57 protein-coding genes (1 of these 57 running past the window's edge) are annotated in these 55,478 nt (G+C 68.8%); 27 read left to right on the top strand and 30 right to left on the bottom strand.

All coding sequences use genetic code 11. The annotated features are described in order from the left end of the window. Together KBI44_09975 and KBI44_09970 are read left to right on the top strand one after the other, a co-directional pair. Positions 1-971, top strand: partial view of an MCE family protein gene (locus KBI44_09975; GenBank protein ID MBP9144800.1) — the 3' portion only. Its footprint begins 202 nt before the window's first position; only the last 971 of its 1,173 coding nucleotides appear in the window; its start codon lies off the left edge, out of view; its stop codon occupies positions 969-971. A 52-nt stretch (positions 972-1,023) separates the two neighbouring features. Continuing rightward, positions 1,024-1,992, top strand: coding sequence for a GDP-mannose 4,6-dehydratase (locus KBI44_09970; GenBank protein MBP9144799.1), 969 nt, complete (start codon positions 1,024-1,026; stop codon positions 1,990-1,992). 9 nt (positions 1,993-2,001) lie between these two features. On the opposite strand, the gene KBI44_09965 is transcribed toward KBI44_09970, so the two are convergent. Further along, the gene (locus KBI44_09965; GenBank protein MBP9144798.1) at positions 2,002-2,880 is read right to left on the bottom strand and encodes a hypothetical protein; all 879 of its coding nucleotides are present in this window, start codon (positions 2,878-2,880) and stop codon (positions 2,002-2,004) included. A 228-nt stretch (positions 2,881-3,108) separates the two neighbouring features. Here KBI44_09965 and KBI44_09960 point away from each other — a divergent pair, with 228 nt between their 5' ends. The 9 genes from KBI44_09960 to KBI44_09920 all read left to right on the top strand — a co-directional run bounded on the left by KBI44_09960 (position 3,109) and on the right by KBI44_09920 (position 8,256). Then, positions 3,109-4,434: a UDP-glucose/GDP-mannose dehydrogenase family protein gene (locus tag KBI44_09960; GenBank protein ID MBP9144797.1), complete on the top strand. Its 1,326-nt coding sequence runs from the start codon at positions 3,109-3,111 to the stop codon at positions 4,432-4,434. Then, complete coding sequence (locus tag KBI44_09955; protein MBP9144796.1) at positions 4,431-5,375, top strand: SDR family oxidoreductase; 945 nt, start codon at positions 4,431-4,433, stop codon at positions 5,373-5,375. The genes KBI44_09960 and KBI44_09955 overlap by 4 nt, the downstream gene beginning before the upstream one ends. A gap of 35 nt (positions 5,376-5,410) precedes the next feature. Next, positions 5,411-5,683 (top strand): Fe(2+)-trafficking protein, encoded by a 273-nt coding sequence (locus tag KBI44_09950; protein ID MBP9144795.1) that lies wholly within the window; start codon positions 5,411-5,413, stop codon positions 5,681-5,683. Further along, a complete protein-coding gene (locus KBI44_09945) occupies positions 5,680-6,438 on the top strand; it encodes a TVP38/TMEM64 family protein (GenBank protein MBP9144794.1) in 759 nt (252 codons plus the stop codon). Before KBI44_09950 ends, KBI44_09945 begins: the two co-directional genes overlap by 4 nt. Positions 6,439-6,522: 84 nt before the next feature. Further along, complete coding sequence (locus KBI44_09940) at positions 6,523-7,137, top strand: hypothetical protein (GenBank protein MBP9144793.1); 615 nt, start codon at positions 6,523-6,525, stop codon at positions 7,135-7,137. Further along, on the top strand, positions 7,134-7,370 hold the full coding sequence (locus KBI44_09935) for a helix-turn-helix transcriptional regulator (GenBank protein MBP9144792.1): 237 nt from the start codon (positions 7,134-7,136) through the stop codon (positions 7,368-7,370). The genes KBI44_09940 and KBI44_09935 overlap by 4 nt, the downstream gene beginning before the upstream one ends. Before the next feature lie 47 nt (positions 7,371-7,417). Beyond that, a complete protein-coding gene (locus KBI44_09930; GenBank protein MBP9144791.1) occupies positions 7,418-7,750 on the top strand; it encodes a hypothetical protein in 333 nt (110 codons plus the stop codon). Positions 7,751-7,762: 12 nt separating this feature from the next. Next, the gene (locus KBI44_09925) at positions 7,763-7,954 is read left to right on the top strand and encodes a hypothetical protein (GenBank protein ID MBP9144790.1); all 192 of its coding nucleotides are present in this window, start codon (positions 7,763-7,765) and stop codon (positions 7,952-7,954) included. A 140-nt stretch (positions 7,955-8,094) separates the two neighbouring features. Then, positions 8,095-8,256 (top strand): type II toxin-antitoxin system RelE/ParE family toxin, encoded by a 162-nt coding sequence (locus tag KBI44_09920; GenBank protein MBP9144789.1) that lies wholly within the window; start codon positions 8,095-8,097, stop codon positions 8,254-8,256. A 30-nt stretch (positions 8,257-8,286) separates the two neighbouring features. Here the strand turns inward: KBI44_09920 and KBI44_09915 are convergent, their stop codons facing one another. Beyond that, positions 8,287-9,363, bottom strand: a complete 1,077-nt coding sequence (locus tag KBI44_09915; GenBank protein MBP9144788.1) for an AAA family ATPase — start codon at positions 9,361-9,363, stop codon at positions 8,287-8,289. A gap of 60 nt (positions 9,364-9,423) precedes the next feature. Here KBI44_09915 and KBI44_09910 point away from each other — a divergent pair, with 60 nt between their 5' ends. Then, positions 9,424-10,455 (top strand): tetratricopeptide repeat protein, encoded by a 1,032-nt coding sequence (locus KBI44_09910; protein ID MBP9144787.1) that lies wholly within the window; start codon positions 9,424-9,426, stop codon positions 10,453-10,455. Positions 10,456-10,463: 8 nt separating this feature from the next. Here KBI44_09910 and KBI44_09905 read toward each other — a convergent pair whose 3' ends face one another. Both KBI44_09905 and folE read right to left on the bottom strand, forming a co-directional pair. Beyond that, entirely contained in the window at positions 10,464-11,537 is a 1,074-nt protein-coding gene (locus tag KBI44_09905; protein MBP9144786.1) for a 3-oxoacyl-ACP synthase, read from the bottom strand. Positions 11,538-11,620: 83 nt separating this feature from the next. Beyond that, on the bottom strand, positions 11,621-12,232 hold the full coding sequence (folE, locus tag KBI44_09900) for a GTP cyclohydrolase I FolE (GenBank protein MBP9144785.1): 612 nt from the start codon (positions 12,230-12,232) through the stop codon (positions 11,621-11,623). A gap of 204 nt (positions 12,233-12,436) precedes the next feature. Between folE and KBI44_09895 the strand changes: the two genes are divergently transcribed. The 3 genes from KBI44_09895 to KBI44_09885 are packed head-to-tail and all read left to right on the top strand — an operon-like array spanning position 12,437 to position 15,018. Beyond that, positions 12,437-13,657 carry a methyltransferase gene (locus tag KBI44_09895; protein ID MBP9144784.1) on the top strand — a complete coding sequence of 407 codons (1,221 nt, stop codon included), beginning with the start codon at positions 12,437-12,439 and terminating at the stop codon, positions 13,655-13,657. Between the two features lie 60 nt (positions 13,658-13,717). Next, the gene (locus tag KBI44_09890; protein ID MBP9144783.1) at positions 13,718-13,897 is read left to right on the top strand and encodes an Rdx family protein; all 180 of its coding nucleotides are present in this window, start codon (positions 13,718-13,720) and stop codon (positions 13,895-13,897) included. After that, the gene (locus KBI44_09885; protein MBP9144782.1) at positions 13,894-15,018 is read left to right on the top strand and encodes a glycosyltransferase; all 1,125 of its coding nucleotides are present in this window, start codon (positions 13,894-13,896) and stop codon (positions 15,016-15,018) included. Before KBI44_09890 ends, KBI44_09885 begins: the two co-directional genes overlap by 4 nt. A gap of 6 nt (positions 15,019-15,024) precedes the next feature. Here KBI44_09885 and KBI44_09880 read toward each other — a convergent pair whose 3' ends face one another. The 10 genes from KBI44_09880 to KBI44_09835 form a co-directional block, all read right to left on the bottom strand. Beyond that, positions 15,025-15,558, bottom strand: coding sequence for a 6-carboxytetrahydropterin synthase (locus KBI44_09880; GenBank protein ID MBP9144781.1), 534 nt, complete (start codon positions 15,556-15,558; stop codon positions 15,025-15,027). Continuing rightward, positions 15,555-16,901: an adenosylmethionine--8-amino-7-oxononanoate transaminase gene (locus KBI44_09875; GenBank protein MBP9144780.1), complete on the bottom strand. Its 1,347-nt coding sequence runs from the start codon at positions 16,899-16,901 to the stop codon at positions 15,555-15,557. The genes KBI44_09880 and KBI44_09875 overlap by 4 nt, the downstream gene beginning before the upstream one ends. Positions 16,902-17,119: 218 nt before the next feature. After that, positions 17,120-17,920 carry a dethiobiotin synthase gene (locus KBI44_09870; GenBank protein MBP9144779.1) on the bottom strand — a complete coding sequence of 267 codons (801 nt, stop codon included), beginning with the start codon at positions 17,918-17,920 and terminating at the stop codon, positions 17,120-17,122. Next, complete coding sequence (locus KBI44_09865) at positions 17,884-19,119, bottom strand: 8-amino-7-oxononanoate synthase (protein ID MBP9144778.1); 1,236 nt, start codon at positions 19,117-19,119, stop codon at positions 17,884-17,886. Before KBI44_09865 ends, KBI44_09870 begins: the two co-directional genes overlap by 37 nt. Positions 19,120-19,132: 13 nt before the next feature. Then, on the bottom strand, positions 19,133-20,104 hold the full coding sequence (bioB, locus tag KBI44_09860; GenBank protein ID MBP9144777.1) for a biotin synthase BioB: 972 nt from the start codon (positions 20,102-20,104) through the stop codon (positions 19,133-19,135). A gap of 76 nt (positions 20,105-20,180) precedes the next feature. Then, entirely contained in the window at positions 20,181-21,098 is a 918-nt protein-coding gene (locus KBI44_09855; protein ID MBP9144776.1) for a serine/threonine-protein phosphatase, read from the bottom strand. An 85-nt stretch (positions 21,099-21,183) separates the two neighbouring features. After that, positions 21,184-22,407, bottom strand: coding sequence for a class I SAM-dependent RNA methyltransferase (locus KBI44_09850; protein ID MBP9144775.1), 1,224 nt, complete (start codon positions 22,405-22,407; stop codon positions 21,184-21,186). A 67-nt stretch (positions 22,408-22,474) separates the two neighbouring features. After that, positions 22,475-23,281 (bottom strand): hypothetical protein, encoded by an 807-nt coding sequence (locus KBI44_09845; GenBank protein MBP9144774.1) that lies wholly within the window; start codon positions 23,279-23,281, stop codon positions 22,475-22,477. A 92-nt stretch (positions 23,282-23,373) separates the two neighbouring features. Continuing rightward, positions 23,374-24,441, bottom strand: a complete 1,068-nt coding sequence (locus KBI44_09840; GenBank protein MBP9144773.1) for a hypothetical protein — start codon at positions 24,439-24,441, stop codon at positions 23,374-23,376. Positions 24,442-24,553: 112 nt separating this feature from the next. Continuing rightward, a complete protein-coding gene (locus KBI44_09835) occupies positions 24,554-24,799 on the bottom strand; it encodes a hypothetical protein (GenBank protein MBP9144772.1) in 246 nt (81 codons plus the stop codon). Between KBI44_09835 and KBI44_09830 the strand changes: the two genes are divergently transcribed. Both KBI44_09830 and KBI44_09825 read left to right on the top strand, forming a co-directional pair. Beyond that, positions 24,792-25,814: a VWA domain-containing protein gene (locus KBI44_09830; GenBank protein MBP9144771.1), complete on the top strand. Its 1,023-nt coding sequence runs from the start codon at positions 24,792-24,794 to the stop codon at positions 25,812-25,814. The genes KBI44_09835 and KBI44_09830 overlap by 8 nt on opposite strands. A gap of 72 nt (positions 25,815-25,886) precedes the next feature. Then, complete coding sequence (locus KBI44_09825; protein MBP9144770.1) at positions 25,887-26,510, top strand: OmpA family protein; 624 nt, start codon at positions 25,887-25,889, stop codon at positions 26,508-26,510. A 239-nt stretch (positions 26,511-26,749) separates the two neighbouring features. On the opposite strand, the gene KBI44_09820 is transcribed toward KBI44_09825, so the two are convergent. The 4 genes from KBI44_09820 to KBI44_09805 form a co-directional block, all read right to left on the bottom strand. Beyond that, positions 26,750-27,292: a SprT-like domain-containing protein gene (locus KBI44_09820; GenBank protein MBP9144769.1), complete on the bottom strand. Its 543-nt coding sequence runs from the start codon at positions 27,290-27,292 to the stop codon at positions 26,750-26,752. Positions 27,293-27,298: 6 nt separating this feature from the next. Next, positions 27,299-27,901 (bottom strand): TlpA family protein disulfide reductase, encoded by a 603-nt coding sequence (locus tag KBI44_09815; GenBank protein MBP9144768.1) that lies wholly within the window; start codon positions 27,899-27,901, stop codon positions 27,299-27,301. 217 nt (positions 27,902-28,118) lie between these two features. Then, entirely contained in the window at positions 28,119-28,235 is a 117-nt protein-coding gene (locus KBI44_09810) for a histone H1 (GenBank protein MBP9144767.1), read from the bottom strand. Positions 28,236-28,254: 19 nt separating this feature from the next. Beyond that, the gene (locus tag KBI44_09805) at positions 28,255-31,092 is read right to left on the bottom strand and encodes a vitamin B12-dependent ribonucleotide reductase (GenBank protein ID MBP9144766.1); all 2,838 of its coding nucleotides are present in this window, start codon (positions 31,090-31,092) and stop codon (positions 28,255-28,257) included. Positions 31,093-31,525: 433 nt separating this feature from the next. Here KBI44_09805 and KBI44_09800 point away from each other — a divergent pair, with 433 nt between their 5' ends. Continuing rightward, the gene (locus KBI44_09800; protein MBP9144765.1) at positions 31,526-33,037 is read left to right on the top strand and encodes a methylmalonyl-CoA mutase; all 1,512 of its coding nucleotides are present in this window, start codon (positions 31,526-31,528) and stop codon (positions 33,035-33,037) included. Between the two features lie 13 nt (positions 33,038-33,050). On the opposite strand, the gene KBI44_09795 is transcribed toward KBI44_09800, so the two are convergent. From KBI44_09795 to KBI44_09775, 5 genes are all read right to left on the bottom strand, one after another. Continuing rightward, positions 33,051-34,607, bottom strand: a complete 1,557-nt coding sequence (locus KBI44_09795; GenBank protein ID MBP9144764.1) for a VCBS repeat-containing protein — start codon at positions 34,605-34,607, stop codon at positions 33,051-33,053. 225 nt (positions 34,608-34,832) lie between these two features. After that, on the bottom strand, positions 34,833-36,254 hold the full coding sequence (locus KBI44_09790; GenBank protein ID MBP9144763.1) for a DUF4340 domain-containing protein: 1,422 nt from the start codon (positions 36,252-36,254) through the stop codon (positions 34,833-34,835). 4 nt (positions 36,255-36,258) lie between these two features. After that, complete coding sequence (locus KBI44_09785) at positions 36,259-37,782, bottom strand: GldG family protein (protein MBP9144762.1); 1,524 nt, start codon at positions 37,780-37,782, stop codon at positions 36,259-36,261. Positions 37,783-37,786: 4 nt separating this feature from the next. Further along, positions 37,787-38,527: an ABC transporter permease subunit gene (locus KBI44_09780; protein ID MBP9144761.1), complete on the bottom strand. Its 741-nt coding sequence runs from the start codon at positions 38,525-38,527 to the stop codon at positions 37,787-37,789. Further along, positions 38,524-39,513 carry an ATP-binding cassette domain-containing protein gene (locus KBI44_09775; protein MBP9144760.1) on the bottom strand — a complete coding sequence of 330 codons (990 nt, stop codon included), beginning with the start codon at positions 39,511-39,513 and terminating at the stop codon, positions 38,524-38,526. Before KBI44_09775 ends, KBI44_09780 begins: the two co-directional genes overlap by 4 nt. Before the next feature lie 133 nt (positions 39,514-39,646). Between KBI44_09775 and KBI44_09770 the strand changes: the two genes are divergently transcribed. Next, on the top strand, positions 39,647-39,937 hold the full coding sequence (locus tag KBI44_09770) for a hypothetical protein (GenBank protein MBP9144759.1): 291 nt from the start codon (positions 39,647-39,649) through the stop codon (positions 39,935-39,937). A 16-nt stretch (positions 39,938-39,953) separates the two neighbouring features. Here the strand turns inward: KBI44_09770 and KBI44_09765 are convergent, their stop codons facing one another. Then, positions 39,954-40,325 (bottom strand): metallopeptidase family protein, encoded by a 372-nt coding sequence (locus KBI44_09765; protein MBP9144758.1) that lies wholly within the window; start codon positions 40,323-40,325, stop codon positions 39,954-39,956. After that, positions 40,322-41,503 carry a hypothetical protein gene (locus tag KBI44_09760; protein MBP9144757.1) on the bottom strand — a complete coding sequence of 394 codons (1,182 nt, stop codon included), beginning with the start codon at positions 41,501-41,503 and terminating at the stop codon, positions 40,322-40,324. The genes KBI44_09765 and KBI44_09760 overlap by 4 nt, the downstream gene beginning before the upstream one ends. 19 nt (positions 41,504-41,522) lie before the next feature. On the opposite strand from KBI44_09760, the gene KBI44_09755 reads away from it, so the two are divergent. The 6 genes from KBI44_09755 (at position 41,523) to KBI44_09730 (ending at position 45,062) form a co-directional block, all read left to right on the top strand. Continuing rightward, complete coding sequence (locus tag KBI44_09755) at positions 41,523-41,909, top strand: RNA-binding S4 domain-containing protein (GenBank protein ID MBP9144756.1); 387 nt, start codon at positions 41,523-41,525, stop codon at positions 41,907-41,909. Between the two features lie 219 nt (positions 41,910-42,128). After that, positions 42,129-43,259, top strand: a complete 1,131-nt coding sequence (locus tag KBI44_09750) for a HAMP domain-containing histidine kinase (GenBank protein MBP9144755.1) — start codon at positions 42,129-42,131, stop codon at positions 43,257-43,259. Positions 43,260-43,446: 187 nt separating this feature from the next. After that, positions 43,447-43,710 (top strand): hypothetical protein, encoded by a 264-nt coding sequence (locus tag KBI44_09745; GenBank protein ID MBP9144754.1) that lies wholly within the window; start codon positions 43,447-43,449, stop codon positions 43,708-43,710. Between the two features lie 25 nt (positions 43,711-43,735). Beyond that, on the top strand, positions 43,736-44,299 hold the full coding sequence (locus KBI44_09740) for an outer membrane beta-barrel protein (protein ID MBP9144753.1): 564 nt from the start codon (positions 43,736-43,738) through the stop codon (positions 44,297-44,299). Positions 44,300-44,350: 51 nt separating this feature from the next. After that, entirely contained in the window at positions 44,351-44,878 is a 528-nt protein-coding gene (locus KBI44_09735; protein MBP9144752.1) for a hypothetical protein, read from the top strand. A gap of 22 nt (positions 44,879-44,900) precedes the next feature. Then, positions 44,901-45,062 carry a hypothetical protein gene (locus KBI44_09730; GenBank protein ID MBP9144751.1) on the top strand — a complete coding sequence of 54 codons (162 nt, stop codon included), beginning with the start codon at positions 44,901-44,903 and terminating at the stop codon, positions 45,060-45,062. 59 nt (positions 45,063-45,121) lie between these two features. On the opposite strand, the gene KBI44_09725 is transcribed toward KBI44_09730, so the two are convergent. The 4 genes from KBI44_09725 to KBI44_09710 form a co-directional block, all read right to left on the bottom strand. Continuing rightward, complete coding sequence (locus KBI44_09725) at positions 45,122-46,540, bottom strand: class II fumarate hydratase (protein MBP9144750.1); 1,419 nt, start codon at positions 46,538-46,540, stop codon at positions 45,122-45,124. 16 nt (positions 46,541-46,556) lie between these two features. Next, positions 46,557-47,039 (bottom strand): ribonuclease HI, encoded by a 483-nt coding sequence (gene rnhA, locus KBI44_09720; protein ID MBP9144749.1) that lies wholly within the window; start codon positions 47,037-47,039, stop codon positions 46,557-46,559. Continuing rightward, the gene (carB, locus tag KBI44_09715) at positions 47,036-50,299 is read right to left on the bottom strand and encodes a carbamoyl-phosphate synthase large subunit (protein MBP9144748.1); all 3,264 of its coding nucleotides are present in this window, start codon (positions 50,297-50,299) and stop codon (positions 47,036-47,038) included. The genes rnhA and carB overlap by 4 nt, the downstream gene beginning before the upstream one ends. 90 nt (positions 50,300-50,389) lie before the next feature. Beyond that, positions 50,390-51,331: a hypothetical protein gene (locus KBI44_09710; protein MBP9144747.1), complete on the bottom strand. Its 942-nt coding sequence runs from the start codon at positions 51,329-51,331 to the stop codon at positions 50,390-50,392. Between the two features lie 104 nt (positions 51,332-51,435). Between KBI44_09710 and KBI44_09705 the strand changes: the two genes are divergently transcribed. Continuing rightward, complete coding sequence (locus KBI44_09705) at positions 51,436-53,154, top strand: DUF1929 domain-containing protein (protein ID MBP9144746.1); 1,719 nt, start codon at positions 51,436-51,438, stop codon at positions 53,152-53,154. On the opposite strand, the gene KBI44_09700 is transcribed toward KBI44_09705, so the two are convergent. Then, a complete protein-coding gene (locus KBI44_09700) occupies positions 53,151-54,260 on the bottom strand; it encodes a hypothetical protein (protein MBP9144745.1) in 1,110 nt (369 codons plus the stop codon). The genes KBI44_09705 and KBI44_09700 overlap by 4 nt on opposite strands. A 150-nt stretch (positions 54,261-54,410) precedes the next feature. Between KBI44_09700 and KBI44_09695 the strand changes: the two genes are divergently transcribed. Continuing rightward, positions 54,411-55,478: S1 RNA-binding domain-containing protein (locus tag KBI44_09695; GenBank protein ID MBP9144744.1), on the top strand; the 1,068-nt coding region annotated here is incomplete at its 3' end.

Genomic DNA, 55,478 nt, shown 5'->3' with positions numbered 1-55,478 from the left:
TCTCCGCGATCGACCTCTCCGAAGAGGTCGAGCAGAACCAGATCGTCGTCGGCATTCGCGTCGAGGCCCGCTTCGCGGCCCGGATCCGCGAGGACTCGATGGCACGGATCCGCACGCTCGGGCTGCTCGGCGACAAGTACATCGAGATCTCCTCGGGTTCGCCGAAGTTCCCCGAGATCCCCGAGGGCGGCACCATCGGCAACGCACCGGTGGCCGACGTCGATCGGCTGCGCGCCTCCGGCGAGGATCTGGTGAACAACGTCACCCGGATCACCGAGCAACTGACCGTCATCCTGGGACGCATGGAGCGCGGCGAAGGGATCCTCGGCGAGCTCACCCGGGACGTCGATCCCAACCGCAAGGTCACCAGTGAGCTGATGACGACCCTCGATTCGATCCGCGGCCTGTTCGACGATCTGCGCGCCGGCGACGGCCCGATTCCCCGGCTGCTCAACGACAGGGCCATGGGCGAGAAGCTCGAAGGCACCGTCGACCGGCTCGATTCCCTGCTCGCCAAAACCGAGTCCGGCGGCGGCACGATCGGCATGCTGCTCTCGGACGAGCAGCAGAGAGAACGGCTGGAACGGTCGATCGCGAGCATCGAGCGCACGGCCGCGAACCTCGAAGCGGCCTCCCTCTCGCTCCAGGAGGAGCGTGCGCTGCTGCCCAAGCTCCTGGGCGACGAGGCCTACGGCGACAAGCTCTCGTCCGAGCTCCAGTCGCTGCTCGAGAACCTGAACCGGGTGGCCGGGAAGCTCGACCACGGCACGGGCTCGGCGGCGCAGCTGATCAACGATCCGGCGATCTACCAGGCGGTGAAAGACATCGTCACCGGGATCGACGAGTCGGCCATTCTCCGGCGCCTGATTCGCAACCGCCAGAAGAAGGGCGTCGAGGTGCGCCTCGAAAAGCAGCTCGACTCTGCACAGCCAGCGGAGCCGGAGCCACCGCCACCGGCGAAGAACCCCTGAGCGCACCTCCCGCAGCCGCACTTCGAGCTGCGATAGGCTTCGAAAGGAACGTATGCGTCACCACATCCTCGTCACCGGCGGCGCCGGATTCATCGGCACTCACGTCACCCGCAAGCTCTTGGGCCGTGGCGACCGCGTGACCGTGCTCGACGACTTCAACGACTTCTACGACCCGTCCCTGAAGCGCGCCAACGCCGCCGAGTTCGCCGGGCGCGACGACTGGCGGCTGGTCGAAGGCGACATTCGCGACGCGGCGCTGGTCGACCGCCTGTTCGCCGACGGGCGCTTCGACGCCGTGATCCACCTCGCCGCGCGGGCCGGTGTCCGGCCGAGTCTGGCCGAGCCGATTCTCTACGAGGAGGTCAACTGCATCGGGACGCTGCGGCTGCTCGAGGCGGCGCGCCACCACGGGCCGGCGAACTTCGTCTTCGCCTCCTCCTCCTCGGTCTACGGCATCAACAAGAAAGTCCCGTTCGCCGAGGACGACGCCGTCGATCAGCCGATCTCGCCCTACGCCACGACCAAGCGGGCCGGCGAGCTCCTGTGCTTCAACTACCACCACCTCTATGGACTGCGGACCTCGTGCCTGCGCTTCTTCACCGTCTACGGTCCGTCCCAGCGGCCCGAGATGGCGATCGCCAAGTTCACCGACCTCCTGGCGCGCGGCAAGGCCGTCCCGCTCTACGGCACCGGCCAGACACGGCGCGACTACACCTACATCGATGACATCGTGGACGGGGTCCTCGCGGCGCTCGACCTCGCCCCGGGCTTCGAGATCTTCAACCTCGGCGGCTCACAGACGACGACGCTCATCGACCTCGTGCACTGGATTGCCGAGGCTCTCGAGGTCCCCGCCCGCGTCGAAATGCTCCCCGATCAGCCCGGCGACGTCCCGATCACCTTCGCCGACGTCTCGAAGGCCGCCCGGATGCTGGGGTACTCGCCCAAGGTGCCGATCCGCGAGGGTCTGCGCCGCGTCGCCGCCTGGTACCGCAGCCGGCCGGCGGCCGGCGCGCCCTGAGGCCCGCGGTCAGTCCTCTCCCAGGCGGACCTGGAGCACCTCGGATTCGAGACGCCACGAGCCTTTCTCGCGGAGCATCTGCACCTCGGTCTTGACCTTCGCCCAGGAGGTCTCACCCTCGACCAGGAGCAGGGCGCGATCGCCGCGCCCGTAGCCGCGCACGATCCTGAAGCTCGTGTCGGGATGGTCCTTGCGGAACGACTGCACGATCGCCTCGGATTTCTCGGCGTAGTCCGCCTGGACCTTCTCGGTGAAGTACGGCCGCGCTCCCGCATAGTCCCAGGCCAAGAGGGCGGTGTGGAGCGCGGCGTAGGCCTTTCCGGGCTCGCCCCCGCCCGCCGGCAGGGGATCGCCATAGTCGGCCGGGGCCACCGGCACGTCGAACGCGAGGTCGAACTGGATGTCGTCGGGTTCGCTGACGCGTTTCAGGCTGCCGTGGATCCGCCCCTTCTCCACTTTGACGGTCGACTGGACTTTGCTGTCGTAGCAGAAGCCGCAGCCGTCGCCGGAGCTGAAATAGTAGGAGAGGCCCTCGTAGGCACCGCTCTTCGAGAAGTGGAAGTAGGCGACCAGCGTCTCGTCGTCGCGCAAGAAGGTGTTGATCATGTGCTCGCGGTCGAAGTCGCGATCGAGAACGGTGGTGGCGAAGCCGCTGTTCGAGATCGCGACTTTGATCCCGGGCTCGTCGTCGATGCCGACCTCCGCGGGGAAGGCGTAGGCCCCGAAGGCCTGCCACTCCCAGCTCCGGCTGGAAACCGTGCCCTCTGCCTGGCGAGTCTCCGCCGGCTCGGCCGCTTGCACAGGTCCGGGCGGCTGCGCGGCGAGCAGCACAGAAGCGACGAGCAGGGGCAGACAGGCAACACGCTTCCGGGTGGGATTTCGGTGCATGGACGATCCTTTCGCGGGCAGATCCGGCCTGCTGATGGAAACGCCAAAGAGCCCTCCGGTGGGACAGAAGGCAGCTACCGGCTCCCGCCTCCGCCGCGATAGACTGTTCGAGCTCGAAGCAGGGGCCGCGGCTGGGGATTCGCCCGCAGGGATCGCCCGCCGCCCCGGTCGAGCCCGGACCTCCTGAGTCGACTCGAGCTCCAGACGCTAGAACCTGAAGGGAGCCTCATGAAAATCTGTGTCGTCGGAAGTGGATACGTCGGCCTGGTGACGGGAGCCTGCCTCGCCGACTTCGGAATGACCGTCACCGGCGTGGACAAGGATGCAGCCAAGATCGAGGCGCTCCTGCGCGGCGAGATTCCGATCTACGAGCCCGGGCTCGAAGAGGTCGTCGAAAAGAACGTCCGCGCCGGCCGGCTCAAGTTCACCACCGACCTCGCGCCGGCGATCCGCGAGGCGCGCGCGGTCTTCATCGCCGTGGGCACGCCGCCACTGCCCGACGGGCGCGCCGACCTCTCCTTCGTCCGCCAGGTCGCGGAGTCGATCGGCGACAACCTGAACGGCTACAAGGTCATCGTCACCAAGTCGACCGTGCCGGTGGGCACCGGGCAGATGGTCGAGAAGGCGGTGCGCGAGCACTCGGGCGGCAAGCAGGAGTTCGCCGTCGTCTCGAACCCCGAGTTCCTGCGTGAAGGCTCGGCGATCGAGGACTTTCTGCGGCCCGACCGCGTGGTCATCGGCGCGCGCACCCAGCGTGCCATCGAGGTCATGCTCGACATCTACGCCCCGTTGAAGGCCGCCGGCGTGCCGTTCGTGGTCGCCAACGTCGAATCGGCCGAGATGATCAAGTACGCCTCCAACGGCTTCCTGGCCACCAAGATCACCTTCATCAACGAGGTCGCGGAGATCTGCGAGGCGGTGGGCGCCGAGGTCGACGTCGTCGCCCGTGGCATGGGCCTCGACCACCGGATCGGGCCGAAGTTCCTGCATCCGGGTCCCGGCTACGGCGGCTCCTGCTTCCCGAAGGACACCCGGGCGGTGGCGCAGATCGCCGAGGAGCATGGCCTGCGCTTCGAGATCATCGAAGGAGTGCTGTCGGCCAACGAGCGCGTCAAGCGCCGCATGATCGGCAAGATCGAGCAGGCGTTCGGGAGCCTCGCCGGCAAGACCGTCGCCGTGCTCGGCCTGGCCTTCAAGGGCGACACCGACGACATGCGCGAGTCGCCCGCGATCCCGGTCATCGAGGGCCTCATCGAACGCGGCGCGAAGATCCGCGCCTTCGACCCCGCGGCGATGACCGCGGCGAAGCCGCTCCTGCCGCCGGTCACCTTCTGTCGCGACGCCTACGAAGCCGCCCAGGGCGCCGACGGGATCGTCATCGCGACCGAGTGGAATCAGTTCCGCGCTCTCGACTTCACCGAGCTCAAGTCGCGGCTCGCGGCGCCGCTCATGGTCGATCTGCGCAATCTCTATCAGCCGGATCGGGTCGCCGCCGAGGGCTTCGCCTACCACTCCGTCGGCCGCCCCTCGTCGGGAAGCGGGACCGGAGCATGAAGCGAGCGCTGGTCACCGGCGGCGCCGGATTCCTCGGATCCCACCTCTGCGAGCGCCTCCTCGCGGAGGGGATGTCGGTCGTCGCGGTCGACAACCTGATCACCGGCAAGCGCGAAAACGTCGCCCACCTGCTCCCGCGCAGCGATTTCGAGCTCGTCCAGAAGGACGTCTCGAATCCGTTCGAGATCGCGGGGCCGATCGACTACGTGCTGCACTTCGCCTCGCCGGCCTCGCCGATCGACTACCTCGAGCTGCCGATCCAGACGCTCAAGGTCGGCTCTCTCGGCACGCACAACTCGCTCGGACTCGCCAAGGCGAAAGGGGCGCGCTACCTGCTCGCCTCCACTTCGGAGACCTACGGCGATCCGCTGGTCCATCCGCAGCCCGAGACCTACTGGGGAAACGTCAACCCGGTCGGCCCGCGCGGCGTCTACGACGAGGCCAAGCGCTTCGCCGAGGCGATGACCATGGCCTACCACCGCTACCACGGTCTCGAGACCCGCATCGTACGGATCTTCAACACCTACGGCCCGCGCATGCGCCCGCGTGACGGACGGGTCGTCCCGGCATTCATCCAGCAGTCGCTTCTCGGCGAGCCGCTCACGGTCTTCGGCGACGGCAGCCAGACGCGTTCGTTCTGCTACGTCGACGACCTCATCGAGGGCATCTTCCGCCTCCTCATGTCGGACGAAGTCCTGCCGACCAACATCGGCAACCCGCACGAGATGACGATCCTGCAGTTTGCCGAACGGATCCGCGCGCTCGTCGGCTCGGCCTCGCCGATCGACTTCCGCCCGCTGCCGGAAGACGATCCCAAGACCCGGCAGCCCGACATCACCAAGGCCCGGCGGATTCTGGGCTGGGAGCCCAAGGTCGAGCTCGATCTCGGCCTCGGTCGCACGATCGACTATTTCCGGTCGATCCTGCCGGTGACGGCGTAGACCGCTTTCGCCCTTTCGCCCTTCCGGAGACCGCGATGGAGAAGACGCCCCAGTCCGTCCCGCAACTGTGTCCGCGCTGCTCCACCCGGCCCGCCGGGCTCTCGCGCCCGCCGTTTCGCGGCGCTCTCGGCGAGGAGATCCAGCGCCGGGTCTGCCCGCCGTGCTGGGACGAGTGGAAGCGCGCCGAAGTGATGGTCATCAACGAGCTCAAGTTGAACTTCATGGAGCCGACCTCGCAGGAGATCCTCACCGCGCACATGCGCGAGTTCCTGGGTTTCGACCAACCCGCGGCGCCTGGAGTGCGGTGAAGATCGTCCCCGAGGCGCCGCGCTCGCTGCGCGGCCCGGCGGTCAAGTTCGGCATCCTGCTCGTCCTCGTCGTCGGTGGCTTCCTCGCCGCCCGCTATACCCCGCTAGCCGAGTATCTGAAGCTCGAGAGGATCGAGGGCTATCTCGACCAGGTCCGCGGGCTGTGGTGGGCACCGCTCGCCCTCGTCGGGACCATCATCGTGCTCGGCTCGCTCGGCCTGCCCGCGACGCCCTTCATCGTCGCCGGTGCGGCGATCTTCGGCGCCCTCTGGGGCACGCTGTGGAACTGGGTGGGGATCTTTCTCTCCTCGCTGACCGGCTTTCTGCTCGCGAGGCTCCTCGGCCGCGAGTTCGTCGAGCGCATCGGCGGCAGCAAGCTCCAGAAGGCCGAAAAGCTCCTCCACCGGCGCGGCTTCCTGCCGCTCATCGCCATCCGCTTCCTGCCGGTGCCGTTCACCCTGGTGAACGCCGCTGCCGCGGTCGTCGGCGTCAAACTTCCCAAGTTCCTCCTCGCCTCGGCGATCGGCCTCCTGCCGCCGATCGCCATCATCACCTACTTCTCCGCCGCCCTCCTCCAGGCCGCGACCGGCGACCGCGCCGGCATCGTCCGCCAGGCCCTCATGGTCTCGATCACCGCCGCCCTCATCGTCTTCTTCCCCATCGGCCTGCGCCGCCGCCTGCGCAAACGCAAGCTCAAGCGCCTCCGCGCCGAACGCGCCGCCCGCCCTCTGCGCCGCGGCCCCGTCGACCGCTGAGCCTGGGCCAGAACCCCGCGCACCGCCTGCGCGTCACGCGATGTCGGCTTTACAGGACGTTCTGTCTGGTATACCGTACATTCCATGGGAAGAATTGGGCTGGTCCTGCTGGTATCGCTGACCGTCGGTAGCGCTCTCGCGTTGTTGCAGGGGGAACTTCCCGTGCGGCCCGGCTACCTGGGTGTCGCGCTGATGCTGGTGAGCGCAACTGTCGCCCGCAGCCACTGGCGAAGACTCGACGCGGACGCAGGCCCAGGCTCGCCGGAGCGGGCGCTGTGGCACGGCTTGGCGACCACGGCGCTCATCGCCGGCCAGCTGGTCGCGAGCCTCTGGCTGGCGGGGCCGGGGATGGCCTTGCACAGCGTGGCCGCGCACGCCATGGCGGTCGACACCTGGACTCTCGTCCTCGGCGCCATCCTGAGTTTTCGCATCGCGCGCGACCCGGAGCCGCGCAGCGATGAACGCGACACCCTGTTCGCGGCGCGCGCAACTCGTGGCGCCTATGGGACCCTGATCGCCGAGCTCTGCGTCGCAATCCTGGTCCTGGGCTTCGGCGCCGAGCTCGAGCTGCCGGCATTCTCGCAACCGCTGATCGCGCACGTCCTGATTGTCTGCCTGATGATCGCCTCGCTCGTGCGTTGCGCCGTGCAGCTTGCGCTGTACGACGCCGCCCGTCGAGCGCTGCGGGCAACCCCGTGAGCGGAACGCCGATCGCCAATCACCTGCGGCGACTGCGCTTCGAGCACGGCGAGATGTCGCAGGACTCGCTGGCGCGCGCCGCGGGTATTACCCGGCAAACCATCGTCGCCCTGGAGGGCGGGCACTACGCGCCGTCCCTGGAGCTCGCCATGCGTCTCGCGCTCGTCTTCGGCCGGCGCGTCGACGACATCTTCTACTGGCGGGAAGTGCCCTCTTCGCCAGCTGCCCGATAGCCCTCCACCTCTCCACCCTTCCACGCGTACTCCCCGGGGAATCCTCGATGAGCAGCCCGAAGCCCGTCACCCGCAAGCGCAGCTCCCCTCGACGCATACTCTTCTGGGCGATTCCGATCGGCCTCGCCTGGCTGGGCTTTCGTCTCTTCGAGCCCGTTCTCGTCTGGAGCAGAGAGAAGCTCTTCAAGGAGAGCCCGACGACCTCGATACTCAGCCACCACGGCACGGCCGTCGGCAGCACCTCCTACTTCGCCGCCCTGCCCGAGTTCGGCCTGGTGATCTCGGTGATAATGAACAAGGGGCAGGAGAACCTCGAAGGCCTCACCCAGAACGCGACCGCCCTGGCGGAGATCTTCGCCGCCGAGGTCCTGCGGCGGTAGAATCGACCCGTCATGAACGCCACCGCCAAGCAGGAAGCGCAGAGAATCCTCGACGCCCTTCCCGACGACGCTTCGCTCGAGCAGATCCAATACCACCTCTACGTCGTGCAGAAGATCGAAGCGGGTTTGCGCGACGCCGAAGAAGGTCGCCTCTTGAGCCAGGAGGAAGTCGAGCGCCGGATCGCCAAGTGGCCCGATCGGTAGATTAGACGCATCGCGGATGGTCCGATCTCGAGCAGGCCGCTGACTACATCGCGCAAGACTCACCGAACTACGCCGCCACCCTCCTCGCGCAAGCCCGCGATACCGCTCGTTCGCTCGACCGCTTCGCCGAACGCGGCTGAATCGTCCCGGAGCTGCGCGACGCCGCGATCCGGGAGGTCTTCGTCGGCAGCTACCGGCTCGTCTATCGAATTCTGCAGAACCGCGTCGAAGTCCTCGCCATCGTGCATGGCGCGCGGGATCTCGCCGCGCTCTGGCGAGGCGACACTCCCGACGCACCCTGATTGAAGCGCGGCGGCCGAGCTACGCGGAGATCACTCTCCGAGCGCGGCGGCGACCTGGGGCTGGTCGATGAGGAGGACGCCGCCGCCGGCGTGTTTTTCGGGGGCGAACTCGAAGTCGCGGATGACGCGGCGGAAGACCTCCTTGAGCGCCCGGGCGCCGAGGCGGGGCTGCCTTCGCGCCGCCTGGGCGATGGCGCGGGCGGCGTTGGGGGAGATGGCGAGCTTGACGCCGCGGCTCTCGAAGAAGGCTCGGGTCTGGATGAAGCCCGAGTCCGGGCCCTCGAGGAAGATCTTCAGGAGCTCGTCCTCGCCCAGATCCTCGAGCATCACCACGGCGTCGAAGCGCGACAGGAACTGCGGGCTCATGCCGTAGTCGAAGAGGTCCTCGTTCCGGAGCCAGTCGCGGAGCTCGAAACGGAGCTCCTCGCGCACCTTGCCGCCCTCGACGACCGTCACCGGCTGCAGCGCGCCCTTGTCGGCGCCGATCGTGACCCGGTCGTAGACCGCGTCGTAGAGCCCCTCGAAGGCGCCGGCGCAGACGAACAGCAGCCCCGACGAGTCGACCGTCGTCGCGCCGCCGCCCAGCCACTCGGGCAGCACCACCGGCACGGCCTCGTTCTCGATCAGGGTGAGGAGGGCTTCCTGGGCGCGGATGCCGGCAACGTTCACCGTCCCCCCGACGTGGCTGCGGATCTTGTCCACCTCGTCGACGAAGACGAGGCCTTGAGCGGCGCGGGAGACGATCGCCGCGGTGCCCGCACCGTCGCCCAGCTGCTCGCGGGCGCGCTCCAGCAGGCGGCGCATCACCGCCTCGCCAGGCCGGCCGGCCTGCGCCTCCTCGCCGAGGACGTTGGCGTGAATGCGAACCACGGCCGAGCGCGAAGCGAGCGCCGGGTCGGCGGCGAGGAACTTCTCCACCGCGCGCATCAGGGTCGTCTTGCCGGTCCCCGACGAGCCGATCATGAGGATATTGCCGACGCCGAGGCCGGCGAGCTTCTTCGAGAGGGCGATCGCCATCTCCTTCACCGCGCCGGACTGCCCGATGACGCGCTTGCCCAAGGCGGCGGCGATCTCGTTCGGTGGCGGGGCTGGGAGTGCAGGGCTCATTTCTCCATTCTAATGGCGTCCCGCATTGGCGGCGCCGGCGCGGTCGGATAGATTCCAGGAATGGTCTTCCGCCGCCTTCTCCCCCTCCTATGTGCCGCCGGGCTGGCCTTCGCGCCGTTCGGCAGCCCGGTCTTCGCCAGCCAGGCCGTCGCCGGAGCGCCGTCCGCCGGCGACCCGCTCTCTGCCGCCCAGCTGGCGCTCGATGCCGGCGACAGCGAGCGCGCGCTCGCCCTTCTTGCCCCGCTCCTCAAGCGCGAGCCGAAGAACGCCGCGGCGCTCCTGCTGCGCTCGACGGCGCGATGTATCGGCGGCGAGCTCGACCTCTGCCGCGAAGACCTCGACCGGGCGCTCGAGCTCGATCCGACGCTTCGCCAGGGCTGGCTGAACCGCGCTGGTCTGGCGATCGCGGACAAGCGCTACGACGACGCCATCGCCGCGCTCACCCAGGCCGAAAGACTCGACCCCGGGGCGAGTGACAACGCCATCAATCTCGGCGCGGTCTATCTGCTCCAGGGCAAGCTCGAACCCGCGAGCCGCGAGTTCGAACGCCACCTCGTCGCCAACGCGCGTTCCGCCGACGCCTACTATCTGGTCGCCACGAACTTCGCCCTCGCCGGCTACTCGGCCTTCGCCGCGCAGAACCTCGGGCGCGCGATCGAGCTCGACGAGCGCTCGCGGGTGCGCGCGAGGAGCGACGCCAACTTCGCCGAGCTCGCCTCGACCCGGCCGTTCCAGGTTCTGCTCACCAGCGACACCTTCGTACCGCCCGCCGGCAGCGCCTCGGCGAGCCGCATGTACCGCAGCCCCTACAAGGGCGCCGACAGCCCCCTGCTGGTGGCGGTGTTGAATGCCCTGCAGATCGCCGGTACGCCGATGGATCCGAAGGTCGAAGTGACCGACGACTGGGCCCTGCTGTGGAGCGACGTGCGGATCAAGATCGCGCGGCGCTCCGACCAGGAGACCGCGGTCGAGCTCTCGGCTGCGCCCGGGAAATTCTCCGCCGAGGCGTGGGACCGCCGGAGCCGGGAGCTCTACGAGAGCATCGAGCGCGAGCTCCTCAAGCTCGGGCGCAGCGGCCTCGGCAGGCCCTGACGGGGCTCTCAGACGCGCAGCAGCACGGCGCCCCAATGCAGCCCGGCGCCGAGGGCGGCGAATCCGACCAGCGCGCCCTCGGGGGCCTTGCCCGCCATGCGCGCCTCGTGGAAGCACAGCGGCAACGTCGCCGAGGTGGTGTTGCCGTATTTCTGAATGTTGTTGTGCACCTTCGCGTCGGGCAGACCGAGCGCTTTCTGGGCCGCTTCGTTGATGCGCAGATTGGCCTGGTGCATCACCAGCAGGTCGAGGTCGGCGATCGTGAAGCCATGCTCCGCGAGGAGGCCGGTCGCAGCCTGCGGCATGAGTGTCACGGCGAGCTTGAAGACCTTCCGGCCGTCCATCACCGGGACGGTCTCGCCGGCGGCGATCTGCTCGGCGGTGACGAACGGCCGCCGGGAAGAGCCCAGACCGGGCACTGTCAGGATGTCCTGGTGGTTGCCGTCGCCGAAGAGCCGCGCGCCGAGAATTCCGCGGCCGTCGTCCTCCTCCGACGCCCGGAAGACCATCGCGCCGGCGCCGTCCCCGAAGAGCACGAGCAGATGCCGGAAACGCGAGTTCCAGGCTAGATCCTCGGCGGCGAGCGGCCCCTCTGCGCGACCGTCGAGGACCGCCCAGGTGTGGTCGGAGAACGGCATGAGGGAAGTATGCACATCGGTGCCGACGAGCAGGACGTTCCTGGCGATCCCCGAGCGGATGAGGGCGTCCACCATCTGCAGGCCATAGGCGAAGCCGGCGCACTGTTGGCGGATGTCGAGCGCCGGGATCGGCCGGATGCCCAGCTTCTGCTGCAGGAGCGTTCCGCAGCCGGGGAAGAAGTGGTCCGGGGTCATCGTGGCGCAGACGATGTAGTCGACTTCGTCCGCCGCCATCCCCGCGTCGGCGAGCGCCGCCCGCGCGGCCTCGGCCCCGAGGTCGGACGAGGCGACGCCCGACTCGACGTAGCGCCGCTCGACGACCCCGCTGCGCTCCCGGATCCAGTCGTCGTTGGTCTCCATGACCCGCGACAGGGTCGTGTTGTCGACGACCCGCGGCGGAACGGCGATTCCGCTACCGGCGAAGCGGGCGCGTACCTGGCTCATGTTCGTCTCCTGGCCTCAGTCGGTCCTGGTACGGTGGCGACGTCGCGCCCGATGATCGCTCTCCGGCAGCCGGTGAGCGCGGGTCAGTGCCGAAGCAGGTCGAGGAACTCCTCCCGGACCGGCTTCTGGTAGAACGTGCCGCGGATCGCCGAGGTCACAGTCATCGCTCCCGGCTTCTTGACGCCGCGCATCTCGACGCAGAGATGCCGGGCCTCGATGACGACCATGACGCCCTGCGGCTTCAGTCGGGTCTCGAGGTAGTTGGCCACCTGCTCGGTCAGCCGCTCCTGAAGCTGCGGCCGCTTGGCGTAGAACTCGAGAATCCGGGCGAACTTCGAGAGCCCGAGGATGGTGTCGTTCGGGATGTAGGCTAGATGGGCGTGACCGTAGAACGGCACGAGGTGATGGGCGCACATGGAGTAGAACGGGATCTGCTTCTCCATGACCATCGCGCTGTAATGCTCGTCGTTGGGGAAGGTCGTGACCTTGGGTTCGGCGCCCTCCTCGAGCCCGCGGAACATCTCGAGATACATCTTGGCGACGCGGCGGTCGGTGTCGCGCAGATTGTGGTCCGTGAGATCGAGACCGAGCTCGGCCAACATCCCGCGCACATGGTGTGCAATGCGCCCGACCCGGGCATCCTCGGCGAGGTCCGCGGTCGCGGCGGCACTCTCTTGCGGCTTCTTCTCGCTCATCCCCGGGATCCTAACCCAGCGCGCCGGCCCGAATCGATTCGGCGCAGCTCCCGTTCCCCAGGGGCGCTCCGGCGCTCGGGATCCAAAGTGGGCGACCACGCCTCAAACAGGAGCCCGCTTTGGATCCCGAGTGCCGGAGCGCCACCCCACTGCGGCGCCGTGGGAAGGGCCCGGACCCGGAATCCGCGCGATAGAATGCTGCGCGTGCTCGTGCCCTTCCTCCCCCCGCCGCGCAACCCCGCGGTGGACGACCTGCTCGGCGAGGTGCCACGCGAGCTCTTCTCCGAGCGGCTCTACCAGGCCTGCGAGCTCGTCGAACGCTACGTCTCCGACCTGGCCATCGCCATCGCGCAGCGGCTCGAGCTCGAGCCGGACCTCGCACAAGGGACGACGGCGCAGGCGATCCTCCGCTCCCGCAGCTACCCGGAGGACGAGAGCCCTGCGCTCGACTGGCTGCTCGCCCGTCTCGCCGAAGCCGGCCACCTCGAACGCTCCCCGGAAGAGCCCGGCCCGGCCTACCGGCTGCGGCGGCCCCTGCCCACCCCCGAGCTCGGCGAGCTGCGCGCCCTTGGGCTCGCCATCGACCCGGCCATCGCGCCGACGCTGGCGATCCTCGACACCGCAGGCGAGGCTTTTCCCCGAGTCCTGGCAGGTGCCCTGACCGGCGAGCAGGCTCTCTTCACCGGCGCCAGCATGCAGCTGTGGACCCAGTACTTCCACAACGCCAATCCGATCTACGCCCTGAACAACAGGCTGGCGGCGATCGCTGCCGCGAATCGCCTGCCTGCGGGCGGTCCGGTCCGGATTCTCGAGATCGGTGCCGGTGCCGGCAGCGCCGCCGAGGCTCTGCTCGACGAGCTCCGGGAGCGCGGCCGCATCGGCGAGGTCGCCGAGTACCGGCTGACCGAGCCGAACCCGATGCTGCGGCGGCGCGCGAGCCGTGCCCTGGCCGCCCGCTATCCGGGGCTCGCGCTCGTCGACCAGGCCTACGACATCGATCAGGACCCCTCCGCCCAGGGTCTTCCGCAAGCGGGCTTCGACCTCGTCTTCGCGGTCAACGTCCTGCACATCGCCCAGGACCTGGGCGCCAGCCTCGCCTGGTTGCGCTCGCTGCTCGTCCCGGGCGGCTGGCTCGTCGCCGGCGAGTGCCAGCGACTCTTCCCGCGGCAGACGATTCCGATCGAGCTGATCTTCGAGCAGCTCGCGAGCTTCACCCAGGTGAAGCTCGACCGGGACGTGCGCAGCTCGCACGGTTTCCTCACCCCGGAGGAGTGGCGCCAGGCGCTGGCCGCGACCGGTTTCGCGGCGCTCGCAGAAGTGCCCGATCTGGCCCGCATCCGTGAGCACTACCCGCGATTCTTCTCCGGCGCCCTCTGCGCCCGCCGTCCTCCGGCCGAGCGGCCGATTCCGAGTCCAGGAGCCTGAATGTCCACGATCACCATCGAATATTGCGTGGTTTGAAACTACGCCCCTCGAGCCGCCGGTCTGGCGGCTGACATCGAAGCGCAGTTCGGCCTGCAGCCGACCCTGATCAAGAGCCGCGGCGGCGTCTTCGAAGTTTCCCTCGACGGCGAGCTGCTGTTCTCGAAGAAGGAGGCCGGGCGCTTCCCCTCGACCGCTGAAGTCGCCGACCTGCTCGCCGCCCGCCTGCCCCCAGCCGGTTGAGCCTCGCGAGCCACGGGGGCACGCTCCTCGGCGCGGCGCTCGCGGCGGCCTGGGTCGTCCTCGCGCTGCGAGTGGTGCGCGACCGGCGGCGAGCCCCTCCGCTCCCTCCGCCCCTCGCCGAGCTCCCCGCGACGACCGTCCTGCTGCCGGTGCGCGACGAGCAGGCGAACCTGGCCGAGTGCGCGGCGACCCTCCTCGCCCAGCAGGGAGCCCCCGCCCTGCGCATCATCGACGACGGATCGACCGACCGCACCCCGGAGATCCTTGCCGGACTGGCCGGCCGCGAGCCCCGCCTGACGGCGCTCCGCGCGCGGCCGCTCGCCACCGGATGGGGCGGCAAGGTCAACGCTCTCTCGACCGGCCTGGAGGGTGTCGCCACCCCCTGGATCCTGCTCACCGACGCCGATACGCGCCACCAGCCGGAGCTCCTCGCCCGGGCGCACGCCGCTGCCGCCGAGCATCGCCTCGACGCCCTATCGCTCTCCGGTAGGCAAGCGACGGACGGCCTCGGCGAGTCCCTGCTCACCCCGGCGGCCTACGCGCTGCTCGACCGGATGCTCGGCGACTGGCGGCCTTACGCCAGAGGCCTCGGCCCGACGCCGATCGCCAACGGCCAGTACTTCCTGCTCAGGACCGAAGCCCTGCGGGCGATCGGAGGCTTCGCGGCGATCGCCGGCGACGCGCTCGACGATGTGGCGCTGGCGCGCCAACTGCACGCCCAAGGATTCAAAGTCGGCTTTCGCCGCGCTGGAGACGCCCTGACTGTCCGTATGTACAGCGGTGCCAGGGCGACATTTCGCGGCTGGCGAAGGAACTTCGCCCTCTTCGTGGCCGCGCGCCCGGCCGCGGCGGCGGCCGCCATCGCCCTGCCGCTCGCCACCCTCGCCCTTCTCGTCGCCGCCATGGCGCGGCGCGATGTTCCGGCCCTGGCGGTCTGCTGGCTGGGAGGTACCGCCGCATCCGCAGCGACTCGCAAGAGCTCCGGCACCAATCCCTTTACTGGAGCCTTTTTCCCTCTCGATGTTCTCTTGCTCGCTGCAACCCTTGGGCTCGCGACGCTCGATCGCTTTCGCGGCAAGGCGGCTTCGTGGCGGGGTCGGGAGATTCGGATCCAGAGATAGGCAGAACTAGGAGCCGGCGGCTCGGCGGGGGGCCGCGAGCGCGGCGCGGTAGCGACAGAGCTGTCCGGGGGTCTCCTCGATCTCGATCATCAGGCTGCGGACCGCGCCGCCCCTGGCGACTTTCGCCAGGCGCTCCCAGGCCCACCGGGCCAGGAGCTCCATCGTGACGTTGGCGAGCGGCAGGAGGAGCACCTCGTCCGCCGGGAAGCGATACTCACGCTCGGCGAAACGGACCGCGATCGTGCCGCCTGGCTTGCCGGAGGTCTCTCCACCCGATCTGCCGATGGCCAGATGCGGACTCGATTCGGGAAGCAGCAGCCGGTCGTCGAGCGCGGCGCAAGCGGCGCGGGCGGCGCGCTTCAGCCGCGCGCAGTCGGCCAGCAGGCCGAGCTCGTCGACGGCCTCGCCCTCCACTTCGAGAGCGAGGCGGTAGTTGTGGCCGTGCAACGGCTCGGCGTGCCCGGGTCCGAAGATCGTGAAGTGCGCGACGGAGAACTTGAAGTCCTCCTTGGCGAGGCGGATCGAGAAGGTCGGGGTCATCGCGCGGTCATTCTACGGGAGCCAGGCAGGCGGGAGCCGAGCAGGGTCTCCTCCACGACATCGAAGACGAGGTGGCACTCGTCGTCGGTGATCGCGTAGGGCGGCAGGAAATAGATCACGTTGCCGAGCGGTCGCAGGAGCACCCCGCGGTCGAGGAACTCCTGCGCGAGTCGCGGCCCCCGGGCGTCGAGATAGCCGGACTCGCGGTCGGCCGCGGGCGCCTCGAGCTCGACCACCGCCAGCGCGCCGAGGCCGCGGACCCGCGCCACGCCGGGGAGCGCCTGGATGACCGCCAGACGCCGCGAGAACAGACGCTGCAGCTCGGCGACACGGTGGAGGCAGTTCGTCTCGTCGAAGAGAGCGAGACTGGCGCGTGCCACGGCGCAGGCGAGCGCGTTTCCGGTGTAGGAATGGCCGTGGAAGAAGGCGCGCCCGCGCTCGGCCGAGAGGAAGGCGGAGTAGATCTCCTCGGTGGCGAGCGTCGCCGCGAGCGGCAGGTAGCCGCCCGTGAGCCCCTTCGAAAGACAGAGCAGATCCGGGGCAACGCCGGCGTGCTCGCAGGCGAACATCCTCCCCGTGCGGCCGAAGCCGGTGAAGATCTCGTCGGCGATGAGCGGCAGTCCGCGTGCCCGGGTCGCTTCGCGTACGCCGCGCAGGAAAGAGGAGGGATGGAGCCGCATGCCGCCGGCCCCCTGCACGATCGGCTCGACGATGACCGCGGCGACCTCGTCGCCTGCACGCTCGAGAAGCACGTCGAGCGCCGCGAGCGCCGCGGCCACTTCGCTCTCGCAGGCCGGCACCGGCGCCCGCAGGACCTCGCACAGCAGGTCCGCGAAGCCGCGGTGGAAGACCGGGTCGCCGCCCGCGGCCATCGCGCCGAAAGTATCACCGTGGTAGGCGTGGTCGAGCCCGACGAAGATACGGCGCCGCGCCTCGCCGCGCTGCCGCCACTGCTGGATCGCCATCTTCATCGCGACCTCGACCGCTGTCGAGCCGTCATCGGAATAGAAGACCCGCGAGAGGCCGGCAGGGGCGAGAGCGACGAGCTCGGCGGCCAGGCGCGCGGCGGGCTCGTGGGTGAAACCGGCGAAAATCACCTGTTCGAGCGCGGCCGCCTGAGCCGCCAGAGCCGCGTTCAGTCGGGGATGGTTGTGGCCGAAGAGATTGACCCACCAGGACGAGATGCCGTCGAGAACGCGCCGGCCGTCGGCGAGCTCCAGCCAGACGCCTTCGGCACGCACCACCGGCAGCGCCGGCGGAGCGGTCTGCATCTGGGTGTAGGGATGCCAGACGTGTGCCCGGTCCAGGGCGAGCCAGTCGGGCGAGGGTCCTGGCGCCTTCATCGCGCTCGATGATCGCCGGCGCCGGCGCCCGCTGGGCTCGAAATGTGGCTCACGAAGGACATCCCTGGAACCTTGTCACGTTCTCCCAGAAAATAGGGAAATGTAGGATGCGTTGAGCGCAGCGAAACGCATCGATCGCGTTCCGAATCCACTCTCCCCTCCGACGTCACGCGACCGATGCGGTGCGCTTCGCTTACCGCATCCTACCCGGCTACGGCCTAGGCATACTGGAGATGGCGGCGCAGATCGCCGGCCGGGTCGAAGGCGGCCGCGGCAGCGCACAGGCTCGAGGAGGTGAGCTCGAACGGCTCGACGGTGGCGATCACCTGGACGTCGCCGTAGGACTCGATCGCCTGCCGGTTCTCGTCGTTGGCCGGGCCGTTCAAGACGACGCCGGCGATCGGAATCCCGCGGCGGTGCAGAGCGTCGAGCGTCAGCAGGGTGTGGTTGATCGTTCCCAGCGTCGAGCGCGCGACCAGCAGCACCGGCAGCTCGAGCAGCGCCATGAGGTCGATCAGCAGCTCCCCTCCAGCCGACCGTCCCGACCCCAAGGGCGAACCAGCGTAGCCACCGCCGCCCGAGACTGCCCCCCCTCTGCCGAGCCTCTGCTTTTCGTTCAGAGGAACCATGACGCCGCCGGCGCCCTCGATGACGACGCCGCGCTCGGGACTGACGCTCTGCCAGTCCGCCCAGGCGCGAGCGATCTCGTCGATGTCGATGGTGACACCCTCGCGGCGGGCGGCGAGATGGGGTGAAACCGGATCGCGCAGGAGGTGCATCTCGAGCCGGATCTCGACTTCGACACCGGCGCGCGACACCAGGCTGGCGATCGTCGAGCTATCGCGCTCCGGCTGCGGTCCGCCCGCGCCGCTGGCGATCGGCTTCCAGTACGCGAGCTCGAGCTCGGCGGCGTAGCGCGAAAGAAGCAGGGCCGAGACGACCGTCTTCCCCACCCCCGTGTCGGTGCCGGCGACGAAGAGGCTCAAGCCGGCACCTGGTCGCCGAGTGGGTCGCCCAATGGACCGTTTGCTGGCCCGCCCATCTGCCGGATCGCCCGCCCGATCGCCGCCGCCAGTCCATCGATCTCGGCCTCGCTGTGATCGGCGTGCACCGACAGGCGCAGGCGGGCCGTTCCTGCCGGCACGGTGGGCGGGCGCACCGCCCGCACGTCGAAACCCGCCGATCGCACGGCCTCGGCCACGGCCAACGCCCGCGCGTTGCTTCCGAGCACGACCGGAACGATCGGGCTGTCGCCGGCGCCGGCGTCGAGGCCCTGCTCGGCCAGGCGCCGGCGCAACCGGGCGGCACGCCCGCGCACGCCGCCTTCCGCCCCCTCTCCGGGAGCGCGGCGCCCGGGCACCTCCGCGAGACGGTCGAGGCTCGCGGCGATGGCGTGCAAAAGGACCGGCGAGACGGCGGTCGAGAAGATGAACGGCCTGGCGCGGTTGACGATCCAGTCGACGAGCGAACGCGAACCGGCGATGCAGGCCCCCTGTACCGCGAGCGCCTTGCCGAAGGTCGTCACACTCGCCGCCACCCGGCGCTCGAGGTGGTGCGCCTCGACCAGGCCCGATCCGCGATCTTCGCCGTAGAGACCGGTGGCGTGGGCGTCGTCGACGATCAGCAAGGCGCCGTGCCGCGCGCAGAGTGCTTCGAGCGCCGCGAGCGGCGCCATGTCGCCGTCCATGCTGAAAAGCGACTCGACGACGACGACGGTGCGGCCACCGTGCGACGGTTCAACCAAGAGGCGTTCGTAGGCGGCGAGATCGAGATGCGGAACCACGCATCGGCGACAGCCCGAGAGCTTCAGTCCGTCGATCAGGCTGGCGTGATTGAGCTCGTCGGACAGGGCGCGATCGGCGGGACCGAGGATCGAAGTCAGCAGCGCGAGGTTCGCCTGGTAGCCTGACGGAAAGAGCAGCGCCGCCTCCGTACCCTTGAATCCGGCGAGCCGCGCCTCGATCTCGCGATGCAGCACCGTGTCGCCGCTGAGCAGCCGCGAGGCCGGAGCAAAGAGGGCCTCCGGGGCCTCCGTCGCGGCCGCCTGAATCCGCCGCGCGAGGGAGAGCGCGAGGTCGCCGTCGCGCCCGAATCCGAGATAGTCGTTCGAACAGAAATCGATCCCAGTGGCGAGGCTCGGGCGGCGGCGCAACCCCTCCTCGTCGAGCCGCCGGAGCCCGCGCGCCAGCCCGTCCTGCCAGTCTGCGAGAGTGCTCACCGGCTCTTCCGCCTCAGGTGCCGGAGGCCAGGGGGAGCGGCTCGAGTCCGAGTTTCGAAAACAGTCGGGCGTCGGCGTCTCCTCCCGGGTTCGGCGTCGTCAGGAGTTGCTCACCGGTGAAGATCGAGTTCGCGCCGGCCAGCAGGCAGAGCGCCTGAGTCTCGTCCGACATCTCCGAACGGCCGGCGGAGAGCCGCACGAAGCTCCTGGGAAGGACGATCCGGGCGCTCGCGATCATCCTCGCCATCTCGATGCCGTCGACCACCGGCCGTCCGGCGAGCGGCGTGCCGGCGACGGCGACCAGGGCGTTGACCGGCACGGACTCGGGATGCGGGTTCATCTCGGCGAGCACGCGCAGCATGTCGAGCCGGTCGTCGACCGACTCGCCCATGCCGACGATACCGCCGCAGCACAGCGTGATTCCGGCGCCGCGCACTCGGCCGAGCGTCGCCAGGCGATCCTCATAGGTGCGAGTCGTCACGATCCGGTCGTAGAACTCGGGCCCGCTGTCGAGATTGTGGTTGTAGGCGGTGAGGCCGGAATCGGCGAGGCGCTCGGCCTGGGACGCGCTGAGCATCCCCAGGGTGCAGCAAACCTCCAGCCCGAGCTCCGCCACGCCGCGCACCATCTCCAGAACGCGATCGAAATCCGGCCCGTCGTGGACTTCGCGCCAGGCCGCTCCCATGCAGAAACGGCTCGAGCCGTTGGCGCGCGCCGCGGCCGCCGCTGCGAGGACGGCGGGCAGATCGAGGAGCTTCTGGCGGGCAACCGCAGTCTCGTGATGGGCGCTCTGCGGGCAGTAGGCGCAGTCCTCCGGACAGCCGCCGGTCTTGATCGACAGCAGCGTGCACATCTGGACACGGTCGGGGTCATGGTGCCGGCGATGCACCGTCTGGGCGCGGAAGACGAGCTCCGGCAGCGGCAGGTCGTGAATCCGGCGGATCTCCTCGACCGTCCAGTCGTGACGCTCCAGCTCGACGCTCATTCAGTCCTCGTTCGTGGCGCGACCGGTCCCGCCGCTTCGCAAGCCGAAGCGCTTCGAGCCGGCGCTGCAGAAGGGTTCAGGTTTCGGCGCGAATCCGGCAATCGGCGACCAGCACGGTGACGTTGTCGACGCCGCCGGCGTCGAGCGCCGCGGCGACCAGGGCCGCGACGGCCGCGGCGGGGTCGGACTCCCGGCGGAGAATCTGCGCGATCGCCTCATCGGAGACCATCTCGGTCAGCCCGTCGCTCGCCACGAGGATCCGGTCGCCGTCGCGCAGATCGTGCCGCCCGAGCTCGACCCGCGGCGCGCCCGACTTGGCACCCAGCGCGCCGGTGAGTATGTGGCGCTGGCGATGCGATTTCACTTCCTCGGCCGCGATCACGCCGGCGTCGGCGAGCGCCTGGGCCATCGTCTGGTCCTGGGTCAGCCGTACGAGGGCGTCGTCGCGAAACCGGTACGCCCGCGAGTCACCGACATGCGCGAGGAGAAGATCATGATCGAGGAGATAGACCATCGTCATGGTCGTTCCCATGCCGGTGAGCGCCGGATCCGCGGCGGCCTCGGCTTCGAGAATGGTGTCGATCTTCCCGAAGTAGGCCTCGGCGCGCTGCATGAGCTCTCCGGCCAGGGCGTCGTCGAGGCGCAGGATCCAGTCCGGAATGCGGGTCGCGATCTCGACCAGCGCGCTGATCGCGCGCCGGCTCGCATGTTGGCCGCCCGACCGCCCCCCGATGCCGTCCGCGACCACGAGCACGTAGCCCTGCTGCTCGCTGCGGAAGGGCAGGTCCCCCTCCGGGAGGTTGGTGGCGACGGTCTCGAGCGACCGGTGCAGGCGAAGGGCGAGGTGATGATCCTCGTTGCGCGCGCGCACCTTCCCGGGATGCGAGAGCGCGCCGAGCTCGACGCGCAGCGGCGCGCGGAGCGCCTCTGCCTCGCGGCGGAGGAGCTCCGATACAGGCAGGCGCGGAGTCTTGTCGAGATCGGAGTCGGACATCGGAGCTGGCGCGGATCCTACTCCAATCGACGGCCGGCGCAGCCGCGGGGGCGGAACCGGGCATCCACGCCGGATCCGGCGGGTCTCAGCGCCGGGTGAGCTGCAACACGGCCTCCATGTGCCCGGTCTGCGGGAAGAGGTCAAGCAGCACCAGGGATTCGATCGCCATCACTTCGGAGAGCTCGCGCAGGTCCCTGCCCAGCGCCGCGGGATGACAGGAGACATAGGTCAGCCGCCGGGGGGGCCGGCTCACCAGCAGCCGCCGGACAGCGGCCGAGAGCCCGTCGCGCGGCGGGTCGACGACGATCCGGTCGAGGTTCTCGGCGAGGCCGCCGCCGACCCAGGTTTCGACCGCCTGGCCGACGATCTCGAGGCCCCGTTCCCCGGAGAGGTCTTCCGGGAGATCGGGAAAGTTCGCCCGCGCGTTCTTGCGCGCGAAACGCGTCGCGATCCGGTCTCCCTCGACCATCAGGACCCGCGAATAGCGGCGCGCGAGCGGCAGCGCGAAGAGCCCGACCCCGCCGTAGAGGTCCGCGGCGGTCTCGCCGGTCGCGGACCCGACGACGACCTCGACCAGCTGCTCGAGCAGTCCCGCATGGCCCTGGAAGAAGCACCGGGCGTCGAACCGGTACTCGAACGAGCCGATCCTGCGGCGCAGCTCGCCGTGGGGCAGCCCTTCGACGAGCGGCGAGTAGGAGACCAGGGCGCCATCCCCGCTCGCGAGATCGATCCGCGACGGCGCCCGTTCCGGCAGCCGCCGCGCGAGCGTCGCGAGCTCACCCTCGAGCTGCGGCACCAGGACCGCGCAGGTGGCGACGCCGACGAGATCACGGCTGCGGCGCGCAAAGTAGCCCACCTCGTAGCCACCATGGACGGCCCGGGTGTGGAGCTGCGTGCGCAACCGATAGCCCCAGGCCTGGCCGGCAACGACGGCGCTCGGTTCGGGCACCGCGACCCCGGAGATGCGCCGCACCGTCTCGAGCAGCGCCGCGCTCTTGTGCCGGAGTTGCACCGCCTCTTCCAGGTGCTGCAGGTCGCAGCCGCCGCAGCGGTCGAAGTAGGGACAGGGAGCCTGGCGTCGCCCCGGCCCGGGGGTGAGCAGCTCCAGGATCTCGGCGCGACCGTAGTCCGGTTTGCGCTCGAAGAGACGCACCCGCACCCGGTCGCCCGGCGCCGAACGCGGCACGAAGATCGGAATGCCCTCGAAACGGCCGAGGCCGTCGCCGCCCGCGACGAGCTTTTCGATGGAGAGCTCGAGCTCCTCGAGCTCGGAGAGTCGCAGGCCGGCGGTCGGGCGTTCGTAGGTCATGAAACTCCTCTGACCGAGGTCATCGGTCTCCAGCCGCTGCGCAAATCCCGAAAGCAGTGCATAGCCGTCACGTCGCCCGCTCGCCGAGGAGATGGATCAGCGGGGCGAGTCGCGGCAGTCTCGTCTCGACTTCGCGTCGCAGCTCGGCCGGCGAGTGCCTGCGGCTCAAGTGATGCAGCACGATGGCTTCGTGGGCGGCGAGCTCCGCCTCGTGCTCCACCAGATCGTCGAAATGGAGGTGCTTGTAGGCACTGCCGTGCTGCCGCACCGCCTCGCCCAGGAACGTGCACTCGATCATCAGCAGCCGGCTTTCTGCAAGGCGGGGCGCGAGCTGCCACACCCCGGGTCCGGTGTCGCCGCAGTACGAGAGCCAGACCTCCTCGCTCTCACGGTCGATCGCGACGCCTTCGGCGCGCAATCTGGCGAGCTCGGCGCCGGCGAGCTCCCGGAACTCTTCGCGCAGCTTGCGGCGCCGGCGCCACAGGTGGAACCCGAGGCTGGGCACGACGTGATCGGTCGCGAAGGCCTCCATCGCGAGGTCGCGCCCGACCTCGACCCGGTCGCCTGGCGCCAGCCCGACGACCTGGTAGTGGTACTCGACGCCTTCGAGCCGTTCCCCCGCGGCGATGAACTCCCCCAACAGACCCGCCACCGGACGCGGACAGAAGACGCGGGTGGGAGACTGATGATGGAGCGTGCGCTGCGAAAGCACGTACGGAACGCCGAGCGCATGGTCGAGGTGCCCGTGGCTGACGAAGAGGTCCCGGGAGCCGGCCTGGGTAGCGACTCCCCGCCCGACGTCGAGCGCGAGGCCGGGCGGGTGAATGCGGAACCAGGTCTCCTCTCCCGCTATCGAGTAGCCCTCGATCGACATCTCTCCCAACTGAAGCCGGGAGCTGCCGGAAGGAATCGCGGCAGCGACGGGAGCGAGAGGCACGGCAGGGCCGGTGGCGGAGCGGCCCGTCGTCAGATCTCCTGATACATGAAGCGCCGCAGCGGATCGAGCCGGCGGGAGAGACTCTCCTGGTCCGGTTCGATCAGCCAGAGCGCGGCCGCGACCGAGGACAGCAGGGAGTTGCCGTCCTGGGGCGTGAAGCAGAAGCCGTAGAGCTCGCGCTTCCTGCGCACCGCGAGCGTCGGCAGCACGACCACGGTCTGCGAGAGGATGCGCCCGTAATAGCCGTGATCGCGACCGAAGCTGAAGATCTCGTTGCAGTTGCGCTTGTCGGTGACCGCCACCCGGAGGTTCCCTTTCAGGCGCTCGATCATCTCGTCCTTGGTGATGTCGCGCTTGAAAGCGAGATTGAACCAGATCGAGTGCATGTACTGGGTGTTGAGCTTGACCGCGCTCGAGAACAGGTCGAACTTCTGATTCAGGGTCTCGAAGACGTGGAAAGCGTCGTGGGCATGATGGGTGCCGAACTCGGCGTCGTCGTGCTTGCCCACCTGGGGCGCCGGCGCGAAGTCCTTGGTCTGCGAGATGTCGTTCGCCCGCCGCATGCAGACGAACGTGCCGCGCTCGAGCGAGTAGCGCCCTTCGCCATCGTCGCACAGCGTCTTGATCAGGGTCGTGATGTTGTGGGTATTGCAGGAGACGATCTGAATGAAACGATCGCGCCCGGGCACGAGAACCTCGTCGTTGATGCCGCGCGCATAAGGTACGCCGAAACCGAACTCGCTGCCCTGGGCGAGAAACCCCTTGGGTCCGGAAAGCTGGTTGTAGTACTTCTCCTTCATCTCGTTGCCGGCGGGGGTGCAGTCGACGACCACGGTGGCGCGCGCCAGCGCCTCTTCGGTCTCGTAGGAGACCGTGTGCCCGATCTTTTCGAAGGCGTCCTTCTGGTCGGAATCGGCTGCGAGTCTGGCACCCCGCGCCATGAGGTGGTTGATCTTGGAGCGGTCGCCGGCCAGCGGCGAGCGTTTGTGGAAGGTGACCTCGTCGATTCCCATTTTTTCTCGGAAATCGGTGAAAAGGCCAATCAGGGGCTCACCGATGGTGCCCGTTCCGACGACGTGGACGACCGTCTTCTTCATGACTGCCTCCGCCTGCCTCAGGATGGGTTGGAGTACCTTCTCAAGACTGTGCCCGAAAGCGTAACATAAGGCCAAGAACCCGCTCGACGTCAGGAATCGGCACGGAGCTTGCTCACTCTTCTTGGGAGCCGCCGCCGAACTCGCCGTGCTTTCCGCCTCCACGCCAGTCCGGGTCGCGGCGGGCGAAGTCGTCGATCTGGCGCGGGACCTCGACCAGGGTGCGGGTCACCGCCGGATCGCAGCGGCCGTGGTCGCATTCGAAGGTATAGACGTTCCACTCCTCCCGGCGGGCGAAGCCGGTGAGCGTCTGATAGGAGTCGCAATTGCCGCATTTGATGGAGATGTCGCGGATGTTCATCGTCGGGTCTCCCCCGGCCGAGGCTACCAGAGCCCGGCGGCGGCGATCCGCCCGGCGCCTGGCCGCCCTCGCCGTTTTGGCGCTGGTGCAGTTGGCGCTCGGCGTTCCGGCGCGCCTCGCTGGCGAAGTCCCTGCGGAACAGTCCACACCGACCTTCTCCGACGAGGTCCAGGTCGCCTGGATTCTCGTGCCGGTCATCGTCAAGGGCCCGAGTGGCTACCTGAACGGCCTGGAGAGGGAGGATTTCGACCTCAAGGTCGACGGTCGCTCGATCCGCTTCCCCGACTTCGAGCCCCGCGGCGAGGCGCCCTGGAGCCTGGTCTTCCTCCAGGATCTGTCCGGGAGCATGGGGGTCGGCGGACGGCTCGAAGCGAGTCATGAAGCGATCGACTATTTTCTCGACGCAGCGCGGCCGGGAGACGAGTTCTCGCTGGCGACCTTCGCGGGCGAGGACACCAACATCGATGTCCCGTTCACCGAGGATCTCGAAGCCCTGCGGGAATCGGTCGCCTCCTGGGAGGGCTACGGCAAGACCGCGCTGCACGACGCGGTGGCCCTCCTGCCGCGCATCTCGGGCGACAGCCGGAACGTCAAGCGGGCCGTCGTCCTGATCACCGATGGGGTCGACAACGCCAGCACGGTGACCGCGGCGGCGGCGCGGGAGATCGTGCGCCAGGCGCAGCTCCCGGTCTACGTGTTCGGACTCGAATCCGGCGACCCCTTTGCCGCACCGACCTCCGCCGACGGGGTCTACAGTTATGCCGACATGCTGAATCTGCTCGCCCACATGACCGGCGGACGGTACTTCGCGATCGCCAGTCCCGACGACATGAAGGAGGCCTGCGCGTCGGTGGCGGAGGACCTGCGCTACCAGTACGTTCTCGGCTTCGAGACCCAGGGCACGGGCAAGAACGCTTTTCGGACGATCCAGGTTCAGGTTCGCGCCAAGAAGGCAAGGCAGGTTCTTTCGAGGAAAGGCTATCAGGGGCTCCCCCCCGCGTCGGGCTCGAAGTGAGACCGGCCCACGGGAGTGGAGACGATTCCCATGACCGCAGTGGCTTTATCAACCCAGGATGGAGGACATGAGATGAAAAGAGTGAATCTGGCGGTGACGGCAGTGATGATCACGGCGTTGGCGGGCTGGGGATGCGCCACCAAGAAGTACGTGGCGGGCGAAGTGGGCCAGGTCAGCACGCGCGTCGACGGTGTGCAGACCCAGGTCGAGGATGCGCAGACCAAGATCAAGGTGCACGAGGGCCGTATCAGCAAGAACGAGCAGGACACCGCCGCGGCGTCCAAGACCGCCAAGGAGGCGCTCGACCGCGCCGTCGCCGCCGGCCGCCTCGCCGAGGGCAAGCTCCTCTACGAGACCGTGCTCTCCGACGACAAGGTGAAGTTCGGCTTCGACAAGGCGGAGCTCTCGGCCGAGGCCAAGGCGGCACTCGACGCTTTCGCGGCGCAGCTGAAGACCGAGAATCGCAACGTCTACGTCGAAGTCCAGGGCCATACCGACAACGTCGGCGGCGAGCTCTACAACGAGAAGCTCGGCAAGCAGCGCGCCGAGTCCGTCGAGGAGTACCTCGCCAAGCAGGGCATCCCGCTCTTCCGTATCGAGTCGATCTCGTACGGCGAGTCGGAGCCGGTGGCCGACAACAAGACGCGCGAGGGCCGCGCCCAGAACCGCCGCGTGGTCCTGGTCGTCCTGCAGTAGTCGCCTCCCGACATCGGAGAATAGAAAAGGGCGGCTCCGCGGAGCCGCCCTTTTTCTTGGCTCATCTGGAAATCGAGTGGGCGAGTCGTGGACTCTTCATTCCGTAGGATGCGGTAAGCGAAGCGCACCGCATCGGTCGCGTGACGAAGGAGTGGATTCCGAACGCGACCGATGCGTTTCGCTCCGCTCGACACATCCTACGTTTTCCTTGCGCGGCTTCGGAGGTCGCCGGCCGGCCTCTACTTTCCGGCCGCCGGATCCGCTACCACCAGGAGCCGCCCGCCGCAGTCGGCGCAGCGGTAGCGCCGCGCCCCGCGATGGTGCCGCGGATAGCCCTCGCCGCACGACTTGCAGCGCCAGATCCAGAGCCGTCGCCGGCGCCGGAGGTGCGAGGTGTCGAGGCTGTGGCACACCGTCGGTTTGGCGCCGCAGGCCTGCATCATCTTCTTCCACTTCGGTCCGTGGCCGGCGCGCGGACCGGCCGCCAGGTGGCAGAGCTCGTGAACGAGGGTCGGCACGAGCTCCTGCGGATTGCGGTCGAGCAGGTGAGGATTCAGCTCCACAGTCACGTTCGTGAAATCGGCCCTTCCCAGCGTGCTGCGCAAGCGCGCGTTGAAGATCACCCGCACCCGGCGCGGACAGAGCCAGCGGAGCTTGCGCAAGGGCGCGAGATACGCGGCGGCGAGACGCTCGAGCGCCGCCGTCGAGCGCGTGGAAGGCACCTTCTTCCGGCGCTCGCGGCGCGGCGGAGAGAAGAGCTCGAGGAGGGAGAGTTGCTCCAAGGCCGGTCAGCTTCCTGAAGCCGCCGGGGCGACCGCGACCGCTGCCGCCGTCGCCTCTGCTGCCCCGGCGGCAGCCCGCAGGGCGGCCTCGATCGTCTCGGCGTCGGCGACACCGGTGTGGCGATAGGCGATCTGCCCCCGGGCGTCCATGACCACGAGGGTCGGCAGGGCCAGGATCTCGAGCGCGGTGCCCAGGACCTCCTCCGGGTCGACCAGCACCGCGTAGGGGAACGGACGCCTCGCGACGAAGTTGCGCACCGTCTCGGCCTCCTCGCCCGTCGAGACCGCCACGAACTCGACGCCGCGCTTCGCCGCGCCGGGGTAGATCTCTTTGAGGATGTCGGCCTGGAGATGGCAGGGCCCGCACCAGGTCGCCCAGAAGTCGAAGAGCACGACCTTGCCCGCGAAGTCCGCCTTGCCGAGACTCTCCCCCCCGAGCGAAGCGAGAGTGAACTCCGGCATCGGCACGAGCTCAGCCCCGCCGCCGGCACCCGCTCGTTCCCCGGCCCCACCGCACCCGGCCGCCAAGAGGAGAACCGCCGCGGCGACGCCGACCAGCAGAGACCGGACTCCGCGGCCGAGGCCGCCCGAAGCACGAAGAATCGTCATACCCCGAACGATAACCGGTTCAGCCACAAATCGGGATAGGCAACGGCCGCGCCCCGGCTCCGGAGGCGGGACATTCTTCTCTGGCTCGCCATCGGGGGCTCCGGCGAAAAAAAAGAGCCGAGGCCTCACGGCCGGGCTCATGGGGTACATACCAGAAACAGTTGCCAGGCGACGAAGCGCCCGGAGAACGAAGGCCGGCGCCGGAGCGCCGACGAAGTTACTTCTTCTTCTTGACGGTCTTCTTCGCAGTCTTCTTGGCAGGCTTCTTCGCCGCCTTCTTGGTGGCCATGTGGATAGCCTCCTCTATGGCATCGGGCTGAATTGCCCGTTGCATGCGTGGAAAGACTCCGACTTCAGCTGCACCCGCTGGTCGAGCCGCAATTCGTGCACTTGTAGCAGGAACCGTTGCGCACCATGATCGATCCGCACTCATGGCAGCTCGGAGCATCGGTATTGTTGACGAAGGTCAGCAACGAGCCGCCCTCGGCCTCCCGGGCCGTCGGCCGCACCGCCGCCGGGCCTGCCTCGGGTTGGGCCGCCGGAGCCGGCTCGCGGAGGATGACGCCGACCGCCTGCTTCTCCTCCTGGCTCAGGAACTTCGAGGCCAGCCAGCGGAAGATGTAGTCGGTGATCGACTTGGCGATCGGAATCTCCGGGTTCTTCGTGAAGCCGGACGGCTCGAAACGCGTGTGCGAGAACTTGTCCACCAGCGCCTTGAGCGGCACGCCGTACTGCAGCGACAGCGACACCATCGTGGCGAAGGCGTCCATCAGCCCGGAGATGGTCGAGCCCTCCTTGGCCATCACCAGGAAGATCTCCCCTGGCTGCCCGTCGTCGTAGACGCCGACCGTGATGTAGCCCTCGTGGCCGTTGATCGAGAACTTGTGGGTGATCGAGCGCCGCTCGTCCGGAAGCTTGCGGCGACCGGGCATCGGAACCGTCGAGGCCAGAGTGCCGGCGAGCGCCAGGCTCCCGGCGTTCGAAGCGGCCGCGGAGGCGTCGTCCTTGCGGGTCGACAGCGGCTGGCTGCGCTTGCACCCGTCGCGGTAGATCGCCACCGCTTTGAGTCCCAACTTCCAGCCCTCGATGTAGGCCTGTTCGATCTCCTCCGGCGTCGACTCCTCCGGCATGTTGATCGTCTTCGAGATCGCGCCGGAGATGAACGGCTGCGCCGCGGCGAGCATCTTCAGGTGCCCGGCGTAGTGGATCGAGCGGCTGCCCTGCGCCGGCTTGAAGGCGCAGTCGAAGACCGAGAGATGCTCGGGCTTGAGGAACGGAGCGCCCTCGATCGTGTCGTGCTCGTCGATGAACTCGACGATGGCGCGGATTTCGTCCTTCTCGTAGCCGAGGCGCTTCAACCCGACCGGCACCGTCTGGTTGACGATCTTGATCATCCCGCCGCCGACCAGCTTCTTGTACTTGACGAGCGCGATGTCCGGCTCGACGCCGGTGGTGTCGCAGTCCATCATGAAGGCGATCGTTCCGGTCGGCGCCAGCACCGAAATCTGGCTGTTCTTGAGGCCGTGCTTCTCGCCCAGGGCGACGACGTCGTCCCACGATTGCTTGGCGGCCTGGAGGAGCTCCAGGGGAACGTGCGCGGCGTCGATCCGCTTCACCGCGTCACGATGCTTGCGCATGACCCGGAGCATCGGCTCGCGATTCTTGGCGTAGCCCGCGAACGGCCCCTTCTTCTCGGCGATGCGCGCCGACTGGGCATACGAGGCGCCGGTCATCAGCGCCGTGATCGCCGCCGCGTAGCCGCGGCCGCTGTCGGAGTCGTAGGCCATTCCGCGGGCCATCAGGAGCGCACCGAGGTTGGCGAAACCGATCCCCAGCGGGCGATAGTCGTGCGAGTTCTTCTCGATCGCCTTGGTCGGGTAGCTCGCGTAGTCGACCACGATCTCCTGCGCGGTGATCACCACTTCGCAGGCGTGGCGGAAGCTCTCGACATCGAAACCGCGATCGGCGTCGTGGAACTTGAGCAGGTTGAGCGACGCCAGATTGCACGCCGTGTCGTCGAGGAACATGTATTCGGAGCACGGGTTCGAGGCGTTGATCCGCGCCGAGTTGGGGCAGGTGTGCCAGTCGTTGATCGTGCTGTCGTACTGCATCCCGGGATCGCCGCACACCCAGGTCGACTCGGCGATCGCGTGCATGAGGTCGCGGGCCGGGTAGCTGTCCATGGGCCGGCCGTCGCGCACGGCGCGTGTCGTCCAGTCGCGGTTCTCGACGACCGCCTTCATGAACTCGTCGGTGACGCGGACCGAATGGTTGGCGTTCTGGTAGGCGATCGAGTCGTAGGCGCCGCCCGAGACGTTGAAACCGCCCGGGTAGCCGGCGTCGATCAGCGTCCAGGCCTTGCGCTCCTCGATCTCCTTGCAGCGGATGAAATCGAGGATGTCCGGATGCTCGGCGTTGAGGATCACCATCTTCGCCGCGCGGCGCGTCTTGCCGCCGCTCTTGATCACGCCGGCGAAGGCGTCGAAGCCCTTCATGAAGGAGACCGGACCCGAAGCCGTGCCGCCGCCGGCGAGGCTCTCGCGGGACGAACGCAGCGAGGACAGGTTCGAACCGGTGCCCGAACCGTACTTGAAGAGCATGCCTTCGGTCTTCGCCAGGCCGAGAATCGACTGCATCGTGTCCTCGACCGAGTTGATGAAGCAGGCCGAACACTGGGGATGCTCTTCGATTCCGACATTGAACCAGACCGGCGAGTTGAAGCAGGCGTACTGGTTGACCAGGATGTGCGAGAGCTCGGCATGGAAGATCGCGGCGCTCGCTTCGGAGGCGAAGTAGCCGCCGTCCCGGCCCCATCGCGTCATCGCGTCCACGACCCGGCCGATCAACTGACGCACCGAGGTCTCACGCTGCGGCGTACCGAGCTCGCCGCGGAAGTACTTCGAGACCACCACGTTGGTGGCGGTCTGCGACCAGAACTTGGGAACCTCGACGCCCTTCTGCTCGAACACCTTCTCGCCCTTCTCGTTTCCGATCAGGGCGTCCCGCGTCTCCCATTCGACGGCGTCGAACGGATCGACTCCGGCGGTCGAAAAGTAGCGCTCGAACTCGAGTCCGGCGCGGGTCGCGCCCGGGGCGGCGGCGGCAGATGCCGCGCCGGCTTCACGGGCTTCGGAAACGCCGCCCGGGAGGCCGGGCGGACGGGAAAGGTTGGGGGTGAGTTCGGGATTCATTTTCGATTCTGTTGCCATGCTTCCTCCGTTACCGCCTGTTGCCCAGGGTGACTTCAGTTTCGGGCCCGCCGTGCCGCCCAACCCGCCTTGAGGCTCCCGACTTCCGCGCAACACCCAGCGAGCTACCCCGTCTTACCTGCCCAAAGGCTTGTGCAATTTCCGAGGTCCAGAGTGTGCGGCAGAGCGTGCGACTCTGTCAAGGGGTTTCCGCAAGATATTGTGCCTCCGCCTGCGGCGGCCCCTAGCCATTGTCCCCCAGTTCGCCTCCGGAAAGCGACCGGGTGGCCCGAAAACCGGCCTCCAGCGGCGCTAGAATCAGGCCGTGACCGACTCCGAGCAGGGCCCCAGAACAGTTGCACCGGCGAGCGCCGCGACCCGCCCTGAAACCGTCTTCGCCACCGTCTACTCGGCGGACGACGTCGCGTCGATCGCCATGGAGGCGGCGGTCGGCGAACCCGGAAGCTACCCGTTCACCCGCGGCATCTACCGCGAGATGTACCAGCGCCGCCTGTGGACGATGCGCCAGTACGCCGGGTTTTCCGACGCGGCCGAATCGAACCAGCGCTACCGTTACCTCCTCGCCCAGGGCACCAGCGGACTTTCGGTGGCTTTCGACCTGCCGACCCAGATCGGCTACGACAGTGATCACGCGATGGCCAGGGGCGAGGTCGGACGGGTGGGGGTGCCGATCGACTCGATCGTCGACATGCGGCGCCTTTTCGAGGGCATCCCGCTCGATCGCGTCACGACGTCGATGACGATCAACGCCACGGCGCCGATTCTGCTCGCGCTCTACCTCGTGGTCGCGGAGGAGCAGAATGTCCCCTGGAAGCAGATCGGCGGCACCGTCCAGAACGACATCCTCAAGGAGTACGCAGCGCGCGGCACCTACATCTACCCACCGGAGCCGTCGCTGCGCCTGGCGACCGATGTCATCGCCTTCTGCGCCGAGCACGTGCCGAAGTGGAATCCGATCTCGATCTCCGGGTACCACATGCGCGAGGCCGGGTCGACCGCCGTGCAGGAGATCGCCTTCACGCTCGCCCACGCCCTCGCTTACGTCGATGCGGCGCTCGAGCGCGGCCTCGCGATCGACGACTTCGCGCCGCGGCTCTCCTTCTTTTTCAACGCCCACAACCATTTTCTCGAGGAGGTCGCCAAGTTCCGCGCCGCCCGAAGGCTCTGGGCGGAGCTCCTGCGCGAGCGCTACGCGCCGAAGGACCCGCGGTCGCTCTGGCTGCGCTTCCACACCCAGACCGCCGGATCGACGCTCACCGCGCAACAGCCGGACAACAACATCGTGCGCGTGGCGATCCAGGCCCTGGCCGCGGTGATGGGGGGCACGCAGTCGCTGCACACCAACGCGCGCGACGAGGCCCTGGGCCTCCCCACCGAAGACTCGGTGCGGCTCGCGCTGCGCACCCAGCAGGTCATCGCCAGCGAAAGCGGCGCCGCGGATGTGACCGACCCGCTGGGCGGCAGTTGGGCGATCGAAGCCCTGACCGACGACCTCGCCCGCCGGGCGCGCGCCTATATCGTGCGCATCGACGAGATGGGCGGGGCGCTCGCGGCGCTCGAGCGCGGGTTCCAGCAGGACGAGATTGCCGACGCCGCCTACGCTTTTCAGCGGCGCGTCGAAGAGGGCACGGCGAAGGTCGTCGGCGTCAATTGCCACCAGGTCGAGGGCGAGGCGGCCCCCGAGCCTCTACTGCTCGACCCGGCTGGCGAGGCCCGCCAAGTCGAGCGCCTGCGCGAGCTCCGATCGGCGCGCAACTCCGGCCGCGTGGCCGCGGTCCGCGACGTGCTCCGCATCAAGGCGGCCACCGCCGAGAACCTCCTGCCGCCGATCCTCGACTGCGTGCGCGCCGAAACGACGCTGGGCGAGATCGCCGACACCCTGCGCGGCGTCTTCGGCGAGCACGCGGAGGGCGGCTCGGCGCGCTGACCCCCGGGCGCTCTCAGGGCGTCGACGCCGACCAGGTTTCGATCGCGCCGCTGGCGAAGCCGTCCGAGAACAGCGAACCGTAGAGCACGACCTCGGCGCCGACATTGGCGAGCGGGAACGCGTTGAAATAGGGCGCGCCGATGACGAGGTCGGCGAAACCGTCGCCGTCGAAGTCGCCGGTCGCCGCGGAGGCGCCGTAGTCCTGGCTGTCCTGCACTTCGCCGGGATATCCGCCCGTGCCGGCCAAGAGGTTACCGAAGCGGGTGAGGACGCCGCCGGGGCCACCCATGAGGAGCGTCACCGCGCCGCGGTCGGCACCCCCGTTGCCCTCGCCGGGATGCCCTACCGCGAGATCCGCGCGACCGTCGCCGTCGAGGTCGCCTGCCGCGAGCGCGAAGCCGAAGCGGTCGCCGCTCTGGTCGACGACGCCCACTCCCAGGATGTCGCTCTGCTGGAAGTACTTGCTGCGCGCCAGGTGGATGCCGGCGGCCGACCCGAACATCATCGAGATCGCTCCGGTGTCGGGCGCGTCGGGAAATCCGGAAGTCTCGTCCTCGAACGGCGCGGCGACCGCCAGATCGTCGAAGCCGTCGCCGTCGAAATCGCCCGCAGCGAGCTCCTGGCCGAACTGGTCGCCGGCTTCGTCGACCCCGCCGGTGTGGTGCTGGAAATAGAGCGCGTTGTTCGGCAGGTCGAGCCCGCCGGCGTTACCGAAGACGATCTGCACGATGCCCTTGTCGTCTTCTCCCGATGCGCCGATCGCGAGGTCGTCAAAGCTGTCGCCATCGAAGTCGCCGGTGGCGACAGCCGCTCCCAGATGGTCATAGTCCTCGGCGCCGCCGAGGATGTCGGGCGAGTCCTGATCGAAGATGTATCCGAAGAACGGCAAGAGCCCCCCTGGCGCGCCGAGCAGGACGATCACCGCGCCCGCCTCCTCGAGGAGCGAATCGGGGGGGTAGTAAATATACGAGAAGGGACAGCCGATGACGAGGTCGGCATAGCCGTTGTGATCGAAGTCACCGGTCGCCAGGTCCTGCCCGCAGATGCGGAGTCCGCGGCCTGCCGCAGGCACCATACCGGCCGTGAAGTGGGGTACCAACCACTCGGAAGCGGCCGGCTCGAGCCCGGAAGGCGTGCCGTAGTGGATCGCGACCGCTCCGTAGGTGTAGTCGAAGAAGCCCTCGCGATGCCCCGGGACGCTGACAGCGAGGTCGTCGATCTGATCGCCGTTGAAGTCGCCTGCGGCGAGGGCGTAGCCGAACTGGTCGTCTTCACGCTGCGGATCCGGGCTGCCGGACGTGAACTGGCTGAACAGGGTCGACTGCGAAGCGAGTCCGGCGCCGGGCACTCCATAGCGCACGACGAAGGCGCCGGCGTTGATCACCTCGAAGCCGGCCACGCCGTCGTCGTCCGGAATTCCGCTCGCCAGGTCCTCGGCGCCGTCGCCGTTGAAATCCCCGGTGGCCAGGGAGAAGGCGAAGTGATCGCCCTCCTGCGGCGGCGTGAAGAACAGCGGTTCGTTGCCGTAGGCGCGGCCGCGGACGGTCGAGACGCCTAGATATCCGGGCATGGCCGCAACCGCAGCGGCGACCGCGAACAGGGCGCCGAAGCAGGCGGCGGACCTCACGAGCCGGGAGGAAGGACTTGGAGCGGCAGTGGGGAATCTCATGTCCGGGTACGCGCAGACCGTCGCCGAAAAGGCTCATCCTGTTTCCGGGCGGTACGACCGCCGACGCCTGCCGGCGAGGAGCGGCGGGCAGGCGTCGGGCCGCAACGTGGTCGCCGGAGCTCCGCTTCAGATGGCCGGCGGCGCGGGCGCGGGTGCCTCCTCGGCGACCGGCTCGGCGGCGCGCACAGCGGCGACCTTCTGCTCGAGTTCGGTCACGAGGTCGCGCGCCAGCAGGATCTCCACCTCGCGCCCCCGCGTCCGCGCCGGAACCACCGCGGCAGCAGGATCGCGGCTCTCGTAGAGCGTCAGCAGCTCCTCGTTGCCATCGGCGTCGGAGATCGTCACGGTGAGCCTGGGGGCGACGGGCGGCGCCGCACCCGCAGCTGCCGCCGGCAGCTCGGCGAGGCGCTCCGCCCGGGCTGCGGTCAGCGCCGCGAGGAGATCGCTCGCGGCGGTAAACGGGATCCGCTTGCCGTCGCGCAGCCACTCGCCGTCGCGGCGGGCGAGCTCGAAGGCGCCGGCCGGATCTTCGAAGCGCGCCTTCTCGATACGCCAGTTCTCGAAGCGGGTCCAGTTCCGGCTGCGCCATTCGCTCGCCGGGCGCGCCAGGAGGTCGCCCAGCGTCGAGACGCTCTCGAAAGCCTGACCGCCGGCGCGCCAGACGCGCCGGCCGGGTGCCCGTTCGGCACCGATCTCGATCCGCAGCGGCGCGGACTCGCCGCGGATCGTGACCTCGATCGTTCCCAACGCTCCCTGCGCCGCGGCCCTCCCGCTGAGCGCCGCCTCGGCTTCGACCGCGAGCGGCGGGTCGAGGAAGGTCTCGATCCGCAGCGCCAGGAGGTCTGCAAGGAGACGATCCGCGAGATCCCGCTCGGCCAGGTCGGAAACCGGGCTTTCGAGACGCAGCGTCTCGCCGCTGCGGGCGAGCACGACGGACTCCCCGGCGACCGGCGAGATCGCGACGCGCTCGATCCGGTCGCGCGCGGCCGCCACGACCATCCGGCTTCGCCACTCGCCGGCCGGACGGGAGATCTCGTCGACGAAAGCTCCGGAGGTGACCGCCGGCGCGACCCTTCCGCTCGCCGCCACAACCACGTCCTCGGTCGCCGGCACGCTGCCCCCGACCTCGAGCTTCCCGGCGGCGGTCGCCGTCGTCCAGCTCACCGAGCCGCGCGGCGGTTCGAGCCCGACATCCCGACGGGCCACTCCATCCAGCACGCGCACCGCTTCGAGCCCCGCGAGTCCGGCGAGTAGCCGAGCGACGGCAGCCTCGTCGGCGGGATGGACGAACGGCTCGACGATTCGCCACGGGCGCGCCCCGGGGAGCTCGCCGGTCGACTCCGGGCTCTTCGCGGCGCGTTCGAGACGCACCCGGCTCCCCTGCCATTCGAAGTCGAGCGCCACGATCTCCTCCGGCGTCGCGCCCACGAGGCGTCTGGCCGCGGCGGCGCGCTCGTCGGTGCCGGCCACTCTGTCTTCGGCGTAGTAGATGAGTGCCAGCAAGACGCCGACGACGAGGGCGAGAATGAGGAGGCTCCGGGGGCGCATGCCTCTACCTCCGGCGCCGGAAGTGCACCGCGATGCCGGCGGCGATCGCCAGCGCCGGGAGCCCCGCGAGCACCAGCCAGGTCACCCCCGAGAGCTGCCCCGGCGTGAGCGTCATGCGGACCTGGTCGGGTTTCTTGGGGCCGATCCCGAGGAGCTTCTGGCGGTCGAGCAACCAGTTGAAGGAGTTGGCGAGCAGCGTCGGGTTGCCCGAGAGCGCGAGCAGGCTGTTGGTCGCGAAGTCGGAGTCGCCGACGACCACCAGGCGCCAGGCCGGTCCTTCGCCCACCGGCGGCTTCGGAGCGGACGCCTCCGCGAGCTCTTCCTCCTCCATGCCCGCCAACGGCGCCTCCTGCGACGGGGCGCTGACAGCGACGGCGAGCGGCACCGGGCCGGAAAGATCCTTGACGTCCTTCGCGACAGCGCGCAGATTGCCCAGGTCGGACTCGCCCCAGCCTTCGGCGGTGGTCTCGAGGAGGACCTGCGCCTGGGCGCCCTCGGGCGCGCGGCCGGCGGCCACCGAGCGCGCCAGCGCCACGATCACGCCGACCCCGGCCTGTTCGAGGCTGCGGACGATCGGGTGCCCGCCGGAGGCGCCGGCAAAGAGCGTCTCGGCGCCATGCAGCGGCACGGTCGCTCCCGGATCGACGACGATGTTGGCGCCTACCTGCACGCCGTAGGCGTCGAGCCAGCCCTCGAGACCGGTTTCGAGGAGTCCGCCGCCCGGCGCGAGCTCGGGATCGAGCAGCACGAGCATCCGCCCGCCGCGATCCAGGAACCTGCCGAACGCCTGAAGCTCGGGCTCGGCGAAGCGCGCCCGGGCGCCGGCGACGACCAGCAGGTCGGTGCCCGCCGGCACGTCCGGCTGCCCCAGCGAAGCCCAGCTCGTGAGCTCGAGATTCTCCTTGCCGACCAGGCCGGCGACGCCGGAGAGGCCGCCGGCGCCAGGCTCGTCGAGAGACGCTTCACCGTGCCCGGAGGTCAAGAGGACCCGGGGCTTCCTGCTTTCGACGAGCTCGAGGATCGCGCCGCTGAAGGCCTCCTCGCCCTTGAATCCGGTGAGCTCGGGACGGCCGCCGTACTGGAGCGCCGAGTAGTCGAAGTCGGCGAGAGAGCTCTCTTCGACGACGCGGCGGTCGGCCCCGCTTTCGAAGACCACGACGTTCGGGTCGGAGAGCTGGAACTTGTCGACCAGGCGCTGGGCCTCGATGAGATTCTTGTCCACCGAGACGGTTCGGAAACGGACGCGCGGCGACTTCGCCGCGTAACGCCCGAGGAGCTCCTTCGACGACTCGTAGAGCGGCGAATCTTCACGCAGGAAGAGCGTGACCTCGATGTCCCGGTCGAGGCCGGCGAGGATCGACAAGGTCTTTTCCGACAGCGAGTAGATCTGCGACGAGGTCCAGTCGAAGCGGTGGTAGTAGCGCATCCCGAGGTAGTTCACGATGCCCACCAGCGCCGCGACCAGCAACACTCCGGCCGAGAGCAGCGACGCCTGGGCGAGGCCACCGGTTCTTCCCGTTCCGCTCATCGCCCTACCTCCACTTCTTCGCCGCCAGGGAGCGGCTGGTGAGGAAGAGAAAGAAGCCGACGCCGCTCGCGTAGTAGACCAGCCGCCGGGTGTCGACGATGCCCTTGCTGAAGTCGTCCATGTGCTGCCAGAGGTTCATCTGTCCGAGCACTTTCTTGGCGGTCTCGCCGTTCACGAGGTTTTCGAGCAGGCCGCAACTGAAGAGCACCAGGAGGCAGAAGAAGGTCACGACCGCGGCGACCATCTGGTTCTTGGAGGTCGCCGAGGCGAAGAGGCCGACCGCGAGGAAGAGCGCGCCGATGCCCGCGATTCCGAGGTACGAAGCGGCGATCGGCCCCCAGTCCACCGGCGTGAACCAGCGCACGATGGCGACATAGGCCAGCGTCGGCGCCCAGAGGAAGAGGTAGAAAGTCAGGGCAGCCAGGTACTTGCCGGCGACCACCTGGCTCTCCGAGATCGGCGAGGTCAACAGGGTCTCGATCGTCCCGCTGCGCAGCTCCTCCGAGATCAGGCGCATGGTGAGGAAGGTGCCGGCGAAGATCAGCACGAGCCAGGTGAAGATTGTCTGGCCGAAGAAGAGCTCGAGCGGCCGCCCCGCCCCCGCCCGCGGGTCGGCGAGGAAGGCGACGATCATCGCGAAATACCAGCCCTGCACGAGCACGAAGAAGGTCAGGATGACGTAGGCAAGCGGCGAGAAGAAGTAGGCCCGGAGCTCGCGGCCGAAGACGGCGAGCGCGCCCTTCATGCCGCCTCCCCGGCGAGCGGACTCTCACCTGCCGCGGGCTCGGCGTCGCGGCGATCGCTGGTCACCAGCCGCACGAAGATGTCCTCGAGCGAGGCGCGCGCGGCGACAAGCTCGACGAGCGTCCACGAGCGCTCGACCGCAAGACGGAAGAGCGCAGCGCGCGGGTCCGCACCCGGGGCGCAGTCGAGTGTGAAGCGCGCCGCGCGCTCGGCCTCGCGCCGGACGGCCTGTACCCCTGTTACCCGCCCCAAGGCCTCCCCCATGTCCTCCGCCGCACTCTCGAACTCGACCGTGACCGCCACCTGGCCGTGGAGCCGCTCGCGCAGCTCGTCGGGACTGCCTTCGGCGACGATGCGACCGCGGTCGAAGATCAGCACGCGTCCGCAGAGCAGCTCGACCTCGGGCAGGATGTGGGTCGAGAGCAGCAGCGTGTGCTTGCGGCCGAGCTCGCGGATGAGCTCGCGGATGGCCACGATCTGTTTCGGATCGAGGCCGACGGTCGGCTCGTCGAGGACCAGAACCTTCGGGTCGTGGAGGATGGCGCCGGCGAGTCCGACGCGCTGGCGGTAGCCTTTCGACAGCGTGCCGATGACCTGGCGGCGGACCTCCGTGAGCAGGCAGCGGTCGAGCACCTCGCCGAGCCGCCGGCGGGTGGCGGTGCGATCCATCCCCTCGAGCCGGGCGCGGTAGGAAAGGTACTCCTCGACCCGCATCTCGGGGTAGAGGGCGACGCTCTCGGGCAGGTAGCCGAGCTCCCGCCGCACGGCCACCGAGTCGGGAGTTGCGCCGAAGAGGTCGCGGCCGCCGAGGGTGACGCGCCCCGAGGAGGGCGGCAGGAAACCGGTGAGCATGCGGATGGTGGTGGTCTTGCCGGCGCCGTTGGGGCCCAGGATGCCGACGATCTCCCCCTCCTGCAGAGCCAGGGAGACGCCGGCCACGGCCGTGAAATCGCCGAACTTGCGGGTCAGGTCGTGCGCTTCGATCATGCCTCTCAGGTTAGCAAATCCGATGCCTTCGAAACGGCCGCCGAAGGCGTCAGCTTGGCGCGTTCGTTCCGTCCCCGGGGCAGGCTCCGACTACAATGGGGAGACCATGGCCTCCCACGACAAGGCAAAAGGAATGAAGTCGGCGTACGAACTGGCGCTCGAACGGATGGACGCCCAGGGCATCGACCGCCCCAGCGCGACCACCCTCTCCGACGAGACCAAACAGGCGATCGCCGACGCCCGGGCGCTCACCCAATCGAAGATCGCCGAGCTCGAGATCCTCCACCGCGACCAGATGGCCAAGCTCACCGACCCGGTCAAACGCATGGAGCAGGAGGAGTTCTACCAGCGCGAGCGCGAAACTCTGACCCGCGACGGCGACACCAAGGTCGACCGCATCAAGGCCGCCGCCGAAGGAAAGTAAACCGAATCGCGAGTCATCAGAACGGCAGGTCGTCTTCTTCCATGCCGAAGTAGTGGCCGAGCTCGTGCTGGACGGTTTCGCGGACCTCTTTCATGACTTCGCGGCGACTGGTGCATTCGCGCAGGATCGGGCCGCGGTAGATCATCACGCGGTCCGGGAGCGCCGAGTAGAAGCTGTCGCGCTCGGTGAGCGGCGTACCGTGGTAGAGGCCGAAGAGCTCGTCGCGGTCGGGATCGTCGGGGTCGATGCCGACCTCCTCGAGGTCCTCGTCCGAAGGTTCTTCGGCGATCATCACCGCGACGTTGTCCAACGCCGCCTTGAACTCTTCAGGGAGGTTGGCGAGGGCGTGCTCGACCAGCGCTTCGAACTCTTCGGGGGGGACTCTCATGGTTGTTCTGGGTCTGGCTCCGGATTCGGAATACGCCAGACCAGACGATACGCCCCTTCGGGGCGCAAAAGCTCCAGTAAAGGGTCGGCAACCTCAGTGGGCCCGGGGGGCGTCGCCGACTCCTGGAGCACCGGCCCGGCCACGAAGCGGGCGATGTCCATCTCGCCGTCCGGGTTCATGCGCAGGTGGTCGAACAGGGCGCGCGCCGGTCCGGCCACCAGCCAGCGGGCCTCGAGGGCGTCGAGCGCCGTGATCAGGCTGCGCTCGGGGAAGGCGTAGGCGAAATCCTCTTCGCCCGCCTGCTCCTCGGCGCTGGGCGCCTCGAAGCCCTCCACCTCGTTCGCCGGCGCCGGCAGGCTGACGAAAAGCTGTGCCGAGAGCGGGTGAAAGACCTTGCGCACCCGCTCATCGAGAGAGAAGCCTTCGCGGGCGTCGATTTCGAAGGCGCCGAGCAGCTCGGCGAGGCTGTCGCCGACCGCCTTCGCCACCGCCGCTTCCGCAGGAGTGAGCTCGACTGCGGACGCCGCGTCCCGGCCCTCTCCATCGACGCCGTCGACGCCGTCGACGCCGCCGTCGCCCTTCACGCCGAACACCCTTTGCCAGCAGCCTCTTCTTTTTTCAGGCTGGTCCACCAACAGTTGTTCGAGCTCGAAGACCCGTTCCACGTAGTGGGAGAAGGCAAGGCTCCATTCGGCGACCTCCCGCTGCACGCGCTCGCGCTCCTTGCGGGTCCCGCGGCTGGCGCCGCTCGCAGAGATCTCGAGCGTCGCCCGGTCGCCGTTGCGCGAGTACTGGTAGTCGACCGGATCGCCGGCGAAGAGCTCGGAGAAGGCCGCCGGGTCGTCGAGCTCCGCCCAGCGGCGGAACTCGCGCAGGGCGCCGCGCGTGCGCCGGAAACTGGTGCCGTCGGAACCCTGGGTGAGACTTTCGAAGCGCGCCAGCCAGGGGTCGGTGCCCGCCACCAACTCACGCTCGGCCGTCGCGATCCGCTTGCGCACGGCCGCCGACTCGAAGTCCTCGGCGCGCCCGAGGTCGATCATCAGGGTCGCCCGCGCCGCGCCGTCGGAGAGGAACTCGAGCAGCATCCGCTCCGCGACCGGCGGCTCGAAGCAGCCGCCGAGGAGCGCGGCCAGGGTGAGTGTCAGGACGATCGGCGTCGCGCGGCGGACTTTGGGCATGTGGCCTAGAATCTTGACGATGTCCACGCGCCTCGACAAGTGGCTGACCATCGCCCGGGTCTACAAGACCCGCACCCTCTCCGCCCACGCCTGCGACCTCTCGCGGGTGCGGGTCAACGGCATCGCGGTCAAGCCGCACCGCAATCTCGTCGTCGGCGACCGCATCGAGGCCGAAGTCACCTCCGACTGGACCCGCGTCCTCATCGTCCAGGAGATCGCCGACAAGCCGCTCCCCAAGGCGGAAGTCGGGAGGCTCTACGAGGATCTCTCCCCGCCGCGCCCATCGGCCGATCCGCTCCTCCGCCTGATGCGCCGCCCGCCGGTGGCGCGCGAGAAGGGCGCCGGCCGGCCGACCAAGAAGGAGCGCCGCTCGATGGACGACTGGGAGAGCTCGGGCTCCGACTGACGCGGCACGCGTGCATGGCGCACAGGCCATGCCCCTGGGTCAATTTCTCTCCTCGCGCTCCAGGCGGAAGACCGCAGAACGCTCCGAGTTGCGAGCGGCTGCGCCGGGGAGTAGGCTCGCCGCACACATCCTGGCGCGCCTTGCGCGTCGGCGTCTTCAGCGGGCCGAGAGATTCTGCTGCCCGATCGGCAGCGGCCCTCGAAGCGGAGAGGCGACGCGATGAATTCGGTTCGACCTGGGCTCGACCGCGAGACGACGGATCAGAGTCTGCAGACCGAACGAGCGAGCAGCGACGAGGCGATCGCCGAGCGCCGCCTCGGCCTGGAAACCGACGCCGATCAGTTGATCGCCGAGGCAAGGGTCGTGGCGGACTCTGTGCTGGAGGCTGCCCGCGAAACGGCCGACGTCGGGCCGGAAGCGCCGTCGGTGGCGATCCTCGAGCAGCGACTCGTCGCCGACCAGGTCGTCGATGCGGAGCGCTCGGCTGCGGACGCGCTGATTCGCACCGAACGCGACAGCCACGAGCGACTTCTCGCCGCCCTGATGCCGCTCGAGCGCCTGCGGACCGACCGCGACCTGCTCACGGAGAGGGCGCGCACCGACGCCCGGCTGGCGAAGCGCGATGACTTCCTGAGCATGGTCAGCCACGATCTGCGTGGTCTGCTTTGCGGCGTCCTGCTCGAGTCCAACCTTCTCGCCGACGAAGCTACAGATACCGAGGAAGGCCACAGGACGATCGAAGCGGCCCATCGCCTGGAACTCTACGTCGCGCGCATGAATCGCCTGGTCGGAGATCTGATCGATGTCGTCAGCATCGACTCCGGGAGACTCGCACTGCAGGCGAAGCTCGAAGACGCCCGAACCCTGCTCTCCGAAGTTCAGGGCATGTTCGCGCCGGCAGCGGCCGACAAGGGAGTGACCCTCGAGCTTCGCGGCGACCCGTCCGCCCTGATGGCTTCCTATGACCACGGCCGGATGCTCCAGGTGCTCGCCAACCTCATCTCGAATGCGATCAAGTTCACCGCGCGCGGCGGGAGCATCGTCGTGCGCGGAGAGCGAGGACAGGATGAGCTCCATTTCAGCGTCGCCGACGAGGGAGTCGGAGTCCCTGTGCATATTCAGAATCTCATCTTCGAGCGCTTCTGGCAGGTCGACGAAAACGACAATCGAGGGCTCGGGCTGGGACTCCACATCGCGAAGTGCATCGTCTCCTCCCATGGCGGACGCATCTGGGTCGAGAGTCCAACGGCGGGCGGCAGCATCTTCCACGTCACGATCCCGACCCGGGCCACCTCGGGAAGCCAAGCCCCAGCCTGTCGGCTCGACAAGCAGGCGACGCTTCCCAGCTAGCCCCCCGCCGCCGGTGGCCCGCGATTAGGGCGCCGGCCGGCCGACCAAGAAGGAGCGCCGCTCGATGGACGACTGGGAGAGCTCGGGCTCCGACTGACGCGGCACGCGTGCTAGCGTTCACGCCATGTCCACCGTCGATTTCTTCTACTCGCGCCCGAGCTGAAAGAGCTGCGAGAGCACCCGGGAGGTGCTCCTCAGCAGGAAGGTCGCCGTCAAGGAGGAGCGCAGCGCGCGCAACGCCCTGTCGGAGATGGAAGTAAAGGAGCTCCTCGGCAGCGTTGACGAAGTCTGGATCGCCCGTGGCAAGAAGGTGGAGAAGCTCGCGGCGGAAGCCGCGAAACCGGACGACCTCCGGGGACCGACGGGCAATTTCCGCGCGCCGATGCTGCGCCGCGGCCGGCGGCTCCTGGTCGGATTTCACGCCGCGAGCGTCGAAGAGCTCGCGGACTGACTCGTTGCTCTTTCAAGGAGGGATCATGCGGAGTTCCAAGATTCAGGGCCGATTCGCGGCAGGCGCGGCAGTGCTCTGGTTGGCGGCGGCCCTTTCGCCTTCGACTCTTTCGGCCCAGAGCTCGGGACGGGTCGAGGGCTTCGCCGGCTACTACTTCGCCGAGGAGCTCGAAGAGAACGTCTCTTACGGCCTGCGCGGCACCTGGATGCCGTCGAAGGGCTGGGGGCTCATGGCTAGCTACGAGCGCTACGAGAAGAGCGACGGCGAGGGCTATGGGCGCTCCGGCAACGTCGACGCCCAGATCGACTCGCTCGAGGTCTCCTATGTCGCCCTGCCCTGGGGCGAAGGCTTCGAGATCTTCTCCGGTCTCGGCGTTACGAACCTCGACGTCGACGCGCACGTCAACAATCCGGACGTCGACCTCACCAAGTCGACGCTCTCGATCCATGCCGGCATCGGCTACCGCGCCGAGTTCGGCGAGAACCTCTACCTGCGCCCCGAGATCCGCGGCCGCACCTACGACGCCGGCGACAACACCATCGACTTCACCGCCTCCGTCGCCCTCGGCTGGCGGTGGGACACCGACTAGCCGCCCTCGGCGAAGATTGCCGCGCGCTGCTGGAACCGCTATCTTCGACGCATGAACTTCGGCAGGGTCCTCGCCGAGACCCTGAAGGCGCTTCGCGAGTCCGACGTCCCCGCGATCGTCGTCGGAGGGGTAGCCATCGCCGCCCACGGTGTCGTCCGCGGCACGCAGGACCTGGACCTGGCCATCCGCAGCGTCGACGCCGACGCGGCAGTCGCGGCACTGGAAAGTCTAGGATTCGATACGTTTCGCAGAACGGCGGGATTCTCGAACCACTCCCGACCAGGAACCGCTGAGCGCGTCGACCTGCTCTTCGTCTCGGGTCCAACAGCCGAGGCTCTCTTCGCCCGCGCCAGACCGCAGGTCCTCTTCGACTCCGAGTCCGTTCCGATCGTGGATCCAGAGCATCTGGTCGCCATGAAGCTCTTTGCGCTCCAGCAGAACCCTACTCGTCAGGGAATCGACCTCGAGGACGTTCGGGCTCTTCTGCTCAAAGGCCTGGTGGACAGGCCGACGGTTCTCCACTATCTTGATCGGTATGAGCTCGCGGAGTACCGAAGGGCCCTCGGCTTCGACGCCTGAACGGCTGGAGTTCTCGCTACCGGTGACGCCCGAGGACGTGCGCGCCCTCGACGACATCCGCTACGCCTTCCCGATGCCGTTCGCGGAGTATCTCGAGTTCGTGACGCGCTGGTCCGACGAGTGGGTGAAGCGCCACGGCATGCGCGCCTTCGACGACGGCCCCGCCGAGCCGTTTCAGCTCTAGCTTCCGGAGGTCACTTCGACCACGCCGGTTATCCGCCGGCGGCGATCTGAACCCGCCGGCTAACCGCCGGCGCTTGCCCCCTCGACGATGCCGCCTACGGTCTGGGAGTAGGGATCGAGGATGGCGGCGAGCTCGTCGGGAGGGAGGATCTGCTTCTCGACGCAGAGCTCGCGCACGGTCTTGCCCGTGGCCACCGACTCCTTGGCGATCGCCGCGGCGGCGTCGTAGCCGATCCGCGGCGCGAGAGCGGTCACCATGGCGAGCGAGCGCTCGACGAGCTCGAGGCAGCGCTCGCGGTTGGCGGTGATGCCCGAGATGCAGCGGTCGACCAGTAGGTTCGCCGCCGAGGTCAGAAGCTCGACCGACTGCAGCAGGTTGTAGGCGATCACCGGCATCATGACGTTCAACTCGAAGTTGCCGTTCATGCCGCCGAGGGTGATCGTCGCATCGTTGCCGACCACCTGCGCCGCGACCATGATCGTCATCTCCGGAATCACCGGATTGACCTTGCCGGGCATGATCGAGCTCCCCGGCTGCAGCGACGGCAGCGAGATCTCCCCGATGCCGCAACGCGGCCCCGACGCCAGCCAACGCAGGTCGTTGGCGATCTTGTTGAGCGAGACCGCGATCGTCTTCAAGGCGCCGCTCGTTTCGACGGCGGCGTCCTTGCCGGCCATCGCCTCGAAGCGGTTGCGGGCCGGCAGGAACGGGTGCGCGGTGCGCCCCGCCATGCGGCCGATGACCGCGTCGGCGAATCCCGGCGGCGCGTTCAGACCGGTTCCGACCGCCGTGCCGCCGAGCGCGAGCTCGGCGAGCCGTGGACGTACCGCGTGCAAGCGCTCGATGCCGTTGCCGATCTGCTGCGCGAAACCGGAAAAATCCTGACCGAGGCGAATCGGGACGGCGTCCTGCAGGTGCGTGCGGCCAATCTTCACGACGTCGTCGAACTCGACCGCCTTCCTCGCCAGGGCGGCGCGCAGCCGGACGAGCGCGGGCTCCAGGTCTTCGGTGATCGCGGCGTAGGCCGAGATGTGAATGGCCGTCGGAATGACGTCATTCGACGATTGTCCGGCGTTGACATGGTCGTTCGGATGCACCGGCTTCTTCGACCCGACGACCCCCCCGAGCATCTCGATCGCCCGGTTCGAGATCACTTCGTTGGCGTTCATGTTGGTCGAGGTGCCCGAGCCGGTCTGGAAGATGTCGAGGGGAAAGTGAGCGTCGTGCTTCCCTTCGTAGACTTCGAGCGCCGCATTCTGGATCGCCTCCGCGAGGTCGCGGTCGACGATGCCCATCTCGGCGTTGACGGCTGCGCACTCGCCCTTGATCAGGCCCAGCGCGGCGATGAAGCGGCGCTGGAACGTCAGGCCGGAGACCGGGAAGTTGCGCCGCGCGCGCTCGGTCTGCGCGCCCCAGTAGACCTCTCCTGCGACTTCGATCTCGCCCAGACTGTCCTTCTCCATTCGGCTCGCCGCCATCTCACTTCTCCTTTGCCTACTTGCCCGCCTCGTACACACGATCGATCGCGAGCTCCGGTCCGCGCAGGGCGGTCACGGCGAGCTGATCGGCGCGTTCGTTTTCCGGATGCCCGTCGTGCCCGCGCAGCCAGAGGAACTTGACCTGGTGCATGTCGAGGAGCGCCAGGAGCTCCTGCCAGAGGTCAGGATTGAGCGCCGGCTTCTTGTCGGCCTTGCGCCATCCGTTGTCGCGCCACTTGCGCGCCCAGCCCTTCTCGATCGCCTCGACGACGTACTTCGAGTCGCTCCAGATCTCCACTCGCCGGCGGTTCTTGAGCGACTTGAGTCCGTCGATGACGGCGAGGAGCTCCATTCGGTTGTTGGTCGTCTTGCGGAAGCCCTTCGCGAGCTCCTTGCGATGCACTCCGGAAACCAGCACGACGCCGTAGCCGCCCGGCCCCGGGTTGCCGCTGCAGGCGCCGTCGGTGAAGATCCGGATCTCCGGAGCTCCGGCGGTCACTCCGCGCGCACCGGCTGGGGCGAAGTCCGGCGAGGCTCGCGGAGCCGTGGATAGGGCGCGCGCGCGCCCAACTCCTGGAGCGACCGGACCGCCAACCCGCCCTGCTTCAGGGCGGCGATGCCGTCCACAGCCGCGAGGGCTCCCGACAGCGTCGTGATGCACGGCACCTGGTAGCGCACCGCCGTGCGCCGGATGTAGGCGTCGTCGATCGCCGAGTCGCGTCCGACGGGAGTGTTGACGACCAGTTGAATGCCGCGATTGATCATGGCGTCGACCACATGGGGCCGCCCTTCGTGAACCTTGTTGATCCGGCGCACGGTGAATCCGCGGCCAGTCAGGAACTGTGCGGTGCCCTCGGTGGAGACGATCTCGAAACCCAGACCGATGAGCTTCTCGGCGATCGGCACGAGGCCTGGCTTCTCGCGATCATGGACCGAGAGAAAGGCCGTCCCGCCGAGCGGCAGCTGGTTGCCGGCGGCGATCCAGGCCTTGGCGAACGCCCAGCCGAACTCCTCGTCGACGCCCATGACCTCGCCGGTCGACTTCATCTCCGGCCCGAGGAGCGGGTCGACTCCCGGGAAGCGCTTGAACGGGAAGACCGGTGCCTTGACGAAGATCGCCGGCGCCTGCGGCTCGCGGTCGAAGCCGATCTCGGCAAGGCGCTCGCCGGCCATCACCCGGCAGGCCACTCCGACCAGCGGGACGCCCACCGCCTTGGCGATGAACGGCACGGTGCGCGAAGCGCGCGGATTGACCTCGAGGACGTAGAGCTCACCGCGATGGCGGGCGAACTGGACGTTCATGAGGCCGTTGACGTCGAGGCGCAGCGCCAGGCGGATCGCCACCTGCCGCATCTCGGCGAGGTCGGCCGCCGAGGCGTGATGCGGCGGCAGGACGGCGGCCGAGTCGCCCGAATGCACGCCGGCCTCCTCGATGTGCTCCAGAATGCCGCAGACCACCGCGGTCTCGCCATCCGCGATCAGGTCGAGATCGAACTCGATCGCCTCCTCGAGATAGCGGTCGAGGAGCACCGGGTGGCCGTCCGAGACTTCCGCGGCCTGGGTCATGAAGTGCGCCAACGTCTCCTCGTCGTAGCAGATCGCCATCGCCCGGCCACCGAGGACGTAGGACGGGCGCACGAGCACCGGGAAGCCGAGGCGCCGCGCCACGGCGAGAGCTTCCGGGAGGGTGCGCGCCGTGCCGTTCTCGGGCTGACGGATGCCCTCCTCGGCGAGCAGAGCGCCGAAGAGCTTCCGGTCCTCGGCGAGATCGATCGCGCCCGGTGAGGTCCCCCAGATCGGCACGCCCGCGGCCTCGAGACCCTTGGCGAGCTTGAGCGGCGTCTGGCCTCCGAGCTGGACGATGACGCCGTCGGGCTTCTCGGTCTCGCAGACGGCGAGCACGTGCTCGAGCGTCAGCGGCTCGAAATAGAGCCGGTCCGAGGTGTCGTAGTCGGTCGAGACGGTCTCGGGATTGCAGTTGATCATGATGGTCTCGATCCCGAGCTTGCCGAGTGCCAGGGCGGCGTGCACGCAGCAGTAGTCGAACTCGATTCCCTGACCGATCCGGTTCGGTCCCGATCCCAGGATGATCACCTTGCGACGGCGGCTGGGCTCCGCCTCGCTCTCGGTCCCGAAAGTCGAGTAGAGGTAGGGGGTCTCGGCGGGAAACTCCGCCGCGCAGGTGTCGACGCGCTTGAAGACCCGGTGGACTCCGGCCGCCTTGCGGCGGGCCGCGACCTCCGTCTCGGCGGCGCCGACCAGCTGCGCGAGCCGCGCATCGGTGACGCCCATGACCTTGGCGCGCCGCAGCAGCTCGACCGGCAGGGACTCGAGCACCCAGCAGGCAACCTCCGCCTCGAGGTCGACGATCTCGCTCATCTCGCGCAGGAACCAGGGGTCGATATGGGTGATCCGGGCGACCTCGTCCACGGTCCACCCCTGGCGCAGCGCCGCGAAGACCGCGAAGAGGCGCTCCCAGTTCGGGGTCGCCATGCGCTGCTTCAGGCGCACCGGATCGGCGGCGCGTTCCTCGCGGGCTCCCCCGCTGTCGAGCTCGAGTGAGGCGATCCCCTTGAGCAGCGCCTCCTTGAAGGTCGAGCCGATGGCCATGACCTCGCCGACCGACTTCATCGCCGTCCCGAGTGTCGTCGAGGCTCCCGGGAACTTCTCGAAAGCCCAGCGCGGGATCTTGACGACGGTGTAATCGAGCGTCGGTTCGAAGGCCGCGAAGGTCTTCCCGGTGATGTCGTTCGGAATCTCGTCGAGGGTGAAACCCACCGCGAGGAGCGCCGCGATCTTCGCGATCGGGAAGCCGGTCGCCTTCGAAGCGAGCGCCGAGCTGCGCGACACCCGCGGATTCATTTCGATGACGATGCGCTCGCCGGTCAGGGGCGAGACCGCAAACTGGATGTTCGAGCCTCCGGTCGCGACACCGACCCGCCGGATGACCTTGAAGGCGTCGTCCCGCATCGCCTGGTACTCGTTGTCCGAGAGCGTCTGCTGCGGGGCGACGGTGATCGAGTCGCCGGTGTGGACACCCATGGCGTCGACGTTCTCCACCGAGCAGACCACGATCGCGTTGTCCATCCGGTCGCGGATGACTTCGAGCTCGAACTCCTTCCACCCGAGCACCGACTCTTCGATCAGGACCTTGTGCGAGGGGCTGGCCTCGAGCGCGGTGGCGGCGATCTCGTCGAGCTCGTCACGGTTGTAGCAGGTGCCGCCGCCCTCGCCGCCGAGCGTGAAGCTCGGCCGCACGATCACCGGATAGCCGATCGCGGCCGCGATCTCGCGCGACTCTTCGACCGAGGCGGCGTGGCCGGAGCGACAGACCCGGAGACCGATCTCCTCCATCGCGCGCTTGAAGAGCTCGCGGTCTTCGCCGACGGAGAGCGCCTCGATGCCGGCCCCGAGGAGCTCGACGCCGTACTTTGCGAGCGCGCCACGCTCGTGGAGCGCCATCGCCAGGTTGATTCCGGTCTGCCCGCCGACCGTGGGCAGGATCGCGTCCGGGCGCTCCTTCTCGAGGATCTTTTCGACCACCTCCGGAGTGAGCGGCTCGACGTAGGTGGCGTCGGCCATCTCGGGGTCGGTCATGATCGTCGCCGGATTCGAGTTGACCAGGACGACCCGGTAGCCCTCGCGCCGCAGGACCCGGCAGGCCTGCGTCCCCGAATAGTCGAATTCGCAGGCCTGTCCGATGACGATCGGGCCGGAGCCCAGTACGAGGATGGAAGAGATGTCGGTGCGCTTGGGCATGCCATCCGATCCTATCAGCCGCGACTCGGGGTCTCCGGGAGCTCCGGAGTTTCCCCGGCCGCGGCGGCAGGACGCCAGCGAGCGCTCGCGCTACTCTTTGTAGCCGGTCACCATGTCGCGGTTGCGCTGCTCGGAGTTGACCCGGTCCTTGAGCCAGCAGACGCGTTCGATCGTGTCGTAGGTGTAGGCGCGGCAACGGTCGTCGCGTCGGCACGAGTCCTGGCACTCGCGCAGGTCACGCACGCGAAAATCGCTGTAGTCGTTGCCGCGGCGGTCCAGGCCCCGCTCTTCGGTGAGCGAGCTCCCGCCGCCCTCGTGGCCTCCTCCAGGACCGCCGTTCCAGCCCTCCTTGACCCCCGAGATGACCGCGCGGTCGCTGCTCGGGCTCGGCACCTGGGACTTCAGATAGCAGATCCGGGTGTTGAGGTTGTAGGAGTAGGCACGGCAGCGCGTGTCCCCTTTGCAGGTCCCCTGGCAGCGTCCGAGCGTCTCGGAGGTGAAGTGGCGATAGTCGGCCCCACGCCGGTTGACATTGGGTTCCTCAGTCATCCCGGACGGCGGCGAAGGGGGGCGCACCGGAGGCGGTGGGGGCTCGAGATTCGCCCCCTTCGAGCGGAAAGTGACCCCCAACCGGACCGGCGATTGGCCGTCGAACTCGATGCGCTCGAAGCCGCCGCGGCGGTCGAGAGCGATCCAGCCCTTGGCGGTCGTGGCCTTGCCGTCGAACGTGTCGAGCACGATGTCGACATGCTCGCGGCCGTTCCAGCCGACGATGCGGCCGCTCATCTCCAGCTGGATCTTGCGGCCCGAGACGGCGATCGAAGCCCGTCCCTGATCGTCCAGGACGACGCGAGCGTCGGCGAGCTCCCAGGTGCCGCCGCCGCCCCGAATCTCATAGGTGCCGCTGCCGGCGTGGCGTGCCGCGAGGCGCGGGTACTCCTGCGCCGTGACCCCCTCCGCCACGAACAAAATTCCACAGAATCCGGCGAGAGCCAGGGAGATCGCCCGCAGACGAACGAGAGTTCGATTCATGATTGTCTCCTTTCAGGATGGGTGCTGCAGACCTTCTCCGCCAAGTGTACTCGCTTCCGACGCGACCGCTCGGCAGTCCACCTGCGCACAGATAGAATCGGCCCGTGGCTCACGACAGCAAGCGATGTGCCCGGCGCCAGCCGCTGGCGACGCCTGAAGGCCGCGGCGTTCAGTTCCTCCGCCGCCTCTTCCGGTCTCTCCGGTCGGCGGCCGTACTGGCAGCCTGGGCGGCAGGGGCGGCGCTCGCCCCAGGGGCACCCGGGTCCGCCGTGCCCACGCCGAGCCCGACCCTCGCCGACACCGTCGAGGATCCGGCCCCGCCCGCTTCGAGGTCGCTCGCCGGGGAGTGGACCGAGCCCATTGCCTTTCCGACGATCCCGATCCACGCCACGCTCCTGCCGACCGGACAGGTCCTCTTCTGGGACCGCCACGACCTCCCCGGTGGGGACGGCCATCCACGTCTGTGGGACCCATCGACCGGTCTGTTCTCCAAGGCTCCGGCTCCGCCGCCGGGGCACGACCTCTTCTGCTCCGGCCACACCCTGCTTGCCGACGGCCGCCTGTTCGTCGCCGGCGGCCACTTCGCCGACGGGGTCGGCCAACCGTTCGTCGCCATCTACGATCCGTTCCAGCCCTCCTGGGCGATGGCGCCCGAGATGAACGCCGGACGCTGGTACCCGACCGCCACGACCCTCGCCGATGGCAGCGTCCTGGTCATGGCGGGCTCGGATGAGCAGGCCGGAGCCAACCGGCTACCGCAGGTCTTTCACCCGGCCAGCCTCGAGTGGCGCGACCTCTCCGAGGCGGAGCGCCTTCTGCCCTACTACCCGTTCGTCTTCCAGGCCCCCGATGGCCGGGGTTTCGTCGTCGGGCCGGCGCCGAACGCCGTGATGCTCGACCCGGTCGGGGAGGGCGACTGGAGCCCACTCGCCGGCAGCGGGCACGGCTACCGCTCGCAGGGTTCGGCGGTCATCTATGGCGCAGGAAAGGTGCTGCTCGCCGGCGGTGGCGATCCGCCGACCGCCGCGGCGCAGGCAATCGACCTGACGCAGGCCCAGCCTGCCTTTCGTGAGCTTCAGCCGATGGCGGCAGCACGGCGCCACCTGAATCTGACGCTCCTCCCCGACGGCACGGTGCTCGCGACCGGCGGCAGCTCCGCGGCGGGCTTCAACAACTCGACCGGAGCGGTCCTCGCTCCCGAGCTCTGGGATCCCGCAACCGAGACCTGGACCACGCTCGCTGCGATGGCCGTCCCGCGCCTCTACCATTCGGTGGCGCTGCTGCTCCCGGACGGCCGCGTCCTCGCCGCCGGCGGCGGCCATCCGCGCGACAGCGAGCACGACGACCCCAACCATTTCGACGGCCAGCTCTTTTCTCCGCCCTACCTCTTCCGCGGGCCCCGCCCGTCGATCCTCAGCGCCCCCGGCGCAGTGCACTACGGCGAGCGCTTCGCGCCGCTCTTCGCGCCCGAGACGGCGGTCACGGAGATCACCTGGGTGCGGCTCGGCTCGGTCACGCACGGCTTCGACATGAACCAGCGCTTCCTGCGCCTCGCCGTCACACCTGCGGCGCAGGGGCTCGCCGTCAGCGCGCCGGCCGACCCGCGCCTCGCCCCACCCGGCCACTACCTGATGTTCGCGCTCACCGCCGACGGCGTGCCGTCGCAAGGTCGGGTCATCCGCCTCGACAGCGGCCTGTTCCGCGACGGCTTCGAAGGCGGCGCCAGCTCGGCCTGGTCGGAGACGGTGGGCGAACCCGACGATCCGGACGATTCCGGCACCGCCAGCCCCCAGCCGGGCCAGAAGACGGCCGGCCGGCTCTAGTCGACGGCGCGGCGACCGGCCCACCACTGCGCGATACGCTGCGCCGCCATCGCGGCACCCTGCCCGTCCACCGCGGCGGAAGGGGCGCGCGCCAGGATCCCGGGCAGCCGGCCCACCCAATCGCCGCTTTCGAGCTCGGCCATGGCGATCGGCTCGGCGGGCAGGCGAGCCTCCAGGTAGCGCACGAGCTCGGCCGATTCCCGAAAACCGCTGCGCGGCACGTAGAGCATCCGGCCGCCCGCCGTCACGACCTCGGCGACGGTCGAGTAGCCGAGCTTGCCGACCACCAGGTCGGCGGCGGCGACGAGGTCGGGATGGTAGATCGGCGTGTGGTGCGGCAACAGGCGGAGGTTGCCCTCCCAGCGCTCTTCCCGGCTCGCCCCCGGAAGCACGAACGTCGTTCGCTCGCGCCCGGCCAGAGGGCCGAGGCTCGTCAGCCGGTGCTCGACGCCGCCGAAGCTCACCAGCACGATCCGATCCCCGGGCGGGATGGCGAGGCGCTCCTGAATCGCCTCCCGGTTCGTCCGCGGCGCACGCGCCACGGGCGGCACGAGGAGCGCTCCGGCGGCAGGCCGGCAGCACGGCTCGAGCTGGAGATGGAGATCGGGCCCGGCAGAGATCGCCGCCAGCTTCGCCGCCCAGTCGGAGAACCGCGGATCGGTCGCCGCCAGCGGTTCGTAGATCCAGTCCCAGGTGAAGTTCTCGATCAGCACCGCGGGGAGCCCGGCAGCGCGCGCGACCGCGAGGCCGAACGGCGCGATGTCGGCGACCACGCAGGCGGCGCCGGAGGCGGTGACCGCCGCCGCCACTGCGCGGATCCGGACGCGCTCCGCGGCCGACCAGAACTCCGCGAGCATCGCAAGGGAGGCCGGCAGATCCTCCTCGACCGGGCTCTTCTGGATCAGGCCGACGTCGCACACCACCTCGTGACGGCGGTACGCAACGGTGAGCGATTCCTCGAAGAACCAGTCCGGAACCGAAGTCCAGAGGTCGATCCTGCATTCCGGCAGGCGCCGCCCCAGCGCCTCCACGATCGCCGCCGTGCGCGCCGCGTGGCCGAACCCGTGCGGCGTGACGAACCAGGCGAATCGCGTCGGCTCCTGCACAGGCCCCCAGTCTAGCCTCCACTGCCCCTCCGGGCGGCTTCCCCGGGCTGGCTTCGCTCCGCGCGCTTCTTGCGCTATTCTCCGGGCAAGCCGTGCCTCCCCGGAGGCCTTCGCCGGAATCGCCCCGAAACTTGCATGACGGAGTCCCGCATGTCCGAGCTCGAGAACAGCCAAGTCACGCCTGAAACGTCCCCTGACGCATCCGATGCCCCGGAGACCCCCGCGGAAGCGACTCCGTCCACGCCCGAGGTTGCCGTAGAGGCAGCCCCCGAGGCCGTCGCCGCCGACTCGCAGCCGGTTGCGGCGGAAGCCGGCGCCCAGGAAACGGGCTCGACCGACGGCGCCGCCGCCGCAGAAGCGACTGCCGCCCCTGCCGCCGAGGATGCGCCGGCCAAGACCGCGGCCGGGCCGCGCGCCAAGAAGGCCGGAGCCCGGCCCAAGGGCGACAAGGCGGACCGCAAGCCGCGGGAGAAGCGCCATCGTCCCGCCGGCAAATCGGTCGACGAGTTCGTCGCTCCCACTCCGGAGGAGCTCGCCCTCGTCCCGAGCGAGATCGTGCAGACGGCGATCGCCAACCAGGCCTATGTCGAAGGCAAGGTCATCGGCTGGAACCAGGGCGGTTTCCACGTCGTGGTCGACGGCATCACCTCCTTCTGTCCGCGCTCCTCGATGGAGCTGGGCGCTCCCAAGGAGCCGGCGCAGTATCTCGACCAGAGCTTTCTCTTCCGCGTCCTGCGCGTCGAGGAGAAGGGTCATCGGCTCGTGGTCTCGCACGCCGCCGTGCTGCGCGACGAGCGCGCGCACAAGACCGCCGAAACCCGCGCTGCGTTGACCGTCGGCTCGACCGTCACCGGCAAGGTGATCTCGCTCACCGACTTCGGCGCCTTCGTCGATCTCGGCGGGATCGAAGGCCTGATCCACGTCTCCGAGCTGAAGCGCACCCGGGTGACCCACCCGAACGAAGTGCTCAAGGTCGGTGACGAGGTCACCGCGAAGATCATCAAGCTGCCCAAGGGCGGCGACCGCGTTTCGCTCTCGATGAAGGCGCTCGAGCCCGATCCGTGGGAGAGCATCGCGGCCCAGTACGCGGGCGGCAACAAGTTCACCGGCAAGGTGATGCGCAAGTCCGAGTTCGGCTGGTTCATCGAGCTCCAGCCGGGAGTCGAAGGGCTGCTGCACGTCTCCCAGCTCGCGCCGGGGATGAAGGCGGAGGATCCG

This window comes from Thermoanaerobaculia bacterium (assembly GCA_018057705.1).
Taxonomy (GTDB): Bacteria; Acidobacteriota; Thermoanaerobaculia; order Multivoradales; family JAGPDF01; genus JAGPDF01.
This window is presented reverse-complemented; position numbering and strand designations above follow the sequence as displayed.

Bases quoted from the DNA above. Each gene is read 5' to 3' on its own strand.
- KBI44_09970 (MBP9144799.1), top strand. From the start codon at position 1,024: ATGCGTCACCACATCCTCGTCACCGGCGGCGCCGGATTCATCGGCACT.
- KBI44_09965 (MBP9144798.1), bottom strand. From the start codon at position 2,880: ATGCACCGAAATCCCACCCGGAAGCGTGTTGCCTGTCTGCCCCTGCTC.
- KBI44_09960 (MBP9144797.1), top strand. From the start codon at position 3,109: ATGAAAATCTGTGTCGTCGGAAGTGGATACGTCGGCCTGGTGACGGGA.
- KBI44_09955 (MBP9144796.1), top strand. From the start codon at position 4,431: ATGAAGCGAGCGCTGGTCACCGGCGGCGCCGGATTCCTCGGATCCCAC.
- KBI44_09950 (MBP9144795.1), top strand. From the start codon at position 5,411: ATGGAGAAGACGCCCCAGTCCGTCCCGCAACTGTGTCCGCGCTGCTCC.
- KBI44_09940 (MBP9144793.1), top strand. From the start codon at position 6,523: ATGGGAAGAATTGGGCTGGTCCTGCTGGTATCGCTGACCGTCGGTAGC.
- KBI44_09930 (MBP9144791.1), top strand. From the start codon at position 7,418: ATGAGCAGCCCGAAGCCCGTCACCCGCAAGCGCAGCTCCCCTCGACGC.
- KBI44_09925 (MBP9144790.1), top strand. From the start codon at position 7,763: ATGAACGCCACCGCCAAGCAGGAAGCGCAGAGAATCCTCGACGCCCTT.
- KBI44_09915 (MBP9144788.1), bottom strand. From the start codon at position 9,363: ATGAGCCCTGCACTCCCAGCCCCGCCACCGAACGAGATCGCCGCCGCC.
- KBI44_09910 (MBP9144787.1), top strand. From the start codon at position 9,424: ATGGTCTTCCGCCGCCTTCTCCCCCTCCTATGTGCCGCCGGGCTGGCC.
- KBI44_09905 (MBP9144786.1), bottom strand. From the start codon at position 11,537: ATGAGCCAGGTACGCGCCCGCTTCGCCGGTAGCGGAATCGCCGTTCCG.
- folE (MBP9144785.1), bottom strand. From the start codon at position 12,232: ATGAGCGAGAAGAAGCCGCAAGAGAGTGCCGCCGCGACCGCGGACCTC.
- KBI44_09880 (MBP9144781.1), bottom strand. From the start codon at position 15,558: ATGACCCCGACCTTCTCGATCCGCCTCGCCAAGGAGGACTTCAAGTTC.
- KBI44_09875 (MBP9144780.1), bottom strand. From the start codon at position 16,901: ATGAAGGCGCCAGGACCCTCGCCCGACTGGCTCGCCCTGGACCGGGCA.
- bioB (MBP9144777.1), bottom strand. From the start codon at position 20,104: ATGAGCGTCGAGCTGGAGCGTCACGACTGGACGGTCGAGGAGATCCGC.
- KBI44_09855 (MBP9144776.1), bottom strand. From the start codon at position 21,098: ATGTCCGACTCCGATCTCGACAAGACTCCGCGCCTGCCTGTATCGGAG.
- KBI44_09850 (MBP9144775.1), bottom strand. From the start codon at position 22,407: ATGACCTACGAACGCCCGACCGCCGGCCTGCGACTCTCCGAGCTCGAG.
- KBI44_09845 (MBP9144774.1), bottom strand. From the start codon at position 23,281: ATGTCGATCGAGGGCTACTCGATAGCGGGAGAGGAGACCTGGTTCCGC.
- KBI44_09840 (MBP9144773.1), bottom strand. From the start codon at position 24,441: ATGAAGAAGACGGTCGTCCACGTCGTCGGAACGGGCACCATCGGTGAG.
- KBI44_09830 (MBP9144771.1), top strand. From the start codon at position 24,792: ATGTTCATCGTCGGGTCTCCCCCGGCCGAGGCTACCAGAGCCCGGCGG.
- KBI44_09835 (MBP9144772.1), bottom strand. From the start codon at position 24,799: ATGAACATCCGCGACATCTCCATCAAATGCGGCAATTGCGACTCCTAT.
- KBI44_09825 (MBP9144770.1), top strand. From the start codon at position 25,887: ATGAAAAGAGTGAATCTGGCGGTGACGGCAGTGATGATCACGGCGTTG.
- KBI44_09815 (MBP9144768.1), bottom strand. From the start codon at position 27,901: ATGACGATTCTTCGTGCTTCGGGCGGCCTCGGCCGCGGAGTCCGGTCT.
- KBI44_09810 (MBP9144767.1), bottom strand. From the start codon at position 28,235: ATGCAACGGGCAATTCAGCCCGATGCCATAGAGGAGGCTATCCACATG.
- KBI44_09805 (MBP9144766.1), bottom strand. From the start codon at position 31,092: ATGAATCCCGAACTCACCCCCAACCTTTCCCGTCCGCCCGGCCTCCCG.
- KBI44_09800 (MBP9144765.1), top strand. From the start codon at position 31,526: ATGGAGGCGGCGGTCGGCGAACCCGGAAGCTACCCGTTCACCCGCGGC.
- KBI44_09795 (MBP9144764.1), bottom strand. From the start codon at position 34,607: ATGCCCGGATATCTAGGCGTCTCGACCGTCCGCGGCCGCGCCTACGGC.
- KBI44_09790 (MBP9144763.1), bottom strand. From the start codon at position 36,254: ATGCGCCCCCGGAGCCTCCTCATTCTCGCCCTCGTCGTCGGCGTCTTG.
- KBI44_09785 (MBP9144762.1), bottom strand. From the start codon at position 37,782: ATGAGCGGAACGGGAAGAACCGGTGGCCTCGCCCAGGCGTCGCTGCTC.
- KBI44_09780 (MBP9144761.1), bottom strand. From the start codon at position 38,527: ATGAAGGGCGCGCTCGCCGTCTTCGGCCGCGAGCTCCGGGCCTACTTC.
- KBI44_09775 (MBP9144760.1), bottom strand. From the start codon at position 39,513: ATGATCGAAGCGCACGACCTGACCCGCAAGTTCGGCGATTTCACGGCC.
- KBI44_09770 (MBP9144759.1), top strand. From the start codon at position 39,647: ATGAAGTCGGCGTACGAACTGGCGCTCGAACGGATGGACGCCCAGGGC.
- KBI44_09765 (MBP9144758.1), bottom strand. From the start codon at position 40,325: ATGAGAGTCCCCCCCGAAGAGTTCGAAGCGCTGGTCGAGCACGCCCTC.
- KBI44_09760 (MBP9144757.1), bottom strand. From the start codon at position 41,503: ATGCCCAAAGTCCGCCGCGCGACGCCGATCGTCCTGACACTCACCCTG.
- KBI44_09755 (MBP9144756.1), top strand. From the start codon at position 41,523: ATGTCCACGCGCCTCGACAAGTGGCTGACCATCGCCCGGGTCTACAAG.
- KBI44_09750 (MBP9144755.1), top strand. From the start codon at position 42,129: ATGAATTCGGTTCGACCTGGGCTCGACCGCGAGACGACGGATCAGAGT.
- KBI44_09740 (MBP9144753.1), top strand. From the start codon at position 43,736: ATGCGGAGTTCCAAGATTCAGGGCCGATTCGCGGCAGGCGCGGCAGTG.
- KBI44_09735 (MBP9144752.1), top strand. From the start codon at position 44,351: ATGAACTTCGGCAGGGTCCTCGCCGAGACCCTGAAGGCGCTTCGCGAG.
- KBI44_09725 (MBP9144750.1), bottom strand. From the start codon at position 46,540: ATGGCGGCGAGCCGAATGGAGAAGGACAGTCTGGGCGAGATCGAAGTC.
- carB (MBP9144748.1), bottom strand. From the start codon at position 50,299: ATGCCCAAGCGCACCGACATCTCTTCCATCCTCGTACTGGGCTCCGGC.
- KBI44_09710 (MBP9144747.1), bottom strand. From the start codon at position 51,331: ATGAATCGAACTCTCGTTCGTCTGCGGGCGATCTCCCTGGCTCTCGCC.